This window comes from Myroides phaeus (assembly GCF_009799805.1).
Classification (GTDB): domain Bacteria; phylum Bacteroidota; class Bacteroidia; order Flavobacteriales; family Flavobacteriaceae; genus Flavobacterium; species Flavobacterium phaeum_A.
The window spans coordinates 2679873-2737543 of the sequence record NZ_CP047050.1 but is presented as its reverse complement, the minus strand read 5'-3'; the positions used below and the strand labels follow the sequence as shown (position 1 = coordinate 2737543).

Below are 57671 nucleotides of genomic sequence, written 5' to 3'. Positions count from 1 at the left end.
CCAACTGTTATTATTTCTCAAGAAGGAGAGTTGTCTGTTAATCTAATGACAACAAACTCAATCAAAGAAGTAACTGGAGAATACGGTGTATTGACTGATGATGTAATCATCTTAGGGAATGCAGTAAATGGAGATGTAAGGATTACTTTACCAACAGCTAACACAGCGAATAAAGGAAAAAAATACACAATTAAAAAACAAGATAAGAACGAAGATAACTATGTAACTGTTTTCGGAGCGATAGAAGGATTACAAGAGGTTTATACAGCCTTGCCATATTCTGGATGGGACTTCGTTTCTAACGGATCACAGTGGATAATCGTTAACAAATTATAATCACCTTACTTAACATAACAAAACACATGAAAAAATTAATATTATCTGCTTCAGTAGCATTTTCAGTTCTTGCAACTACAAACGTATCAGCTCAACAAGGTTTTGGAACAAATGCTCCACATAAATCATCAGCTGTTGATATCGTTTCTTCAAAACGAGGTTTATTGATTCCACGTATTGATATCGCTGATTTAGACAAGGCTGCTCCTGTTTCTGATCCTGCAGATGCGTTGATGGTTTATAATAAAGGAACTCAAACTGCTCCAGGTTTCTATTACTGGGAAAAAAATAGATGGGTGCGTTTCGTAGCTTCTAATACTGAAAAAACTGTTACTGTAACAGCAGGTACAAATGTAAATGTTGATGTAGATAGCTCAAAGCCTAATACAACTGATTATAAAGTTAGTGTAAAAGGAGGTGATAAAGACGGAAAGGTTTTAGTAACTAAGATAGATGGTAGTAATAGTACAACGGTTTGGATTGATCCAAAAGAGTTTGTATTTAATGCTGTTAGTGCTACAAACGGTTTAACTGTAATTAATGATAAAGAAGGAAATAGCCAATTTGAATTAGGTGGAGCTTTAACTAAAGACTTAACGACTATTGGTACTGGAAATGGAAAGAATTTAGCAATTATTGGATTAACAGATGTTTCTGATAAATTTGATGGGAAAGAGCAAAAGATCGTAGTGATGGGGGCAGATGGAATTTTAAAAATTACATCTCCTAAATCATTAATTGAAGAGTCTATTGCTAAAGGTAATTTAGTTGCTAAAACATTAACTACTGATGGTAAGATTGTTATTGGTGATGATAAAAAATCAGAATTGCCTAATTCAGTTTTAGTTGAAACTAAATTGAGTATTAAAGAAGGAAGTATCACAACTACTGAAATTGCTAACGATGCAATCACATCAGAAAAAATTAAAGATGGAGAAGTAAAAACATCTGATTTAGCTGGTGGTGCAGTTACAGCTGAGAAATTAGGAGCAAAAACTGAAGATCAAGGAAAAGTGCCAGTGGTTCAAGTTGACGGTACTGTAGTTTATAAAAATATTTTTGAAGAAGGTGTAAATGCTAAAACATTAAAAGGGTCAGGTATTACAGTAACAGCAGGAGATACAGAAGGAACAGGTTTATCAGTTGCAAGTTCTTTATTGAAAGATGTGACTTTAGGAATTGCTAACGATGCAATTACATCAGAAAAAATTAAAGATGGAGAAGTAAAAACATCTGATTTAGGTGGTGGTGCAGTGACAACTGAAAAAATTAGTGATGGTGCAGTTACAGCTGATAAAATGACAGCAGGTACTGTTAATGGAGAGGGTAAAGTTGATTATGCTGCAGAAGGAACTGTTCCAGTAGCAGGAAAAGATGGTAAAGTTACTTATCAAAATGTTTCTGCTACATTAGGAAAGGCATTAACAACTGATGGTAAGATTGTTATTGGTGATGATAAAAAATCAGAATTGCCTAAATCAGTTTTAGTTGATACTAAGTTGAGTATTAAAGAAGGAAGTATTACAACTACTGAAATTGCTGATAATACTATTCAAAATGAAGATATTCAAAGTAAAACTATTGGCGTTGATAAATTGGATGCAACTGGTGCAACTGCAGGACATGTAGCTACGGTTAATACAGACGGAACGGTTTCATATAGCACAATTACTCCAGCTGCTTTAACAGATAAGAAAACATTAACTACAGATGGAGTTATTGTAATTGGAGAGAACGGTGAAGCAAAAGAAACAACAGCGACTAATTCATTATTAGCTGATGTTAAGTTAAACATAGGTAAAGATAAGATTACAGCAGACCATATTGCTACAGGTGCAGTTACATCAGATGAGATTGCAGATGGTACTATTCAAGCTGTGGATATGAAATCAGATGGTAATTCAAAAGTTTTAGTTACAAATGAAAAAGGAGAAGTTATTTGGACTGAGCAATCTGCTTTAAATAATAAAGATAAGTTTGAAGGAGAGGGGCCAATTGCTGTTAATGCTGGTACTGATAATAAAACAGGTGGTAAAGATTATACTATTTCTATTGCAAATGCAAATGGAAATAGTACTGCTGGTGTTGTGAAAGAGGCAAAAGAGAAGCCGACAATTAATTTTGTAGATGGAGTAGCAACTGTAAATGTTGCATATATATCTGAAACACAAGGTAAAGGATTAACATCAACAAGTATTACAGTTAAAGATGGAGCTAATGCATTGTTACACGCTGCAAGTATTGAGATTACTCCAGGTGAAACAGATGGAATGGTGTTAGTTACTACTGGTACTGATACAAAGACAACGAAATGGGTTCCTGCCGGAGAACTGGGAAACACTGTTACAGCAAATAATGGTTTAGCTAAGGATGATAAACATAACATCACATTAGGAGGTGATATTGATTTAGAGACGACATTAAATGTTACTGATGGCAAGGGATCTTTGTCTATTAAAGGATTAAAGTCTCCTAAAGATCTTAAAAATTCAAATGTAGTTGTAGGATCAGACGGGAAATTAGCTGTAATCGACAAAACTCCAGCAGGACCAGTTACAATTAACAATGGAGGAGAGATTACAATTAATGGTTCTACTGTTGCAAATTACCATCCTTCTATGGAAGAGATTGTAATCGAAGTAACATTAGGAGAAAAAGATACAAACTTACAATTACCAGTTATTGACGGTACATCAGGACAAACAATTAGTGTGAAAATCATTAATGAAAATGAATCACATACAGGATATTTGAATATCAAGTCAGGAACAGATTTATTAGCATACGGAGCAATGCCATTCCAAGGTTGGATTATTAAATCTAACGGTACTAAATGGATCATTGTAGGGCGTAACTAATTAAAAAACACAACAAAATGAAAAAATCTTATATAGGATATGCAGGACTTGCTTTAGTACTTTCTTTAAGTGCTGAGCAAGCTCACGCACAACAAGGATTCGGAACGGATAAGCCACATAAATCTGCAGCAGTAGATATTCAATCTCCTAAAAGAGGTTTATTAATTCCACGTGTAGATTTAGTTGAAACTACTAATGGGCTAAACCCTATTAATGGACCAGCCCAGTCATTGATGGTATATAATGAAAATACTCACGAAGACGTAACTCCAGGTTATTACTATTGGGATACTAATCGTTGGGTGCGTTTTGCAAAACAATCTGATGTTACTGAAATCTCTTTAGCAGGTGATGCTATAGGGAAAACAGGAGAAACAAAGGTTGTTGCTATTCAGGGTTCACAAGTAAGTGAATCAAAGCCTGTTGCTAATCAAGTTTTGACATTTGTAGATGGTAAATGGACACCAACTACCATTACGGCTTCGCATATAAGTGATGCTAAGAATTTGTCTGCAGCAGATGAGGGAAATGCTACTATTGAAGTGGTTACAGGTGGTAAGAATGCTACGCTTGTAGAAACTTCTTTAAGAGTTAAAAACGAATCTATTACTTCTGCTCAAATAAAAAATGGAGAAGTAAAAACGGAAGATTTAGCTGATAAAAATGTAACTGCTGGTAAATTAGTAGCTGAAAAGGAAGATGCAGGTAAGGTAGCTGTTGTTCAGAATGATGGATCGGTTAAGTATGAAAACTTAGCATCTTCTCTTGTGACAGGACAAGATGTAACTGCGGCAAGTGATAAGGTTGTGTTAAGTGAGGGAGCAAAAGGAGCTGCATTGAAAGCATTCACAATCGATGTTGATGAAAAGAAGTTAAGTTTACAGAATATAGGTGGGCAAGTAACTAATGCTCAAATTACACCTGGTACTACTGCTGGACAAGTATTGATTACTGATGGTACTACAACTAAATGGGTTAATCAATCTACTTTAATTACAGCTACAACTAATGTGTTGGCGCTTAAAGGAAACGCACTTACGAGTACTGTAAATGGTGTTGCTTCATCTGTAGATTTAGAACCGGCTATTCAGACTGGTCAAAAAACGGTGGAGGTTGTAAATGGAACAAACACAACTGTTACTAAAACACCTGCTGAAGGAGGAAAACACACTACGTACGCTGTAAATGTTTCTCAGGAAGCTATACGAGCAGTCCAAAAAACGACAACTGTTGTTGGTACAGATAATCTTGTTACTGTTACACCTACTGTTGATAATAATAATACGGAGTACAAAGTAAGTATTAATAAGGCAGAGATTTTAAAAGATCAAGTTAATACAGTTGTTAGAGCTGGTAATGGAGTTATTGTTTCAGACGGGAAAGCGACTCCAGAAAAAGATGGTAAAGAAGTTTTCTATGATGTAGCTATTGATACAAACGGAGCTACAAAAGGACAAGTATTAACTATCGAAGGAGAAGGTGATAACAAAACAGTAAAATGGACAACACCTGCTGCTGATAAGGACACTAATATCTATAATGTTGATGGTACTTTGGCAAACAATCGTACGGTAGATTTGAATGGTAATACATTGAATTTTATTCAAAAAGTAGCTAATCAAGAGGCGTCTACGGCAACGTTTGGTCAAAACGGAGCTCAATATGCTTTGACTTTGTCAAGCGCTGATAGAAGTAATGTTCAGGTGGCATCAAGAGGTAATGGAAGTACAAATAGAATGGATTTCTTTCAAGATCCAAATCAAGTCGGACAAATTACTGCTGCTGGAAAAAATGCAGGTTTACAGTTTAATATAACTTCTGAGTCTGGTACTAATCAAGGATTTGCTTTTACAGCTAATCAAATTCAACGTATGAAGTTAGCCGCTGATGGTAAGCTGACAGTTGGTTTGTTTGGTTCGGAAAATGGAACTGTGACTGAAACGCCTCGTAAAGTAGCAGAATTTAACTCTTTAGAAGTAGTTCATGGACACGTGAAAATTGATGAAATAAATCAATTACCTGGTAATATTGTTACGGATAAAGTGGTTGTTGCTGATAGTAATGGTGTTTTAAAAACATCAAATGGAGCAATGCCAAAGTTCTTTTATATGCCTGCTGTGATTTTTGATACATCAAAAAAAGGATCAGGACTTCAAAGAAACTTATACCAAGATTATGTAAATCAATTTACAGGAGGTTTGCCAGGAACAGGAAGTGCAAATTATAATATAGCACATGGTGCCGATGAAGGGGTAATGCCTTATACTGGAGGTATTATTGGAAGTGAGGGTGCTCCTGCTGATATCTCTGTTTTAAATAAAGAACAATTGCATTATTATGTAACTTATTACGATACAAGTGTTTTCTCAGGAATTAAGATTAGTAAAGAAGGTATTATGACTTATAATATTATTGGAGAAGCAACACAAGGGTCTTATATGACTATCGTTTTTGTAATAAAAGATTCAAATACAGGTACAGGAGTTCAATAGTAGGTTTTATCTATTATTGAAATTTATGTACAGATATATTAGAAAATATGAGAAAACATATAGATAATTTTACAGCTAAAGTATTGAAAAAGGCACTGGTGGGATGTTTCGCATTATTGTCTGTTTCAAATGCCTTAGCTGATGGATCGAAGGACTTATATCCAGCTAAAGCGAAGGAATTTAACTCTGATGGTTCTGAGATTTTATATCCTGTTGGAAAAGGACATCGGGCTATGTTATTAGGAAAGGGATATACAGCACCAGAGGCTATTCCTTTTCCTAATGCGGGAGCCCATTATGTATATGCAAAGGAAGGTGAAACGATAACAATGGCTTCTTCTGCGCAAGGATATGGTTCAGATGTAGGAGGTATAGCTCTTTATGCGCCAGATGGAACTTTTTTAAAAAAGGATAATAGTTTGGGAAATATTCCAAATAGAAAAGCTGAGCTTGCAGGACCCAAAAAGTATAAGGAAGATAAAGAAGGTGGATATACCCCTATTTATTATAAAGTACCTAAAGGAGGTGAAGGTATTTATAGAGTAGAATTTACCTCAAGAAGAATGAATTGGCAAGGTAATGTTTTTTATGCTAATGAGAATTGGACTCAAGGAGATGATGCCACTATCGTTGCATGGGATGTTTCAGTACTTAATGGTGGTGGTACAGCTTTTATTCCAGGACGTGTTTATGCTACTAACTTGAATTTTTCAAATGGGAATTTTAGTTCTGGTTATAATTATCAGAATATTGAATTTAATGGAGAATTTTTTGTTCGTACAAATGATGGTTTTACATACCGAGTAAAACACAATGGTACATCAGGTATTGTTTGGGCTTTTTTTACAAATAGTATAGGGTTTAAAGATGATAAAGGAAATTCTAAATATAAAAGTTTAAATGAAGAAGCGAGTACTGCTTCAAAAAGGATTCATAATCCTAATACACCTGATGATAATGAGAATATAACACATAAAATGTTTTATACATTTCCTGCAGAGGATATGCCTTCTAAAGCAATAGTGAGTGTAGGTGTTGAAAAAGATCATTATCCGAATAGAGTAACTTGGTTAAATCCTTCTGTTTTAGAGCCAGAGGTTCAAAATGTTCATATTGTTGGAGCAGAAGGGACAGATGGAGTAATTGGGCATAAAGGAGGATATGTTGTATTTGACGCACCAGTAGCAGGACAACAATATACTATTGAAATTCTAAATAACAACAATGTTTTTTTTACTTTAGAAGGTAATACAAAAGAGGGGGTTAATAGAGTGTTTTGGGATGGGAAGAATAAAGCAGGTAAGAAACTTGCTAAGGAGCTGGGACGTGTGCCAATTGAGGTGAAGGTACAATTACAAGGGGCAGAGGTTCACTTTCCATTTTTTGATATTGAATATAACACAGGGGGAATAGCCATTGAATTATTAGATTATAAAAATTTAAATGGCAAATTTATTTCAGATAAAGTATTTTGGGATGATATTGATATATCAATTCCCACAACAATTGAAAGAGTTTGGGTTTATGGTAAATATGTAAATGGACGATGGGTTCCGGCGCATTATGAAGAAACTGAGATAATTATTTTAGAAGGAAATAAAGTAGATCCGATAGAAAATAGCCATACAATAAAAGGTAATCAAGGGATTAGTAGTAATGTGAATGGGCATAAATGGGGTGCTGGTGGAACAGGAGCACTAAATACATTTGGTGATAAAAAGTCGATGGACACCTGGACATTTAGAGTAGGTAATAAAGTTAATAAAGAAACTTTTGTAGAAGTTAAAGAAGCCGATTTGTACACCACAGTTTTAAGTACTGTTAATGGAAAATCAAATCCTACAATTGGAAACTTTGGTGACTCAGTAGTTTATAAGGTTATTGCGGGTAATTACGGTCCAAGTGATGTTATTGCTGATTCTGACAAGGGTATAAAAGGTGCTCCTTTTACATTTCAAGTACCGGGAGGTGTTGAAATTACAAGCGCAACAATTAGTTATCAAGATAGTGTTAGAGAGAATGTTCGGTTGACTTATGATAAGGCAACAAGAATGTATCACGCTGAATTGAGTTTGAAAAAAAGAGGAACAATCACATATACATTTGAAGGGAAATTAGTAGGAGGAATTGGAAATCAAGTGGCTGAGGCAACTATTATGCGTCCTGCGGATGTAACTGATCCAGATGCTACGAATGGAGATCCAAAATTAGCACCGACCAATCCACACTTTGAATGTTATAATAATGATACAAGTTCTTTAGGTACAAACAGTGGATCAATTGGGTGTAATAATATTACAGAGGCTTCATTTATGTTGCTTGGACCTTGTGTTGATGCAGTATTGTATTACGAAGATTTTGACAGAGGATATTGGAATGTAAATTCGGGAAGAACAGACTGGACAAATAGAGCTTCTGTAAGTTTAAATTCCGACGGAAGTATTCAAAAGAATCAGCAAGGAAATACGATACGAAATGGAGCTGTGGGTGGAGCAACAAGTACTTATAATTTTGCGCCAGGTATTAATGATAAAAGATATCCTGGGTACAAAGTGCAAAATGATATAGCGCGTATTCCTGATGGACACTATGCTGTTTTACCTCCAGGTTATGTAAGAATGGGGTTAGATGATAGAGATCCGTGGAAAACACAAACTTGGTATCCTAATCATCCGGTAGACTTTTATGATTGGACTCCTGCTTGGGATCAACCTGGTGCTGTTAGAGATATGTCTGGCGCCGTGAATGGTGCAGCTTTCTTAATTCGTGGGGCTGCCAGTGCAACGCAAAGTATAAAGCCATTTTATGAATTTGATGTAAAAGAACCATTAAAGGCTAATACAACCTATACGTTGGATTTGTATTCTTATGTTACTTATCACGATAAAGATTACATGTTAATTGATGTGATTGATACAGAGGGAGGACAGATTTTAGCAACAGTTCCACTTAAGTTTGCTGGTGCAGAATTGCCTGAAGGTGCTGCAGAAACAGGATTCAGTTTAGGTTGGGTTCCTTTAACGGCAAGTTTTAGAGTAGATGATACTTCGTGTAAAATTGAAGGTAAAAAGGTAAAAGTGGCAATACGTGGTAGTCAAGACCGTGCATTAGTAAGTGGTAAAGGTTTTGGACACACAATTCTTGATAATATTGCTTTTACAAGAAGAAGTTCTAATGGATGTACTATTAAAGCAACGCCAATTACCTGTGCTGATCTATGTTATACAGATGTAGTAGGTAAAGGTTTTGGATGGGATAATATAGAAGGCAAGCTAAATAATGGTAAGATTTTAGCACAAAAATTTACTCAACCAGGTACGAATGGTGGATTTGTTGTAGATATTTATCAATTAGATAACTCTTTCAATATGGTCATAAATGGAGTTCCTCTGTATAAAGAAGAATTGGAGTTTCAATCAGGAAAGCCAACGAATAGTAGTAAAAAGTTAGAGCAAAATGTACGTTTTAAAGATAGAACTGGCAGTAAATGGGGGAGTAATGGAGTTTATGAAATTTGGAAAATAAATGAAAATAAAAAGATTGACCTTAGTGATAGACTTAATAATCCTACTCCAGCTATACGTGTCATTATTGATAAATGGGGAAATGTTAAGTTATTTGGAAAACGAACTACTGAGTCTCCTTTAGAAGAATTAGAAGTTTTTGATAAGATAACTAAAGCTGCTGTGGTATTTGAAAAGATTCACTGGATTTCGGATGAAAATGAAGCTAATAATATTGATGTAACTCAAGTTGTTGTAGGAGCAACTAAAATGATTGGTTTTGGTTATGGTCAAAAACAAAAAGATTGTGAAACTTGTACGTTAGAAAAAGACGGTGTTTTTAATGATAATAACAAAGATAAATATGCCGATATAGGCGAAACTATCACGTATACATTTAAAGTGAAGAATGCTGGTGATATGGATATTTATGATGTTGCAATCATAGATCCGTTGTTTGGTTTTAATATTTCGATAGATGAGAAAACAAAAAAACCAGTGCCAAATTTTGTTTCTTTAGATGGTGATAAAAATAACGACGGAATTTTAAATAGAAATGAAGTTTGGACGTTTAAAGTTGACTATAAAATAACAAAAAATGATATCTTTGCAAACAAAGGAGTGTACAATAGAGCGGCGGTTAAAGGGCTTGGTATTCTGAATACTACTAAGATGGAATTTGAGGTGGATTCAACTGATCCAACGCCTTATAAAGAAGGAGATTTAGGTTGGGACGCTGACAGACCTTATCATACATTTGTTCCTTTAAAAGGACGTAGTCTATTGATTACAAATCCTAATATTTACCAAAAAATAAAATAGTAATGAAGTCAAAAAATATATTCAAATCTCTTACTCTTGTGGGGATGATTGCACCAGGTGCAGTTGTTGCACAAGTTGATAAGGCAAAAAAAGAACAAGTGTTGCTAAATGAAGGCATTATCTCTATTGCTGAAGGTGGAGTTTTGTCTACTGTTTATGACTTTGATAATACTGCTGATGGTAAAGTAAAAAACGATGGTACTGCTTATTACTATAGCAACTTTAACAATGATAATTTATATTATCACAGTGATGGAGCGAAAGAGTCTAAAGCGATCTTTACTCGTTACGAAGATGAAAAGGGAAAACAAGTTATTTCTGGAAAAAAACCAACAGCGTTTTTCGATGTTGTTTTAGATAATGCAGAAAACTACGTTGCCTTTGATCTTAAAAACGAAATGAACGTAAATGGCTCTGTGGATTTTAAAGATGGGATCATTAAAGTGGACTCTCTAAAAGGGGCGCTTACTTTTCATCAAGGTTCTAAAGCAATTAACCCTAAAGATAGAAGTCACGCTGAAGGGTATGTTGAAAAAATAGGTAGTGAAGAGTTTCAATATCCTAAGGGAGATAAAGGGATTTATCGTTATGCACGTATTAGTGCACCAGCGAATGTAACTGAATCTTATGAAGGAAAATATTCTCTTGACGACAAGAATTTCTTTAGAGCTCGTTCAGGAAAATCAGGAGTGATAAATTTGTTAGATGAGCGCGAGTTATGGACTGTAGATCGTATTAATGGTGAGAGTGGTATTATGCTAACGTTGAGTTGGGATGAACGTACGACACCAGCTGAGTTGTTAAAAGATCCGGAAAAGGAATTACACATTGTTCGTTGGGATGCAAGACAGCAAGTTTGGGTTGATGAAGGAGGAGTAGTTGATATGGATAAAAAAGAAATTACTACTGCTGCATCTGTAAAAGGATATGGATTCTTTACCCTTGCTACTGTAAAAAAAGAATTGCTATTGGATGGTGATATAGTTATTTATAACTTAGTAACGCCTAACGGAGATGATAAGAACGATTATTTCTTAATTGACAATATCAATAAGTTTCCAAATAATACAGTGGAAGTGTACAACCGTTGGGGGGTGAAGGTTTATGAAACTAAGGCGTATGATAGTAACGGAAACGTTTTCCGTGGATATTCAGAAGGTCGTGTTACTGTAAACAAAAACGAAAAGTTACCATCAGGTACATATTTTTACATTGTTAGCTACGAGCATAAAGATGCTAATGGCTCTAAAATGATTAAAAAATCTGGATATTTGCATTTAGATAACAACTAAGAAAAGAATCTATGAGTATTCATAATAAAATAAAGAAGATTGGAATTAGCCTACTTGCAGTAGGCTGTTTCAGTCAAATGTATGCGCAACAAGATCCTCAGTTTACGCAGTATATGTACAATACGAACAATATTAACCCTGCTTATGCTGGGTCGAGAGGTGTTCTTAGTGTATTTGGAATGTATAGAACGCAATGGGTAGGATTAGAAGGTGCACCTAAAACAGCTAATGTTTCTGTTGCAACTCCATTAGGAGAAAGCGGATTGGGATTAGGTGTTAATTTCACTAATGACCGATTGGGTGCAATGGATGAAAACAATATTTCTGTTGATTTATCGTATGCAATCGATTTGAACAGAGATTATAAGTTGGCCTTTGGTATTAAAGGAACAGCTAATTTATTGGATGTAGATTATACGAAATTGAACATTCACAATCCTTTGGATCCTGTTTCTCAAACTAATATCAACAATAAGTTTACGCCAAATTTAGGGGCTGGTCTTTATTTGTATTCAGACAGAGCTTATCTTGGATTGTCAGTTCCGAACTTTTTAACTTCGGATAGATATGACGATAACGATGTAGAAACAATGCGTCAAAAAGCAAACTTTTACTTAATGGGAGGTTATGTTTTTGAATTAAACCCGAGTTTGAAGTTCAAACCAGCTTTCTTAATGAAAGCGGTAGAGGGAGCTCCTTTACAAGTTGACTTAACGGCGAACTTCTTAATCGTTGATAAGTTTACAGTAGGTGCTGCTTATCGTTGGGATGCTTCAGTAAGTGCTTTGGCAGGTTTCCAAGTAAATGATAATCTGTTTGTAGGTTATGCTTATGATGCAGATACAACATCGTTGAGAAATTACAACTCAGGTTCACATGAGATCTTCTTACGCTTCGATATTTTTAGTCGCACAGGAAGAATTAATACTCCTCGTTTCTTCTAATATTGAAGAGTAAAGGATGTTAGAATAATTCTTTTGTAAGGAAAAAAAAGAGTAAAACATAACGTGTTAATATACAGAGCTTCTTTCGGGGAGCTCTTTGTAATAGAGATAGAATCAAATAAAATAAGTGAACTACTTAGTCGGTTTCACTTACAGCAAAGCATCCCCAACTATATGTTTTGCTAATTTTTAAATAAATCCCCACATCAAATTTATGCAGTTAAAGCCCGAGAGATCTATCTCTCAATTTAGGTTATTAGTAGTCTTTTCAATAGTTATATTTCTTTATAGTATTGTAACAAAATTTATAGGTGCACCTTTGTACTTTATTTATTTGGAAGGCTTTTTATTATTGTTCTTTTTAAAACGTAGAGCGAGAAAGCACCATAATGAGCGCTTCGGTGTTTTGTTATTAGTCTTTTTCAGTGCCTTGTTTTATATGTTGTACTACAATCAGATGTATTTACTTATAGCGGTAGTTTGCTGTAATGTAACTAATCTGTCTTGTCTTTTAAAAGAGATTAAGGAAGTACAAGAACGCAAGGATGTTGTAACATCAATGGAGTTGAACTATATATTGGTAGTTTCACTTGTTTTAATAGCAGCGACGACAGTTAACTTTTCAAAATTGACCTACATTTATCACGAGTTAGAATACAATACTGTCTTTGAGTATTTCTTTTTTAGTACTGTGGGAGTTGGGTTAATTTATTCTATTGTTACTTTAGTTAGACTGTCATACTGTGATTGTCACGAGGTAATTGGAATTAATCAATCAAACTTGGTATTGGAAAAAGTAAAGCCAATGTTACAATATGATACTTTGCCAATTTGTACAGAGGATAGTCGTAAGGTAATTGAGTTTTTTGAGAAGAGTACGTTGTATTTAGATCGTGACTTTACAGTTGAAATGTTAGCAAAGGAGCTTAATTTTACCAAGGCGCAGTTGTCAGATACACTCAATAGAACAATGGGAGTTAATTTTTACAACTTAGTAGCGAGTTATCGTATTAAGTATGCTAAAAAAATTATGCAAGAACGGCAAGATTTGTTGATTGATGGTGTTATTGTAAATTCCGGTTTTAATTCGAAAACAACGTTTAATAAGTACTTTAAACATTTTGTAGGAATTACACCAACGGAGTTTAAAAATAAGGTAATAAACGGAGAAATATAATTTGTCTGTTTGTGATACAAAGGGATTTTACATTAAGTAAGGTCCCTTTTTTTGTGTAAAAAACTTGTGTTTATTACCTCAAATTGGATCAAAAAAGCATTTTTAAGCCTATTTTTCATTAAAAAAGTGGGGTATACTGCTGCTTTGTAAAAGTAAGAAAGTAGTTGTTTTTTAAAGTGTAAAATATTGATTACAAGTGCTTTATATTTTTAATTATTGCTTTTTTTCAGTAATTATTTAGTTTTTAGGCGTGTCTTAAAAGGGGTTTGTCCGACAATAGTCCGACAATCCTTCGAGAATACTGGGCTGAGGGGCATTTTGTCGGAGAATACTCAGAGGGCTCTCAGACGATACTCATAGAAGTGTTTGAAGAGGAGGCAATAATTGTTTTTTAGTGCATTTGATATTAAAATAATCACTTTGGCATTTTTGAGGTGTGAGAGAGTTTATTTTGCATTTTCGAGTTATGCTTAAAGAGGAGGGAATAAGTTATATGAAAGAATATAAATTACTTTATTATTAAAACTTCTGCTGTTTGAGTTTCTGTTTTGCGAATGCGTAAATGTGTGGGGTTGATTTTCAGGGTGTTGTGTTTTTGAGGAAAAATTATGTTTGCGAGTAATTACTTTAAGAAGGTTTAGTATTGTTATCTTAAAGGACTGTAGTACTATTGTTTAAGTGTATAAAATATTGTTAATGCTATATAAATTAGCGAAAAGGTGTCTCTGCAAAATATGATATTTTAAATACTTACCCTATATTTGGGAAGCATAAAAAAGAAAATATGAAAATTTTAATATCGCCAGCAAAGAGTTTAGATTATACAAGTGAGGTGCCTGTGCTTACAAGTACAAAACCCATTTTTATAAAAGAATCGAAAGAGATTAATGAAGTGTTGAAATCAAAAACTCCAATGGACTTGGAGGCATTGATGAAGATTTCATCGAATTTGGCTGAATTGAATTGGAAGCGTAATCAAGAGCGTGTTTTTGTGAAGAAGGATGGAAATGAGGAAGATTTTAGACAGGCGGTTTTTGCGTTTAATGGAGATGTTTATGGCGGACTTGATGCTTATTCGTTGAAAGTTGAACAAATAGAAGAATTACAAAATAAGCTTAGGATTTTATCTGGTTTATATGGTATTTTGAAACCGTTAGATGAGATAGAGCCTTATAGATTAGAAATGGGAACTAAGATGCCTGTAGGTGCTAATGCAAACCTGTATGAGTTTTGGAAACCAGTGATTGCAGAATCGCTAAATAAAGAAATGAAGCAAGGAGAGTTATTGGTAAACTTGGCAAGTAATGAGTACTTCAGTGCTGTAGATAAAGCAGCGTTAAAGGCTACATTGATTACTCCGGAGTTTAAAGAGCTTAGAGATGGGAAGCTAAAAGTGATTAGTTTCTATGCTAAGAAAGCAAGAGGAATGATGGTTAGATATATTATTGATAATGGTATTGAGGACTTAGATGGCTTGAAAAAGTTTAATGTAGATGGATATGCTTGGAGCGAAGGAGATTCGAAAGGAAATAAATTAGTGTTTACAAGATAAATTTATATTATACCACCAACAAAAACTTATGGAAGCAGTACATTATATTAGCTCAGATGTATTTACAATTGAGAAATTAAATGAAATATTAACACAGGGTCAAAAGATCCAATTGTCAGAGGAAGCACGTGCAAATATTGAAAATTGTCGTACTTATTTAGACAATAAAATGGCGGAGCACAAGGATCCTATTTATGGAATTAATACAGGATTTGGTTCTTTGTGTAACGTGAAAATTGACAATGAAAACTTGTCTAAATTACAGGAAAACTTAATGAAGTCTCACGCTTGTGGAACTGGAGAGTTGGTTCCGGAAGAGATTATTAAAATTATGCTGTTGCTAAAAGTTAAGTCTTTGAGTTATGGTAATTCAGGGGTTCAATTAGCTACAGTAGAGCGTTTGATTGATTTTTATAACAATGATATTTTACCTGTTGTTTATACACAAGGTTCTTTAGGAGCATCTGGAGATTTAGCTCCGTTAGCTCACTTGTCATTGCCTTTAATTGGTGAAGGTGAAGTGTATGCAGATGGATTCCGTCAGCCTGCTGCTAAAGTGCTTGAGAAAAACGGATGGGAACCAATAACGATGAAGTCTAAAGAGGGATTAGCTTTGTTGAATGGAACACAGTTTATGAGTGCTTACGGTTGTTATGTAATGATTAAATCTAAGCGTTTGTCTTATTTAGCTGACGTAATTGGTGCAGTTTCTTTAGAGGGGTTTGACGGTAGAATAGAGCCTTTTAACGAGTTGATTCACTTTGTAAGACCTCATAAAGGGCAGATTGAAACAGCGCAGTTTTTCAATGAAATGTTAGATGGATCGGAGTTGATTAAACGTCCTAAAGAACACGTACAAGATCCGTATTCTTTTAGATGTATTCCTCAAGTTCACGGTGCGTCAAAAGATGCAATTGACTATGTAGATCGCGTGTTTAAAACAGAAATAAACTCGGTAACAGATAATCCGAATGTATTCTATAAAGAAGATATTATTGTGTCAGGTGGAAACTTCCACGGACAGCCATTAGCTTTAGCATTAGACTTTTTAGGAATTGCATTAGCTGAATTAGGTAGTATTTCTGAAAGAAGAACATACCAGTTGATTTCTGGTTTAAGAGGATTACCTGCGTTTTTAGTATCAGATCCAGGATTGAATTCAGGATTTATGATTCCGCAGTACACAGCAGCGAGTATTGTTAGCCAAAACAAGCAATTAGCTACTCCGTCAAGCGTTGATAGTATTGTTTCAAGTAATGGACAAGAAGATCACGTGAGTATGGGAGCAAACGGTGCTACAAAGGCATTGCGTATTGTTGAGAACTTAGAGCGTATTTTAGCTATTGAGCTTATGAATGCTTCACAAGCTTTAGAGTTTAGAAGACCTGCTAAATCAAGTGATTTTATAGAGTCATTTGTAAAAATATACAGAGAAGAAGTGCCATTTGTAGATGCAGACCGTATTTTACATTATGATATTGAGCGTTCAATTGCGTTCTTAAACTCTTTTCAAATCGATTTAGACGCTTAAAACGTTAAGTAAATCGTGAATTAATTAATAAAAGCCGTATCTTTTCGTATGAAATAGGTACGGCTTTTATTATATTGCTATATTTGTAAGTGTTTATCAAAAAAACAATAATCATTGAGTAAATTAAATAAACTTAAGATATTGAATGACCCTATTTATGGGTTCATTACGATTCCGAATTCTTTAGTGTACGATTTAATCGAACACCCTTACTTTCAACGCTTGAGAAGAATATCTCAGATGGGGGTATCTTATCTTGTTTATCCAGGAGCTCATCATACGCGTTTTCACCACGCTTTAGGTTGTATGCACTTGATGCAAAAGGCAGTGCAAGTACTTCGATTCAAAAATGTTTCTATTTCTGAAGAGGAAGAGAATGCGCTATATGTGGCTATTTTGCTACACGATATTGGACACGGGCCATTCTCTCACGCAATGGAAGAAAGTATTGTGGAAGGAGTTCATCACGAGGAGATTTCTATTTTATTTATGAATCGCTTGAATCAAGAGTTTAACGGACAATTGAGTTTGGCGATTGAAATATTTCAAGGGAGATATCACCGTAAGTTTATGTTGCAATTGATTTCAGGTCAGTTGGATATGGATAGAATGGATTACCTAAAACGCGATAGTTTTTATAGTGGGGTAGCGGAAGGGAATATCAACTCAGAGCGATTAATTCAAATGTTGAATGTAGTCAATGATGAATTAGTTGTAGAGAAAAAGGGAATTTATTCTGTAGAGATGTTTTTGATAGCACGTCGTATGATGTATTGGCAAGCGTATTTACATAAAACAAGTGTATGTGCTGAGCTAATTTTGGTGCGCATTTTGAAGAGAGCAAAAGAGTTAACGCATAAAGGTGTTGAGCTTTGGTGTAGTGAGTCGCTATTGTTCTTTTTGAAAAATCACATTGATCACGATGATTTTGATACAATGGCATTAGAGAAGTTCGCTTTGTTAGATGATTCTGACATTATGGGAGCTTTGAAGTCGTGGCAGTTTCACAAAGACTTTATTTTAGCAGAATTGAGTAAAATGATTGTGAATCGTGAGTTGTTGCGAATTGAGATTGTTTCTGATAAAGAAGAGACAAAAGCCAAGATGAATGTGATGTTAGATAAAATTACAGAAAAGTATGGTATTTCTAATGAAGCAGCAAAGTATTTTGTGTTTAAAGGCAAGGTTGAAAACCAAGCGTATAGCAAGAGTAAAGAACCGATTATGATTTTGAAGAAAGATGGCTCTGTAAAAGATGTTTTATCGATTTCAGATGAATTAAACTTAAAGTCATTAACTAAATTAGTAACAAAGTACTTTGTTTGTTATCCAAAAAACGTTTTTGAAAGTTAAGTTTCAATTATATTTTATATTTTTGCCACAATGAAAATAGCAGCAGAACAAATAGCGTCAGTATTAGGAGGAGATATTGTAGGAAATCCTGCAATTGAAGTAAGTACTTTAGCTAAAATTGAAGAAGGAACTGAAGGGTCTATTTCTTTTTTAGCAAATCCTAAATACATACATCATATCTACACTACCAAAGCTTCGGTAGTAATTGTTAATAAAACATTTGAACCAGAACATCCAATTGAGGCTACTTTAATTAAGGTAGATGATGCGTATAAAGCATTTTCTAAATTGTTGGAGTATTACAATCAAGTTAAATTAATGAAGTCTGGTATTGAACAACCGTCAGTTATTTCTGAAGGTGTTGAATACGGGGAAGAGTTATATTTAGGTAGTTTTTGCTATTTAGGTAAGAATGTTAAGATTGGTAAAAACGTAAAAATATATCCGAATACATTTGTTGGTGATAACGTAAGAATAGGAGATAACACTGTGCTTTTTGCAGGTGTACGTATCTATTCTGAAACTGTTATTGGTAATAATTGTACAATTCACGCAGGTGTAATTGTTGGATCAGATGGATTTGGATTTGCACCCAATGCTGATGGAACTTATAGTAAAGTGCCACAGATTGGTAATGTAATCATTGAAGATAATGTGGAAATAGGAGCAGCAACGACAATTGATCGTGCTACTTTAGGTTCTACTATTATCCGCAAAGGTGTTAAATTAGACAACCAGATTCAAATCGCTCATAATGTAGAGATTGGAGAAAATACAGTAATCGCATCACAAACTGGTGTTGCGGGATCAACTAAAATTGGGAAACATTGTCTTATTGGAGGACAAGTTGGTATCGTAGGGCATATTGTGATTGGAGATAATGTAAAGATTCAAGCACAAGCAGGTGTGAGTAAAAGTATTGAAAGCAATACTGCAGTTCAAGGAACTCCTGCATTTGCACACGGTGATTTCTTACGTTCATATAGTCATTTCAAGAATTTGACTAAGATAGTAAGTGATGTAGAAGATTTAAAAAAGAAGATATAATTATAGTCTATCAAAATATTTAAAGAGATTTAATTATGGTTAAACAGAAAACCATCCAGAATGAAGTAACATTAAAGGGTGTTGGATTACATACAGGTCAAGAGGTTACTATGACTATTAAGCCAGCTCCAGTGAACAATGGTTTTACGTTCGTTCGTATGGATTTGGAAGGGCATCCTGTTATTGAAGCAGATGCAAATTATGTTGTGACAACACAACGTGGTACAAACCTTGAAAAAAAAGGTGTTAAAATTCAAACAACTGAGCACGTTTTAGCTGCTTTTGTTGGATGTGATTTAGATAATGTTATTATCGAATTAAATGCATCTGAGCCACCGATTATGGATGGGTCTTCTAAATACTTTGTTGAAGCTGTAGAAAAGGCTGGAGTTGTAGAACAAGATGCGGAACGCGATGAGTATATCGTAAAAGAGGTAATTTCTTTTGTAGATGAAACTACAGGAAGTGAGATTATCGTAATGCCTTGTGATTGCTACCAAGTTACAGCAATGGTAGATTTTGGAACAAAAGTGTTGGGTACTCAAAATGCTACTCTTAAATCAATTCACGATTTTAAAGAGGAGATTTCTGAAGCGAGAACATTTAGTTTCCTACACGAATTAGAAGCTTTGTTGGCTCACGGGTTAATCAAAGGAGGAGATTTGAATAATGCTATTGTTTACGTGGATAAAGAGATTTCTCCAGAGACAATGGAACACTTGAAAAAGGCGTTTGGAAAAGACGAAATAAGCGTTAAACCAAATGGTGTTTTAGATAACCTTACTTTACATTATCCTAATGAGGCGGCTCGTCATAAATTATTAGACGTTATTGGTGATTTAGCGTTGATTGGAACTCGTATTAGAGGGAAAGTAATTGCTAATAAACCAGGGCACTCAGTAAACACAAGTTTTGCTAAGAAAATGTCTAAGATTATTCGCAATGAAAAGCGTAATCAAGTACCTACTTATGATTTGCATAAAGAACCTTTAATGGATGTGAATCAAATTATGGCCTTGTTACCACACAGACCTCCATTCTTGCTTGTAGATAAGATTTTAGAAATGTCTGAATCTCACGTAGTAGGATTGAAGAACGTAACAATGAATGAGCAGTTTTTCGTTGGTCACTTCCCAGGAGCACCAGTTATGCCAGGGGTTTTAATCTGTGAAGCAATGGCACAATCAGGAGGAATCTTGATTTTAAGTACAGTACCAGATCCTGAGAATTACTTAACTTATTTCATGAAAATGGATAATGTTAAGTTTAAACATAAAGTTACCCCAGGTGACACTTTAGTCTTTAAGTTAGAATTAATCACGCCTATACGTCGTGGAATTTGTCATATGCAAGGATATGCATATGCAAATGGAAAACTTGTAGCTGAAGCAGAGCTAATGGCTCAAATTTCAAAAATTAAAAATTAAATAAAGAGATAATATGAATCAGCCTTTAGCATACGTTCACCCAGGAGCAAAAATAGCACGTAACGTAGTGATTGAGCCGTTTTCTACAATTCACAATAATGTAGAAATTGGTGAAGGAACTTGGATTGGGTCAAATGTGACTATTATGGAAGGGGCACGCATTGGTAAAAATTGTAAGATATTTCCAGGAGCGGTAATTTCAGCAGAACCACAAGATTTAAAATTTGAGGGAGAAGTTACTACAGTAGAAATTGGAGACAATACAACAATTCGTGAATGCGTAACTATAAATAGAGGTACGAAAGATAGATACAAAACTGTAGTTGGAAAGAATTGTCTTATCCAAGCATATAGTCATATTGCTCACGATTGTATCGTAGGTGATAACTGTATCTTTTCAAATTCAAGTACTTTAGCTGGACACGTAACAGTAGGGGATTTTGTAGTTTTAGCAGGTCTTGTTGCTGTACACCAGTTTTGTACAATTGGTTCTCATTCATTCATTACAGGTGGTACATTGGTTCGTAAAGACGTTCCTCCGTATATTAAAGCAGCTCGTGAGCCAATTTCATATGCAGGTATTAACTCAGTTGGATTGAGAAGAAGAGGGTTTACTCCAGATAAAATTAGAGAAGTTCAAGAAATTTATCGTCTGTTATATCAGAAAAACTATAATACAAGCCAAGCATTGGAGATTATAGAAACTGAGATGGAGGCTACTCCAGAGAGAGACGAGATTATTATGTTTATCCGTAGTTCTTCAAGAGGAATTATGAGAGGATATTCAGGAATTTATTAGAATTAAGTATTAAACTAAATATATTTAGAAAATGGCAACTACAGCTGATATTAGAAATGGTTTATGTATTAAGTACAACAATGATATTTATAAAATTGTTGAATTCTTACACGTTAAACCTGGAAAAGGACCTGCTTTCGTTAGAACAAAAATGAGAAGTTTGACTAATGGTAGAGTATTAGAAAACACTTTTTCTGCTGGACACAAAATTGATACTGTGAGAGTAGAAACACATAAATTTCAATATTTATACCCAGAAGGGGATCAGTTCCATTTTATGAATGTTGAGAACTATGAACAAATTACTTTATTAAGAGATATCTTAGATGCTCCTGATTTATTAAAAGAAGGAGAAATGGTAATGGTTCAAATTAATACAGATACTGAGTTACCACTTTCAGTTGATATGCCAGCTTCTGTTATTTTAGAAATTACATATACTGAGCCAGGTGTAAAAGGTAATACTGCAACAAATGCAACTAAGCCTGCTACTGTAGAAACTGGAGCTACAATCAACGTTCCTTTGTTTATCAATGAAGGAGATAAAGTTAAGATTGATACAGCTACAGGTGCTTACATGGAGCGTATCAAAGAATAATTTTTTAGAAGATATATCATGCGTTTTGCAAAAGTTCAAGATTTACAGACAATAGCGGAAATTATTGACTGTAAATTTGTTGGAGATTCTAACTTCCCTGTTTATGGTATAAACGAGATTCACGTTGTACAAGAAGGAGAGGTAGTGTTTGTGGATCATCCAAAATATTATGATAAGGCATTAAACTCTAATGCAAGTATCGTTTTGATTAATAAAGATGTACCTTGTCCGGAAGGAAAGGCTTTATTGATTTCTGACGATCCGTTTAGAGACTTTAATAAATTGTCTAAATTCTTTAACCCTTTTAAACCAGCTACAGAAGTTCGTGCAAAAGATGCTGTAATTGGTGAAGGTAGTGTTATTCAACCAGGTGTGTTTATTGGACACAACGTTGTTATCGGAAAGAACTGTCTTATTCATCCAAATGTTGTTATCTATGATGGTACGGTAATTGGTGATAATGTAGTTATTCACGCAGGTACTATTTTAGGTGCTGATGCTTTTTATTACAAAAAACGTCCAGAAGGATTTGATCCTTTAGTTTCTTGTGGTAGAGTAGTGATAGAAGATAATGTTGGTATTGGTGCCGCTTGTACAATTGACAGAGGGGTAACAGGAGATACTACTATTAAAGAGGGGGCAAAAATTGATAACCAAGTTCATATTGGGCATGATACAGTTGTAGGTAGTCGTAGTTTGATTGCTGCACAATGTGGTATTGCTGGTTGCGTGGTTATTGAGAATGAAGTAACCTTATGGGGACAAGTAGGAACTACAAGTGGTATTACTATCGGTAGTAAGGCTGTTGTGTTAGCTCAATCAGGAGTTTCTAAGTCATTAGCTGGAGGTAAAGTTTACTTTGGATATCCTGCAGAGGAGTCAAGAGATAAATTGAAGCAAATGGCTAATATTAAAAGAATTCCAGAATTACTTGCAAAAACTAAAAATATATAGGTTATTTTCTCTAATAGTTGTTTGATTTTTTAGTCAAAATGACAAAATTGAGGTAATGTAATTAATTAATCAGTTAAACTCACTTATAAAGGGATAAAAAGTTTTATAGCTTAATAGAATTGTTTATTTTTGTGTAAGTAAGTTAAATAAATAAAAACAAGATCATGAGTGTTTTAGTAAATAAAGATTCAAAAATAATCGTTCAGGGATTTACTGGAAGTGAAGGTACATTCCACGCTTCTCAAATGATTGAGTACGGAACAAACGTTGTTGGTGGTGTTACTCCAGGAAAAGGTGGTAGTACTCACTTAGATCGTCCAGTATTTAATACAGTTTCAGAAGCAGTTGAGAAAGCAGGTGCTGATACATCTATTATCTTCGTTCCACCAGCATTTGCTGCAGATGCTATTATGGAAGCTGCTGATGCAGGAATTAAAGTTATTATTTGTATCACAGAAGGAATTCCTGTTGCTGATATGATCAAAGCTTACAACTATATCAAAGGTAGAGATTGTAGATTAGTAGGACCTAACTGTCCAGGTGTTATTACTCCAGGTGAAGCTAAAGTTGGTATTATGCCAGGTTTCGTATTCAAAAAAGGTACTGTAGGAATTGTTTCTAAATCAGGAACTTTAACTTATGAGGCTGCTGACCAAGTTGTAAAACAAGGATTAGGAGTTACTACTGCTATTGGTATTGGTGGTGATCCAATTATCGGAACTACAACTAAGGAAGCTGTACAGTTATTAATGGCTGACCCAGAAACTGAAGCAATCATTATGATTGGTGAAATTGGAGGTCAATTAGAAGCTGATGCTGCTCGTTGGGTAAAAGAAAATGGTAACAAAAAACCTGTTATTGGATTCATCGCTGGAGAAACTGCTCCAAAAGGAAGAACAATGGGACACGCTGGTGCTATCGTAGGTGGTGCAGATGATACTGCTGCTGCTAAAAAACGTATTATGGCTGAGTGTGGAATCCACGTTGTTGATTCTCCTGCTGAAATCGGTAAAAAAGTAAAAGAAGTTTTAGGATAGTCTTTGACTTACTAAAATATATTATATAGGAAAGCCAATACATTTATTTGTATTGGCTTTTTTATTTTCTATATTTTCAATAAATTATTTAGATTATTTTACTATTTAAATAAGAATAGAAAGTTTACTTATTTTTAAGTGCTTTATGTTTAATATTTTTTCTTTTCAATATAGGAATGTAGTAAGTTAATTAAGGCTAAAATTCTATAATTATAGTGGCCTTATAAATAATGCTATTTTGTATATGTCTTAAAATAACAAAAGCCTAAACTATTTAGTTTAGGCTTTTGTTTATAATGTATAAATGTGAATCTTGTTATTATCTCAATTGAGCACCAACGTTGTTTTCAAGTTGGTATTGGATTTTACCCATTATCTTTTCAACTTGACTATCAGTTAATGTTTTACTTGAATCTTCCATTAAGATAGAAATAGCATAAGATTTTTTACCATCTTCTATTTTGTCTCCTTGGTAAACGTCAAATAAAGTAACATCTTTAATAATGTTTTTATCAACTTGTTTAACGATGTTGTAGATTTCTCCAAAAGTAACGTTCTCATTGATTAAAAGAGCATAGTCACGTTTAACTGAAGGGTATTTGTTGATGTCAGTAAATTTAATTTTAGCAGACAACATTTTAATTGTGTTATCCCAATTAAACTCAGCATAGAATACCTCTTGTTTTATGTCAAACTCTTTAAGAACACCTTTCTTAAGAATACCAAATTCAACAATTAGATCTTTACCTAAGTAGTATGCGATACCTTCAGAGAAGATGTCAGATTCAACAGGTTGAGTTGTTGTTTTTGTTAATCCTAAACGTGCTACAATAGCGTTGATGTAAGCTTTAAATTCAAAGAAATCAACAGGTTTTTGTGTTGAGTTCCAACTTGCTTTAGTAATATTACCAGTTGCAAAAACAGCGAAGCGTTTGTATTCTTCATAACTGTTTAGCATTTTGTGGTAAGTTTTACCAAATTCAAAGAATTTTAAATCTCCACGTTTTCTATTGATGTTGTAAGAAATAGACTCTAAACCTCCAAAAAGTAAAGATTGTCTCATTACACATAAGTCGTGACTTAATGGGTTTAAGATATCTACTTGGAAACTTGAATTGATATTCTCAGATAAATTGCTGTAATCAGGAGTAGTTAATGAGTTATTCATAATCTCATGGAACCCTTGAGCAACCAATTGGTTAGCAATAATATTCTGTACTTTATGATCTTCAGTACGAGAGTTTGCCGCAATTGTAGCGTTTAATTTAGAAGAATAAGTGATATTATTGAAACCATATACACGTAATACTTCTTCGATGATATCAATTTCTCTTGTTACGTCTGCACGGTAAGCAGGTACAGTAATACCAATACCAACGTCAGACATACTATGTACTTTAATGTCTAAAGACACTAAGATTTTCTTGATTGTATCCTTTGGAATTTCTTCTCCAAGTAAGCGAGTAATATTGTTGAAGTTTAAGAATACTGAATTATCTTCAATTTTCTTAGGGTATAAATCAACGATATCAGAAGTGATTTCACCTCCAGCTACTTGTTGAATCAATAAAGCTGCGTGCTTTAAAGCATATTCTGTAATAGACGGGTCAATTCCTCTTTCAAAACGGAAAGATGAATCAGTATTTAAACCGTGTCTTTTAGCTGCTTTACGGATAGTTACTGGGTTAAAGTAAGCACTTTCTAAGAAGATTGTTGTCGTGTTTTCAGAAACAGCTGACTTTAATCCTCCAAAAATACCTGCTAAACACATTGGACCGTTTTCGTCACAAATCATTAAGTCGTCTTGGTGTAGAGTTCTTTCAACTCCGTCAAGAGTTGTGAATTTTGTTCCAGCGTCAACAGTTTTAACGATAACTTTTCCACCTTTGATTTTAGCTGTATCAAAAGCGTGTAACGGTTGTCCTAAATCGTGTAGTACATAGTTTGTAACGTCAACGATATTGTTTTTAGGAGCAATTCCAATAGCTTTAAGTCTGTTTTGTAACCACTCAGGAGATTGTTTTACTTCAACTCCAGAAATAGTAACTCCGCAGTATCTTGGAGCTTTTTTATAATCATTAACGCTTACGTCAATTTTTAACGTTCTACGTTCTACTTTAAATTTACTAACAGAAGGAGTAATCAACTCTTTGTGTTGAATTTCCTCTTTTGAGTTTTGTAAAAGGCCAGCTCTTAAATCACGAGCAACCCCCCAATGACTCATTGCATCAGAACGGTTTGGAGTTAATCCAATTTCAAAAACTTCGTCAGTTACAACATTGAAAATAGTTGCAGCAGGAGTACCTGGTTCCCATTTGTTATCAAGAACTAAAATACCACTACCATCTGTTCCAATTCCAAGTTCTACTTCAGAACAAATCATACCAAAGCTCTCTTCTCCACGAATTTTACCTTTTTTGATTTGGAATGCAATTCCTTCTGCATCGAATAATTCTGTACCAATTGTAGCAACAGGTACTTTCTGTCCTTCAGCAACATTAGGAGCACCACAAACGATTTGTACTGGTTCACCCGTTCCTAAATCAACTTTTGTTACGTTTAATTTGTCTGCATTAGGATGTTTTGTACAAGACAATACGTGTCCAACAACAACTCCTTTTAAACCACCTTTTAAACTCTCATAGTGAGTGATTCCTTCCACCTCAAGACCTAAGTCTGTTAAGATTTCTGAAGTTTCGTCTGGTGTAATGTCTAATTTAATGAATTGTTTTAACCAATTGTATGAAATCTGCATTCGAGAATAGTTTTTTATAAGTACGCAAATATAAGCAATGCCTAAGTTTAAGTGAAATTATTTGCGATTAAAAAATCACAAAAAAGTATTAAGATTAGAAATTATAGAAATTTCTGTTTAATTGATTCATTAGGAATCATACAACTTTCCTTTTTTCCATACCACTTATAACGATTTTTAGCTATAAAATCATAACCAATATCTGTAAGTGCTTTGGGAAAAACGGAAAAGATATTTATCAGAGAGTAGGGAAGTCCTAAGTATGAAGCTATCTTAAAAGCTGCTTGGGATTTTAGGTAGTAAGAAATACCTGGTTGGTAAAGCACAATGCTATCCATTTTTTGTCTGTCCACACCAATGTAATCCAAAATCTGTTTACCGATTTCAGAATCTAAAGAAGCAAATCTAAACTGATCGTTTTTATCTGCTTTAATAACCTTTTGAACGGTGTTGTCGCAAAGGTTGCAAACACCGTCAAACAAGATTATTTTTTTATTTCGTGGTATATCTAACATTATTTTTTACGTTGTACCATCTCCAATTGATCTAAACTTACTTTAGAAGTAAAGAAACCATAGTTAACAGTAGCTTTATTTTTTTCAATAACGTCAATTGTTCCAACAGAACGACCGTCTATCATACGAACTCTATCTCCAACTTTTAGAGGGAAGTTCGTTTTGTTTTTAACTTGTTCTTGTTGTTTTTTGACTTTCTCTTCTTTCTTTTCTTGGCGAATCACCTCAACTTTTTGCTCTACCTCTTTGATAAGCTCTTTCTGTTGTTGTTCTTTCTCCTTTTTCTCTTTTATGGTAACTTTCTTACGTTTAGAGTTTTCAATTTCAACTACTTTTAGTACTTCTCCAAACAGAGTTTTCTTACTTTTATTGTTGAAATATTTTTCTGATAGATCATCTAAACGTTGTCCAAGAGAAACTAAGCGTTGATTTGAGTCGAAAAGCTCTTGGTATCTCTCCAATTTTTCTTGAATCTTCGTGTTGATAGATTCCATTTTCTTACTCTCTTCTCTTGCTTTTGTTTCTTCCTCTTTTAGGTTTTGAGAGGTACGTTCTAACTTATGACGCTCTTTTTGCAAATTAGCAATTGTTTTGTCAAAGCGAACTTTATCACCTTCCACTTTTTTCTTAGCTCTATTGATTAAGCTAAAAGGAATACCGTTTTTCTGTGCTACTTCAAAAGTAAATGAACTACCAGCTTGTCCCACGTTTAACTTATACATTGGTTCAAGTGATTTCTCGTCGAACAACATATTGGCATTGGTGGCATTAGGTAATTCATCTGCTAATATTTTTAAATTAGTGTAGTGAGTGGTAATGATACCATAAGCTTCACGATCGTAAAACTCTTCTAAAAACACCTCAGCTAACGCTCCTCCTAATTCAGGGTCAGACCCAGTACCAAACTCGTCAATTAAAAATAAAGTACGGTCGTTACACTTTTTCAAGAAGTAATTCATATTCTTTAAGCGGTAACTATATGTACTTAAATGGTTTTCAATTGACTGGTTGTCTCCAATGTCAGTTAAAATTCGATCAAATAAGAAGGTTTTACTGCGTTCGTGAACAGGAATAAGTAAACCCGACTGTAACATAAGTTGAAGTAATCCAACAGTTTTTAACGTAATACTCTTTCCTCCAGCGTTTGGTCCAGAGATAACAATAATACGACTATCCTGTTCTAAACTAATTGTTTGAGGATAAGTTGGTTTTCTTTTCTCTTTGTTGTTAACCAATAGAATAGGGTGGTAGGCTTCTCTGAAATACATTTCTCTTTCTGATGTTATTTCAGGTAACAGACCATTAATTTTATTAGCATATTTTGCCTTAGCAGCCGTAATATCAATAAAAGTCAAGAAGTTTTGATAGTCAAACAACAACTCTCTAAATGGGCGAATTGTATTCGTTAATCTTTTTAAGATGCGCACTATTTCTTCTCGCTCTTCGTATTCTAAGTTGTTTAATTCTCTTGAAAAACGGAGTGTAGCCTCTGGTTCAATATAAACGATGCTTCCCGTTTTAGATTGACCAAGTACACTACCTTTCACTTTACGTCTGTGCATTGCCATTACAGCTAATACACGTCTGTTTTCAACCACAGTTTCACGGATATCATCTAAATACCCTGCACTGTTGTATTGCGATAAAGCAGCACCAAAGCTTTGGTTGATTTTTCCTCTTACTAAGTTAATGTTCTTGCGAATATTCATTAAGTCAAGAGAAGCATTGTCCTTGATCTCTCCGTATTTGTCCAATACATTTTCAATATCTTTTAAGATACTTTTTTCGAGGGGGTAATCAACTGCTTTACTATATAAATTAGGGTAATATTCCTCAAATTTCTTTAAGTAAACAAGTAAGTTCAGTGTTGTTTCTGTCAGTGTAAATATCTTTTTAAAGCTACTTACTTCAAGAAAACTATCTTCAATTCCTAAAAACTTTAATTCGTAGTCAATGCCGTCGAAATAATGATTGGGAATTATATTATTATTAGTGTATGAAGAAACATATTCAGACGTTTGTTTTAACGCTCGAATAGTAGATTCTTCTGTTTTATATGGTCCGATTTCCAAAGCAGCTTCTTTACCTGCTTCTGTTACACAAAGTGCAGAAACAGTTTCTAAAACTGTATGGAATTCTAAATCTTGTAATGTCTTTTTATTAATTGATGTCATTTTTTGTAAATGAGATTGAATACAAAAATAATACTATTTGGATTAATAATCCTTTTCAAATTAAAAGTTGTACAAAAGGCTGGTAAATATTGTCAGTGTTGCCTTACTAAATGATACTATATAACTGTAAAAGTGATGAAGCTATTTGGTTGGCAAGTGATATCATCTTGTTTTATGCAATTCAGGCTATGTGTGATATGTAGAAAATAAAAACATAAGATGCAGACATTTTTCTATAGTAACTCTTCAAATTAGATTAAATGTGGAAAAAATTAGAACAGGTAATCGTAAGAATCACTCAATATGTACATAAGCGATAGATTTATTTACCTAAACCCAACATCTGTCATATAATCATAAACTGAAAAGTTGTATTTTGTAAGCTGTTTAATCAAGCCAGCGATAACATCAATAGGTTGTACTAAAAGAAAATATTATGAAGTATGTTTCAGCGTCAGAAGCGGCAAAAGTAGTCAAGTCCGGAGATAGGATTTATGTACAAGCAGCAGCGGCAACCCCCAATGTTTTAACAAAAGCTATTTCAGATAGAGCAGATGAATTGAGAGGAGTGGAGTTTTGTCATATTCATACAGAAGGAGCGGCACCATATGTAGACCCAGCATTAGCTGAGAGTTTTCACGTAAATTCATTCTTTATCGGAAAAAATGTACGTCATACTATTGCGGCTGGCAATGGTTCATATACCCCAGTTTTCTTGAGTGAAGTGCCTAATTTGTTTAGAAAAGGAGCTGTTACATTAGACGTTGTTTTAATTCAAGTTTCACCACCAGACGAACACGGTTTTTGTTCGTTGGGAGTATCTGTAGAAGCTACAGTTGCAGCGATGGAATGCGCTAAGGTTGTTATTGCTCAGATTAACTCTTTTATGCCAAGAACTTTTGGTGATAGTGTGTTACATATTTCAAAGATTGATATGGCGGTAGAACACAATTGTCCGCTTTATGCTTCTAAGCCTACAGTGATTACGGACACAGAAGCTAAGATCGGTGGTTTTGTGGCCGAACTTATTGAAGATGAAAGTACATTGCAAATGGGAATTGGGAATATTCCTAATGCGGTATTAGCTCAATTGACAAATCATAAGGATTTAGGATTGCACACAGAAATGTTTTCAGATGGTGTGATTGATTTGATAGAAAGTGGTGTGATAAACTGTTCTAAGAAGGCAGTTACCAAAGGAAGAGCATTAGCAACGTTTTTGATTGGTTCAGAGCGACTATATAAGTTTGTTGACAACAATCCCTTTATCGTTTTGAAAGAGTCTAACTATGTTAATGATACCTCTGTAATTCGTCAAAATCCTAAAGTAGTTGCTATTAACTCAGCTTTAGAAGTTGATTTAACAGGACAAGTATGTGCGGACTCGCTTGGTACAAAAATGTATTCAGGAGTAGGAGGACAGATGGACTTCGTACGCGGTGCATCGTTGAGTAAAGGAGGTAAGGCAATTATAGCGTTGTCATCTGTTAGTAATCGCGGTGATAATCGAATTGTACCTTTCTTAAAACAGGGTGCTGGAGTTGTTACTACACGTGCTCACGCGCAATATATTGTTACAGAATATGGTGTTGCAGATTTGTATGGAAAGACTTTAAAACAAAGAGTGGAGGCAATGGCAAGTATTGCACATCCTAATTTTAGGGAAGAGGTTTTACGTACGTACTACAATAGTATAAAATAATCAAACTATACGATAGCAAAAAGGAGGTCATTGACCTCCTTTTTTAGTTTACAATGTAAGTTGTAAACTAATTATTAACCAATAATAATACTTTAAACTTATGCTATCTATTAATTACCCAAACTTTTTACTTCCAGCTACACATAAAATGACTCCAATAGTTACTAATATCATATTCGGACTTACATATTCGTTTAACAATGTAGCTGCTAATGCTAAACCAAAGAAAGGTTGAAGTAATTGTAGTTGACCTACAGATGCAATTCCTCCTTGTGCTAATCCTTTGTACCAAAATACAAACCCAAGAAACATACTAAATACCCCTAAGTACGCAACGCCAATCCACGCGTCTACACCTACAAATTCGGGATTAGAGGGAGCTGTTAAAAACATAAGAGGTAGTGATACTGGAAGTGATAATACAACTGCCCAAGAAATCACTTGCCATCCTCCTAATGCTTTTGATAATTTAGCACCTTCCGCATAACTTAGTCCACAAAGTAAAATGGCAATTAGCATTAGGATATTTCCGATTGTAGAACTTGTTCCTCCTTGTAAAACAGCAAATCCAATTACAATTAAACTACCTACTATTGAGAACAGCCAGAATATTGGTTTAGGTTTTTCACCTCCTCTTATTACTGCAAAAACAGCTGTTGACATAGGTAGTATTCCTAAATAAACTAATGAGTGTGCTGATGTAATATGTTGTAAAGCCAATGCAGATAGCAAAGGAAAACCAATTACTCCGCCTATTGCTACAATAGCTAAAGGTGTTAATTGTGCTCTTGTTGGCTTCTTTTCTTTAAATAATAATAAACAAGCCAATGCTAAAATTCCTGCAATTGCAGCTCTTACGGCAGTTACAAAAATAGGGTCTAACGCAATAACAGCAGCTTTTGTTGCTGGCATAGAACCACTAAAAAGTAATACGCCTATAAAGCCATTAATCCATCCACTTGAAGTAGAGGTTTGTTTTATGGTGCTTAATGCAGTAGCTTGTTTCATATCTAATGATTTATTTATAAGACAAAAATACAAGGATACAGTTGATAAGCACAGTAACAATTTTGTATATTTGAATGGATACAGTTTAGAATATTATGGAGCACAATTATTTATATATTGGTATTGCTGAGGCTATAGCTAAGCAAATAAAGAGTGGTGTATTGCGTGAAGGCGATAAGTTAGCTTCTGTACGTATGCTGTGTAGTGAGCACAAAGTAAGTATGAATACAGCTAAACGGGTGTATCTTGAATTAGAGTCGCAAGGGTTGATAGAAGCAAAACCTCAGTCGGGGTATTATGTAAGTAATCGCTATTATGATGATATTCCATTGCCCCAAGCGAGTAATCCTATTTTATTAGCTAACAATAAAGAGCCAAAGGAGATAATTAGAAAGGTATATGCTAATATGGGAAACAGAGCATTAACCTTATTTTCTTATAGTACTTTATATGATGATTTTCTGCCATTAGCTAAGATGAAGAAAGAAATTATAGCGGCTTCTCGAACAGTAGCTTATGGAGGAGTAGAATATGATTCTGTACAAGGAAATATTAATTTAAGAAGAATGATAGCTCAGCGTTCTATTAGTTGGGGAGGGAGTTTGACAGAAGATGATATTATTACAACAAATGGGAGTATGAGTGCTATTTCCTTGTGTATGTTAGCACTTGGCAAACCAGGTGACACAATTGCAATTGAGAGTCCGTGTTATCCAGGCATATTTCAGTTAGCTATTGATTTGGGGTTTAAGGTAGTTGAATTACCAACAGATCCGGTAACAGGAATAAAGATTGATGCATTAAAAGAGGCCTTAGCTTGTATTGATATGTGTTTGTTAATCTCCAATTATAATACTCCTTTAGGAAGTTGTATGCCAGATGAAAATAAGAAAGAGATAGTGGAGTTATTAGATAAACATAATATTCCGCTTATAGAGGATGATGTTTATGGGGATATGTATTTTGGCAATCAACGACCAAAGTGTTGTAAAGCCTTTGATAAAACAGGGAATGTTTTGTGGTGTAGTTCTGTATCAAAAACTTTAGTGCCAGGTTATCGCGTGGGTTGGGTTTCTGCAGGAAAATATAAGGATAAGATAATACACCAAAAGTTGGTTCACTTAATATCTACTCCCTCTTTAATGCAGGAGGCAGTTGCGAGTTTTATGAAATCTGGCAATTATGATAAACACTTACGTAAGTTAAGGAAGGATATTTATAGCAATTACCAAAAATACTTGAATACTATTATTAATAGTTTTCCTTTGGGAACAAAGGTCAATAGACCACAAGGAGGTTTGTCATTGTGGATAGAGTTTGATGAGCGCATAGACGCAATGGATTTGTACGACTTGGCAATTTCAGAGAAGATAAGCATAGCTCCTGGACGTATGTTTACAGTACAAGAGCAATTTCAGAATTGTATTCGCCTGTGTATTGGTTTACCTTGGTCAGATAATGTAGAGATAAAATTAAAGAGGATAGGGGTTTTGAGTAAACAATTACTTAAAAAATAAGGAGGTTGTCTAAAAAGTCCATATCATTTCCGTAGGACTTAATATTTGTAAGCTTGTACTTATGGGGTATAAATCTAAAGCGTAGTAATCTAAAGAAAGAAATCTTTTAAGATAAACTGTTATAAAAAAAGGAGGTCATTGACCTCCTTTTTTTATAAGCTGTTGTAAAGACAACATCTAATATTATTTCTTTTTATAACCGAAAAGTTCTTTTTCTTTAATGATTTTAGAAATACCTTCAGGTAATTTATCTTCCCAGCCATCTGTGTTTTGTTGAAGAAGCTTAAGGACATCTCTTGAGAAGATTGATAAATTCTCTTTTTGATAGTCATCAATATCAATGATTTGTTCTGTTTTCTTAAAGAATTTGTATAGCTCTTTAATGTGTAAAGCTACTTTTAAGTTTGTAGAATCAACGATTTCTCCTTCTTCATTTAGCATAGGATATAAGAAAATCTTCATATCATTTCTAAATAACTTACCAAGTCCTTCTAAAATACCCCCTGTTAAGTTTTTGTAATATTTCTCTTCAAAAATGTTTAACAAGCTACTAACTCCCATTGCTAATGCAATTTTTTGGTCAGTGTATTTAGAGTAGTACTCCGTTAATTTGTAGTACTCTTGATAGTTAGAGATCATTACTGTTTGCCCTAATGAGCACAATAAATCAGCTCTGTGTAAGAAGTCTATTTCATCTAATTCACCTTCAGACAATAAGTTAGAAAGCGTAATTTCAAAGATTACTTTTGTGTTGTTTTCAGACAAGTTATTTGTACTTAAAAACTTAGCAAGAGATTTTCTGTATAAGTTCATATTTACAATTGTAACTGGTCTGTAACTACCTCTTAACGTAAGAATGTTTTGTTTGTACAATGCATTAGCAGGTAAAATACTTCTTCCGTCAGGACCAAACATAACAGCCTCTGTCATTCCATTTTTAACCAAAAGTAAACTCATCAAACGATTGTCTACTTTATCAAACATAGGACCAGAGAAGTTAATACTATCAATCTCGATTTGGTCTTTGTCCAAGTGATCGTATAAACTATAAATTAATTTCTTAGGATCGTGATGTTGGTAAAAAGCACCATAAATTAAGTTAACCCCTAATATTCCTAATGTTTCTTGTTGTAGTTTAGAGTCAGTTTCTTTGAACTGGATATGAAGAACAATTTTACTGTATTCTTGATCTGATTTTCCTTGGAACATAATTCCAACCCAACCGTGACCTTTGTTCTTTTTAGCGTAGTCAATTGTAGCTACTGTATTGGCATAACTAAAGAAAGTTTTTGTAGGGTTTTCTGCTCTTACCAAGCGGTCCTCAATTTTCTTAGTCTCGTAATCTAACATTTTAATCAGACGGCTTTCCGTTACATATCTTCCGTCATCTTCAACCGTATAAATAGCGTCACTAAAAACTTTATCATAAGCAGACATTGCCTTTGCAACTGTTCTTGAAGAACCACCAGCTCTAAAGAAATGGCGCACTGTTTCTTGTCCTGCCCCAATTTCAGCAAATGTTCCGTATATGTTATTGTTTAAGTTAATGCGAAGAGCTTTGTCTGATATGGCAGGCTGATGCTCTATAAATCTATCTCCTTCTAATACTAAATCTTCTGCAAAATTTTTCATCTGTAAGCTATTTTAAACAAACCTAACAAATATCGTACAACAAAAAAAGATAAACCTTATTTTTGTGGAAAATTATAGCATTTTGGAAGTATATTTTTTGGGAACAGGTACCTCACAAGGTATTCCTATTTTAGGGATTGATCATCCGGTAGCTAAAAGTGAAGATCAAAGAGATCAAAGATTGCGAACTTCTGTTTTAATCAAATGGGATGATACTACTATTTTAGTGGATTGTGGTCCTGATTTTAGACAACAGATGCTAACGGCTGAGTGTAGTTATTTAGATGCGATATTGTTTACGCACGAGCACGCTGATCATATTGCAGGTCTTGACGAAATACGACCTCTAAGCTACCTTTATGGACCAATGCCTCTCTATGCTTCTGAAAGGGTAATGACTGCTTTAGAGAAGAGATATGAGTATATATTCACACAAGAGAATAGATATCCAGGTGCTCCGAGTGTATTAGAACATATTGTGAACTCAAATGAAGCGTTTCAGGTTAAAGATAAAACTATCGTTCCTATAGATATTATGCACGGACCATTGCCTATTTACGGGTATCGCTTTGGAGATTTAGTCTACATAACAGATGCAAAATACATTGCAGAAGAAGAAATAGAGAAAATAAAAGGGTGTAAGGTTTTGATAGTAAATGCCTTGAGGATAAAAGAGCACCCGACTCATTTTAGTTTAGCCGAATCCTTAGCGTTTATTGAGAAGATAAAGCCAGAGAAAGCTTATTTAACACACATTGCGCAAGATTTAGGTTTTCACAAAGAAGTCTCTGCAATTCTCCCAAATAATGTATATTTGGCATATGACAATTTACGAATAAATATTTAAATTTACTTTTCATTATGAGACATAAGGCTTTCTTCTATTTATTCCTTTTTTCAATTGTAATCATGGTATTGTTTTATGCAAACAATAAGAATATGTATCAAATGGAGGAGAAGAAGATAGAAATTGCACACAAGAGAATTGATATTGTACGAGATTCTTTAAAGCAAGTGATTAAAGAGTACAATGAGGCAAATTACTTTTCAGTAGAAAATAACGAAGATGCGCAAGAGTATTTCGATTATAAAAAGATTGATGATAATTTAATTCAAATTAAAGAAGAGATATTAGCTTTAAATCACCAAGAAAATGGTAATCCATTAGTGCCTTACGGTAAAATCAACGAAGATAAATGTATAATCAATAAAGTTAAGATTATCAATCACAGATGGGCTATTGCTGATTTTTATGCGGGTGCTATTCACGGGGAAGTATTGATTAAGTATTTCTTTACAGAAGGTAAGCCAACAGAGTTTAAAACAATTGATACGATTTTATATCCAACAAAATAAACCATAACACTTATTAATATGAGAATATCTTTAAGTTTAACAGCATTGTTATGCTTTTTGTTTGCATCGTGTGATTTTATATTAAAGGAAGATAAAGGTGATACTGCGAAAGAAGTAGTAAATACTAACGGTAGTAGAACAATTGTTTCGCACGATGAAGATGAACACGGTTGTGCTTACACGGCTGGTTATAAATGGAGTTCGATCGAAGAAGATTGTATTCGTATTTTTGAAAAAGGCTTTCGTTTAAATCCGATAGGATTAGGTGAAGATAGTGTAGAGGAGAATGAACTTGAAGACAACGATGTTAGTTGTTTTGTATTATTCTCTGACAACAAAAAGGAAGCGGAGATTTTTTTACCTAATGAAACAGGTGGTTTGTTGTTAGAACAAACAAAGCAGAAAAAGTTATATACAAATGAAGGGTGGGAGTTAGAAACAGAAAAAGACTTAGTTTTAAAGTATAAAGGAGAAGTTAAGTTTACTGCTGCTAAAACAATAGAATTAAAAGTTATTAATTCTGATTTACTACCTGAAGAAGATGAATAAGAAAAAAGGCTGATATAATATTATATCAGCCTTTTTTATATTTATTTCAATAAGAACTTTTTGAAGTCTGCAAAGTTCAACGGGTGAACTCCGTGTCCTACAGGGTATTCTTTGTACTCGTGTTCAATATTTAAACTCTTCAAAATAGTAGGAGTTTGTCTTGCCCAATCTACAGGGATAACTTGATCTACTGTTCCGTGAGAGGCAAAGAACTTTAATTTGCCAAGATTACCTTTTTCAAAACCTTCTTTAATGATGTTACTATTGAAGTATCCACTTAAAGCAACTACCTTATTGATCTTTTCAGGATAAGAAAGTGCAATAGCATAACTTAATATAGCACCTTGACTAAATCCTACAAGATTGATGTCATTGGCATCAATTGGATATTTAGCAATTAGTTCATCAATAAATTTAACGATTAAGTCTCTTGATTCAATAGCCTGATTATCGTCAGAGAATTTATTAGCATCTGCGTCAAAGTGTATAGCATACCAAGCATTTCCGTAAGGAGGAACAGGGTAGGGTGCACGTGCAGAAATTACATAATAATCTTCAGGTAATTCAGAAGCAAAAGAAAATAAGTCTTCTTCATTACTTCCATATCCGTGAAGTAATAAAATAAGAGGGTTCTTTTCTTTCTTAACTTTTGGCTCTTGAATTAAGTATGCAATTGATAATGATGTATCCATAATAATTAAGCTGATAATTTATTAAACCATTTTTGGAAATATACGCCAATTTTTGGAAGTGGCTTAATGTCATTGCTTAAAGCTCCTACAAAGCTGTAAATCCACAGCACGAAGAAACTCAAGTAAAAAGCATAGAAAGCCATTTCAGAAGCGATTAAAGATGCAAGAGTCATCATTATAAAAAAGAACAAGTGTAAACCAATAGTTTGCTTTACATAAAAACCAGCAAAGCGATTTTTAGGTTCTAAGTTCATAAATACCGCAATAATACATCCTACAAATGTTAGGTGTGCTATAATAGCAGTGATTTTTCCCTCTTTAATTTCTTCTTTCGTAAATTGTTTCAGCATTGTAATTTATGTGTTTTATTTTTTGTTGAAGATAGCATTATTACCGTTAATAACACCTATAACTTTTCCTTTCATTGGTTGATTTAAGAAAGCAGAGTTTTTAGATTTTGATAATATAGCCTCTTTTGTGAATGTCCATTCGCTATTTGGGTCAAACAACGTAATATTTGCTTTTGCCCCCTCTGTGATAGTTGCTTTTTCAACTTTAAATATCTCCCTTGCTTTCGTAAGTTTTTCAACAATTACTTCAGTTGGTAAAATAGTTCCTAAAGCACCTAAAGCAGACTCTAATCCAACAGTACCATCTGTTGCTTTTTCAAACTCTAATTTTTTGTGTTCAATATCAAGTGGATTGTGCTCTGATGTAATACAATCAATAGTTCCATCAAGAACTCCAGCGATTAATGCTTTTCTATGCGCTTCATCTCTCAATGGAGGTAATACTTTATATCTTGTATCAAAGTCGTTTAATGTATCATCTGTCAGAATCAATTGGTGAATAGAAACACTACAAGTAACGTTTAATCCTTTGCTCTTAGCTTCTTTGATTAATTCAACTGATTTTGCAGTAGATATAGTAGGAATGTGCATTTTACCACCTGTGTATTCCAATAAGAATAAGTTGCGTGCAATTTGTAATTCTTCAGCAAGTGCAGGAATACCTTTTAATCCAAGTTTAGTACTTTCAATTCCTTCGTGCGCTACACCTTTACCTTTGATGCTGCTATCTTGAGAGAAAGCGATAACTAATCCATCAAAATCTTGTGTGTATTGTAAAGCGATTTTAAGGATATTAGCATTTTGTATTGCTTTTTTATAGTCTCCAAATGCAACTGCTCCTGCATTTTGCATATCATATAATTCAGCTAAGTCAACTCCCTCTGATTTTACAGTTAATGCTCCGATAGGGAATACTTCTGTAGCTTTATTAAAAGCTTTATGCTTGATAAAGCTAATGATACTTTGTGTATCAGGAATAGGATTAGTATTTGGTTCTACTGCAATTTGTGTAAAACCACTCTTTGCAGCCACGTCAAGACCATTAGCGATAGTTTCTCTATCTTCAAAACCAGGCTCTCCTAAGCAAACAGAACTATCAAACCATCCTTGAGAAATGTGTAAATTTTCAGCATTGATAACATCACAGTTTGCAACGTTGATATCTTTTGCAATTTTAGTAATTACACCATTTTCAATCTGTAAATCAATAGTTTGGTTGTGGAAAGGACTCTGAGGGTCAATAACTTTGGCAGCTTTTAGAACAATATTCATCTTTGGTATAGTAGTTTATAATTAATGATGTGTTGTTATTTGTACAAAAATAGTTTTTATTTCTATTTTCCATAAGGGAAAACGGGGAAAAAGTGCAAAAAAAAATACATCTATTAATTAGATGTATTTACTTTTTTAGTAGCAAGAACTTTAGAGTTTTCAAAACAATCGCTAAGTGCTTGATATATTTGAAAATCAGTAGCCGTATAGATGAATTTATCACTATAGTTGCAATTTTGTAATGATTTAACGATGTCCTCTCTTGTGATATCTAAAAGTCCACAAACGATTTCACGGTCATACCTTGTTTGCATTAAAGCAATCATATTCTGATCCTCTTTAATAGCTTCAAGTTTTTTAAGTTTTTTAGATTTTCCTTTAAATAGATTATAAACCACATCAACAGGGCTAAAGAATGTACCCATTGCAGTTCCGTAATACGGAGTTTGGTTTCTTCTGTAGAAGTCAAACTGCATTTTTTCGTTTAATGCAATAAGTTTAGTGTCAACTTCCAAATAACCAGTTAGGTCAAACTTCTTGATAACAATTTCATCAAGTTCAATACTTTGTTCAGTAAAGTACACTTTTAAGTTGTCATTGTTAATCCAGTCGTTTGTAACTTTTAGTTTAATTGGTACATAACCAGGAAAAGAAAAATGAATAGAGTCGTTAAGACTTGCTTCTACAGAGAAGCTACCATCGCGTTTACTGATGGTTCCTTTGACTTTAGTGATGTTAATTACATTTACATCATCGATCGGTAGAAAAGATTTATCATTTAGAATAGTACCACTTACAGTTGTCTTGTCTTGCGCCAAAACACCCACAGTAGTAAGTATTAGAAATAAAAAAACTGTAAAATTTCTCATAGTTTTTAAGATTGCTTAAAAATAAGAGATATTTTACAGTTTTGTATGTTATTTTAAAAAAATTAACAACTTAGTCTCTTCTTGATCTTCTTGAAGAATCACCGTCATTACTTCTTCTTGATCCTCTTTCATTTCTTGGAGAACGATCAGATGATCTTCTTTCTCCACGACCTTCAGACGATCTTCTTTCTCCGCGACCTTCAGATGATCTTCTTTCGCCACCGAAAGATCTTCTCTCTCCGCCACGACCTTCAGATGATCTTCTTTCACCACCGCGTCCACGTCCACCACCACGGTTTCCATGATCACGTCTTCCGCTGTTACGTCCACCATCATTATTAGAGATTTCAACGTTAACACGTCTTCCGTTGTAAGTAACTCCGTTAAGAGTTTCCATTACTTTTTCAGCGTGTTCAGCTTCAGTATTAAAGAAAGAGAAACCTTCTTTTACATCAACTTTGAATAAGTCATCACGACCTAATTCTAAAGTATCACGTAAATAATCTTTTAAAGACATCCAATCTAAATCATCTTTAGCACCTAAGTTTACGAAGAAACGTACAGCACCATCAGTAGGAACCTCTTTCGAGTTGTTACGGTTTGCACCACCTACAGTAGATAAACTGTTAGAAGCTTTTTGGTAGTACTCTAAGAATTGGTTAAACTCTACAGAAACTACTTTTTTAATGATTTCTTCTTTGTCGAAGTCTTGTAATAATTCAGAGATAGCAGGTAAGTAAGCCTCGATTTCAGGGCTAACTTCTACTTCTTTGATTCTGTTAGCTAAGTGGAATAATTGAATTTCGCAAATTTCAATTCCAGAAGGAATTGGTTTCTCTTCGAATTTATTTTTGATAATTCTTTCGATTGCAGAAATTTTTCTTAATTCACTTTTGGTAACAATTACCATAGAAACACCTGATTTACCAGCACGTCCTGTACGTCCACTACGGTGAGTGTAAGTTTCGATTTCGTCTGGTAATTGATAGTTGATTACGTGTGTAATGTCATCAACGTCAATTCCACGAGCAGCAACGTCAGTAGCAACTAACATTTGAATTTGCTTAGCACGGAAAGACTTCATAACACCATCACGTTGAGCTTGCGATAAATCTCCATGAAGAGCAGCAGCATTGTAACCATCTTCAATTAATTTTTCTGCAATTGCTTGTGTATCTCTTTTTGTTCTACAAAATACAACTGAGAAAATATTTGGATTTGCATCTGCTAAGCGTTTTAAAGCTAAATAGCGATCTCTTGCAGATACTAAGTAAAACTCGTGACTAACGCTTTTGTTACCTTCGTTTTTATGTCCAACCGTAATTTCTTCCGGTGTTTTCATAAATTCTCTTGCGATTCTCGCAACTTCAGCTGGCATTGTAGCTGAGAATAACCAAGTACTTTTTTCTCTTGGTGTATCCGCTAAAATAGCAGTGATATCTTCGTAGAAGCCCATATTAAGCATTTCATCCGCCTCATCTAATACACAGTACTCGATGTTCTTGATGTTCACCATACCACGGTTGATCATATCTTGCATTCTACCTGGAGTAGCAACGATGATATGAGCACCACGTTTGATGTCTTTTGCTTGTTCTGTAATGCTTGCCCCACCATAAATAGCTACAGTATGAAGTCCTTTTACGTACTTCGAATACTGTTTGATTTCGTTTGCGATTTGCAAACATAACTCTCTAGTCGGCGATAAGATAAGAGCTTGTGTGTTTTTATTAGACACGTCTATCTTTTGAATCAAAGGGAAACCAAATGCTGCGGTTTTCCCAGTCCCCGTTTGGGCTAACGCAACAATATCGGTATTTCTTTCTAATAGTAATGGAATCGCCTTTTGTTGGATCTCAGATGGATTTTCAAAACCTAAATCTTTAATCGCTGATAAAAGAGATTCATTTAATCCTAATTGTTCGAAATTGTTCATATAAATATTAAATAGCCGCAAATGTACTACTATTCTGCGTAAAAAGATACTTTTGATATGGTTATTATTTTTAAAAATTCAAATTTTATGGTTTTAGTGGGAAAAATGTAATATATTAAGTGCTTTGTTTAGAACTTAATAGTCTGTGTTTGTTGCTCTTTTTGAGGCTTTTGTAATTGTTTTCCCTTATCTATAAGGGAGTTGTGATTTAACACTTTTTGGGAGAATCATTGAATATTTTACTTTAAAATATTACTACGTTTTAGAAATATTGCTGTTTTTAGAAGCTATTTAATCCGACTTTTTGCTTTCAATAGAGGTTATTTGGTCCTTTTTTTAAAGAAATTTATATTACAGGTAAAAACAGTGAAATTATTTGTCATTCTATTTTATATTCAACAATGGTGCATTGGATATAGTTTAGATAATTTGATAATAGGTCTTTTAAGTAAATTATTACAATTATTATTCTGTAGTATATGTAATCTGACTTGTGATTTTGGGTATGGTTGTTATACTTTAAAAAGAGTTTAGTAAAAGTTTTGTTTGGAACTTGTTCGGAAAAGATGCCTTTTTTACGAAGGTGATACGAACGATTTCCGAACAGCTTCCGAAGAAAGTACGTTTTAAAGTTATTTATTTTGGAATTTGAAGTGGAATTTGGAGAGATAATTTCTTGAAGAAGAAATGAAATTCTCTACAAGTTAATCAAATTATTTTTCGAATAGGTGTGAAATAAGAGGAAATATATTGCTTATCAGTCGGTTAGGGGAGTAGTGTAATGTTGGTTGATTTGATTTTAAGGTAGTGTAGTACAGCAGATTAATAGGAGAGATTTTAGCATAAAAAAAGCTGTCAGTAATGATAGCTTTATATTTTTATTCTGCTTGTAATAAGAATTCTACTAATTGTTTAACAGCTTTTCCTCTGTGACTAATAGCGATTTTTTCTTCCATACTTATTTCTGCAAAAGTTTTATCCATTCCATCTGCTTGAAAAATAGGATCATATCCAAAACCATCTGTTCCTTTGCGTTGGTCAATGATTTGACCGTTTACAATACCAGTAAAATTATACGTTTCACCTTTGATATGTAATGTAATGACAGTTTTAAAGTTGGCTTTTCTATTGTCTTTGTCTTTCAATTCACGTAACAACTTGTCCATATTGTCCTCGTCATTTTTTTGTTCCCCTGCATAACGAGCAGAGTAAACACCAGGCGCTCCGTTCAAAGCGTCAACTTCAAGTCCTGAGTCGTCAGCAAAACAGTCATAACCGTAGTGACGTTTAATAAAGTCTGCTTTTAAAAGAGCGTTTCCCTCAATTGTATCAGCTGTTTCTGGAATATCAACAACACATCCGATGTCTTCCAAACTTAATATTTCGATAGAATCAGGTAGTTGATTTTTGATTTCTTTAATCTTGTTTTTGTTGTTTGATGCGAATACTAATTTCATTGTGTTATTGTTAGCTTATGTAATTCCAAATGGTTGTTTTGCTATTTAATAGCTCTATTTTTTGTTTTATATATTGGTTTTCAGGATCTTCTAATGAAGGGTCTTTCTTTAGAAGTTCAACTGCGTGATGTCTTGCATAATGCATTATCTCTTGGTCCTTAACAAGATCGGCAATTTTTAATGGCAACGTACCACTTTGTTGTGTTCCCATTATATCACCAGGTCCACGAAGTTTTAAATCTACTTCAGATATTTCAAAACCATCATTAGTTCTACACATCGTTTCCATTCTAATTTTAGAATCGTTGCTTAGTTTATCTCCCGTCATTAATATACAATAACTCTGTTCGGCACCACGACCAACACGACCTCTTAACTGGTGTAACTGCGATAAACCAAAACGTTCAGCGCTTTCTATAATCATAACAGAAGCATTCGGAACATTTACTCCAACTTCAATAACGGTAGTAGCTACCATAATATTGGTTTCTCCTTTTGCAAAACGCTCCATTTCACGGTCTTTTTCAGCAGGAGTCATTTGCCCGTGTACAATACTCACGCTGTATTCAGGTAATGGAAAATCACGTGATATACCTTCATATCCTTCCATCAAATTCTTGTAATCTAATGTTTCACTTTCATCAATTAAAGGATATACGATATATACTTGTCTGCCTTTAGCGATTTCTTGTTTGATGAAATGCCAAACTGCGAGTCTTTTACCCTCAAAATAATGAGCTGTACTAATTGGCTTTCTTCCAGGTGGTAATTCATCAATTACAGAAATGTCAAGATCTCCATATAAACTCATAGCAAGCGTTCTTGGAATTGGAGTTGCAGTCATTACCAGTACGTGAGGAGGAATGATGTTTTTCTTCCATAATTTCGAACGCTGTTCTACACCAAAACGGTGTTGTTCATCTATAATGGCTAAACCTAAGTTCTTAAAGATAACCTTGTCCTCAAATAAAGCGTGCGTTCCTATTAAGATATGTAGGCTACCTTCAGCAAGCTCTTGGTGAATTACTCTTCGCTCAGCTGTTTTAGTAGATCCTGTTAATAGTTTGACGTTTAAACCTAATGGTTCTGCCAACTCACTTATACCAATAAAGTGTTGAGTAGCTAAGATTTCCGTAGGGGCAACAATACACGCCTGAAAACCATTGTCTAAGGCTAAAAGAGAACTCATAAACGCAACTATGGTCTTACCTGAACCCACGTCACCTTGTAGTAGGCGATTCATTTGGGCAGGCTGGCCAACGTCATTTCTGATTTCTTTAAGCACACGTTTCTGTGCGCCTGTTAGCGGAAAGGGTAGGTGGTTCTTGTAAAATGTATTGAAATAATCACCTACTGTTTCAAAAGGGAAACCTTTGATTTTTCCTTTTCTCGCAATATTCTTAATAAGTAATTGCATTTGCAAGTAGAACAGCTCTTCAAACTTTAATCTGAATTGTGCTTTATTCAGTATGTCGTGATCTTTAGGAAAGTGAATGTTAATCAATGCTTCTGGCATTGATATTAACGTTAGTTGCTTTCTGAAATCAGGAGATAAAGTATCAATAAATGAAGTGTGACTCTCATTTAAGAGTTGCGTCATCAACTTAATTAAAGTTTTATTAGAAATTTTAGAGCCAAACTTTTCTGTAGAAGGATAAACCGCTTGCATAGTAGAAGCGATGTTTTTTTTGTGTTCTTCTAAGAGTTCAAGCTCAGGATGAGGCATTGAAAATGTGTAGTTGAAACTATTAAGCTTACCAAAAGCAACATAAGGGGTATTAAGTTGTAAGTTTTCCTGAATCCATTTGAATCCCTGAAACCAAACTAACTCAATTTGTCCCGTACCATCAGTAAAAGTTGCCACTAAGCGCTTACCTCTTTTTTGTTCTACTGTTTTTATATGAATAATTTTTCCTACAATTTGTACCTCACTACTATTACTTTGTAGTTCGTTGATTTTGTAGTATTGCGTACGATCTATGTATCGGTTAGGATACAAGTGTAGCAAGTCTCTATAAGTAAATATACCTAACTCTTTCTTAAACAAGTCTCCACGATGTGGTCCAACGCCTTTAAGGTATTCGATAGGGGTGTCAAGGATATTTCTGCTCATCATTATTCTTATAAATACTGCACTAAGATAAGAGTTTTTGGTTTAGTGGGAAAATAGAGTGTGGAAGAGTTAAGAGGAGAAATAGCTATTTAATCATATTAGTATTCTCAGGGGGCTTTTGTATTTTATTAGCTATGAGCAGGATGTAAAAAAAGCCATTATTAGAAGCTTATTTTATTCGAAGGTAGGAAAGAAAGACTAATTAGAATAATAACAAATAAGTTGAGTTCACTTGGTTAATGAACTATTTTATTAATGTAATGACTTGTGTTTTAGTTAGGTAAAGGTATTCATTGTAACTGAATGTTAAGCATAGTTTACACTGAGGTAATATAGATAAGAGTGTAATGTTTGGTTTGGTAACACTTTGATAATACTATGTTAATATGTTGCTAAGGCAGTAATTCTAAGTTTGTTAAAACTAAAATATAAAATTATGAAACTTAGTAACAAATTGCCTAAAATAGCTTTAGGTCTATTATTAGCAACATCTTTTGTTGGTTGCGATGAAGACAATTCTTCTAAGGTAGAATTACCAGGTGAAGAAAAACCTGAAACGTCAATTGATTTAAAGAATTTTTCAAAAACGCCAGCTTTTGTATTTGCGATGCCTGGATTTGAGAATTTGGAGATTTTTTCACTTATTTCAAGTGAGGATAAATTAGAACAATCGCCAGATTTTGTTTTTGGAGGACAACCAGATGGTGCAGGTTTTATGAAAGACCCTAATGGTGATGGCTATTTGATGATTACAAATCACGAGATTATGAAGTCTGTTTCACGTGTGTATTTAGATAAAACGTTTAAACCTGTGAAGGGAGAGTATATTGTTGATGGAATTGGAGGAATAACAAGGTTGTGTTCTGCAACATTAGCAAAACCAGAGGTGCATGGTTTTGGTCCTGTTTTTTTGACAGCAGGGGAATCAGGTGAAGAAAGTATGGTACACGCTATTAATCCGTTGGGAGATGTTTCATTAAAATCAAGTGTTGACCGTGTATTACCTGCTTTAGGAAAAGCAAGTATGGAGAATGCTGTACCTCTGCCAATAGATGTTTCACTTGGAAAAACGTTTATACTTATTGGCGAAGATCAGGGATATAGTTCAAGTCATCAAAGTGCTGGGCAATTGTTGATGTATGTTGGAAGTAGAGGAGATTTACATAATGGAAAGTTATATGCTTTAAAGCGTAAATCAGGTGGATATACTGAAATGGATATGGTAAAAGGAAGTGAGTATGATGTTGAATTTGTTGAAATACCAAACGCTAAGAATTTGACAGGAGCACAGATTAATCAAGTGAATATGGATTTAGGTGTTATTCGCTTTTCACGTGTAGAAGATGTTGATTATAGAAAAGGAGCGAAAAAAGGTAATGAAATTTACTTTACAGCTACAGGACAGGCAAGTGGTGGAAACCCAGTAAAAGGGTTTACTATGTGGGGACGTGTATATCGTTTAGTTCTTGATCCTGCAAATATGATGAGTGGTAAACTTGCTGTTATAGCAGAGGGGGATAGTAATCCTGGAAGAGATTTGATTAATCCAGATAACTTGGCTGTAACAGAGAATTATGTATATATCCAAGAAGATGGAGATTCTTACTACGCAGCAGCACAACACGATTCATATATCTGGCAATATAAAATGTCAGATGGTAGTTATAAGCCTTGGTTAAATATGAAACATAATCGCGATGATGCAGAGTGGCAAAAGAATTATAATCAATCTGGTAATTTACAAAAGTTTGGTTCGTGGGAGTTTGGAGCTATGGAAGATATTTCAGAGTTAGTAGGAATTCCAAATACTTTTTCAGTAAATATTCACTCTCACACTTGGCAAAAAGACGAATTTGCTGATGCTGATAAGGCAGGGGTAAATAAAAATAAAGAAGGTGGGCAGGTAGTAATTATCCGCAATGTAGAAAGATAATTTAAAAGATGTGTATTATCCCCTGGTATTGTATTGTGCTTTATCAGGGGAAAATTTTTAGCCTATGTTTAAAATTAAGTATATAGTTTTTTTGTCTTTGTTTATGCTAATTGTAAGCTGTAAACAGTCAGAAAATAGTTATGATAATGTTTCTTTTAATAAGTATTTGCTTGAAAAGGTTGCTGTTTTAGAGCAAGAAGTAGATCATATGCTTGATGCGGTGGAGTTACAAAAGGATAGTATTTATATTCGAGAAGCATTTGTAAAAAGTAGAATAGCCTTTAAAGAAATAGAATGGGCTGTATCTTATTTTTTACCCCATACAAATAAGTCAATAAATGGACCTGCATTGGATCAATTAGATTTAGATGAAAATAAGTTTATACCAGCAGAGGGCTTTCAAGTGATAGAAGAAATGATTTATAGTGATTTTAAAGAGGTCGATTATAAGGAATTGTTAACAGAAGTAAAAATCGTTAAAAATAATGTAAACAGTATTCGTAAGAATTTTGATGTTATTACTATTTCAGATACATCTGTTTTAGAAGCTTTAAAAATGGAGGTGTTTCAGGTCACAACTCTTGGTATAACAGGGTTTGATACTCCAGAGAGTGGATTGCGATTTATTGAAGCTGAGGCGAGTTTGCGCGGTGTTCTTGAGGCTTTATTGTTAACAGAAAAATGGAGAGAGGCAGAGAAATTTGCTGAGTTAAACAAGTTGTTGGTTGAAGCTATTGCTATATGTGAATTAAACCCTGATAAAAATGAGTTTGATTACTTGGATTATATTGTAACTTATTTAGATTCAATTGCAAAAGGTGTAGTAACCTTACAAAAGGAGTTAGGTATTCCTTTTAATCAAGGAAATCAAGTGGTAAAAGGAGAGGTAGGATCTTTGTTTGAAAAATATCTTATTAATTTGAATGCTTTTTTGCCAGATGAATCATATTATATGACACCTGCAAAAATAGCATTAGGTAAGGAGTTGTTTTTTGAACGTAAGTTGTCAAAAAATCACGTGCGTAGTTGCTCTGATTGTCACCATTCAGATAAGGCATTTTCAGATGGGTTAAAAACATCTTTAGATTTGCAAGGAAATCCATTAAAACGAAATACTCCATCTTTAAACTATGCTGCTTATTATCACGGTCAGTTTTGGGATATGAGAAGTGTTACATTAGAGAGCCAATCTTCGGATGTAATTACTAATGAAGATGAGATGCATGGAAACTTAGAAGAGATAGTAAAACATTTGCGAGATTCTGAATCATATAGACATAAGTTTAAAGAAGTTTTTGTAGGTAGTGAACAGATTGAAGTTTGGCAATTAGAGAATGCTTTGGCGTCTTATATTCGCTCGCTATCTGTTTTTAGTTCTCGTTTTGATTTGTATATGAGAGGAGATCAGACTGCCTTGACAAAAAAAGAAAAGAATGGGTTTAATTTATTTGTTGGAAAAGGAGAGTGTGCTACTTGTCATTTTATTCCTGTATTCAATGGAACAGTACCTCCATATTTTACTAATTCAGAACAAGAGGTATTGGGGATTCCTATGGATAAAGAGGGAACAAAATTAGATATGGATTTAGGTAGATATGTATTTAATACAGATTTAGAGCAGCTAAAATATGCATTTAAAACACCAACTGTTAGAAATGCAGGAGAAAGTGGTCCGTATATGCATAATGGTGTGTATGAAACTTTGGAAGAAGTAATGGATTTTTATAATAAAGGAGGAGGAATAGGGTTAGGGCTTGATGTACCAAATCAAACGTTGCCTGAGTCTCCCTTAGAATTAACAGATGAAGAGATGAGTGATGTAATTACTTTTATGAAAGCATTGAGTGATAGGAAATAACTTTATGTATAAACACAACTTTTAGGATTGATTCACTTTTCACCTTGTTCCCAAGTTTTGAACCTGATTTGAAATAAATAGGAAGTGATATAAAACAAAAAAACTCTTGCGTATACAAGAGTTTTTTTGTGGGCGATGAGGGATTCGAACCCCCGACCCCCTCGGTGTAAACGAGGTGCTCTGAACCAACTGAGCTAATCGCCCCTATTTGTTTTTTTAAGGGAGTGCAAAGATAGACTTTCCGATTAAAGTAACAAATGTTTTAGTAACTATTTTGAAACTTTTTCAATGTCGTATAACTTAACTTTATTCTCATAGTTAATCATCTTAACTATAATAGGCTCATTTTCACTGTTTCTACCAGAAATAACGTATAGTTTACCTTTTTCAAGTTCAACTTTACTTTCAGAAAAGTCAACTTTCCCATACATTAATGTTTTACGGATATCGTCTTTAGTAACCCATCCTTCTGTAAGTTTTACCTCTGCATCATTTGAATATAGTACAGGTTTACTTCTCAAATCTTTTAAAACTCTACAATTTGGTAAGTAACAAAAGTCTGTTTTCTTTTCACCAAAGAAGAAGAATAAAAACATGGCACCAATTAATAGTCCAAATAAGTAATAAGCTAAACGTTGTGGAAACTTCATTTTTAATTTGTTTTGTGCAAAATTAGTAATTCAACAATGGAAAACTAATCATTTATAAAAAATTTAAAATGCGAATAGATGTATGTCTTTATAATCAAGATTGAACCATTCTGCTACATTGCGATTTGTGATTAATCCTTTATAGCTATAAATTCCTGTTTGCAACACAGAGTCAGAATGTACAGCACCATCTAAATCTCCATTTTCAGCGTATTCAATTAGCATAGGAGTAATGATATTGCTCAAAGCCATTGAAGCAGTTTTACTATAACGAGAAGTAATATTAGGAACTCCGTAGTGTATTACACCAGACTTAACTATCGTAGGGTTTTCGTGCGTTGTTAATTCAGAGGTTTCAAAACATCCGCCAGAATCAATAGAAACATCAATAATGACAGCTCCTTTTTTCATATTTTCAACCATTGTTTCACTAACAACGATAGGAGCTCTATTTTTACCTCTTATGGCACCGATAGCAACATCACAACGCATTAATGCTTTTTGAAGTATTTTTTCTTGTATAGTAGAAGTTGAGATTTGTTGAGGAAGGTTGTTTTGTAGTCTGCGCAATTTTTGAATAGAGTTGTCAAATACCTTGACGTTAGCTCCCATTCCTAATGCTGTTTTAGCAGCGTATTCAGCTACTAACCCAGAACCTAAAATAACTACTTCTGTAGGAAGTACACCAGTTACATTACCAAATAATAGGCCTTTACCATTGTTTGTAGTAGTCATTAATTCGGCCGCAATTTGAATAGAAGATATACCTGCTATTTCACTAAGTGTACTAATTGCTGGGTATGCACCGTATTTATCGTGAATAAAATCAAAACCAATAGCAGATATTTTCTTTTTTGATAATGCATCAAAATACTCTTTGCTAAGCGTTTTTAGCTGTACAGTGGACCAAATTACAGTATAAGGAGCCATTAGCTTGATTTCATCAAGAGTAGGAGGTACTACTTTTACAATAATCTGACAGCTATACACCTTTTTAGGATCACTTGTTAATTCAGCACCCGCTTTACTGTATTCTAAATCGCTATAACTTGCGGCTTCTCCAGCCCCTTTTTCAATAAGTACACGATGTCCGTAAGTGCTTAAGGTTTGCACTGCCTCTGGGGTAATACAAATGCGTTTCTCTGTAGTGAAGTTCTCTTTAGGAACTCCGATAAACATATCACTTCGTTTGCGTTCTACCATTAGACATTCTTCTAAAGGTATAAGGTCTTTCTTTGAAAAAGGAGTTGTCATCGCCATAGTCTTTTCAGTATTTAATTATTTCGTAATACAAGTTTTCTGTTGCCGTTTTCTAATATTTCTATTTCAATTTCAGCGTGTTCGTCTGGTATTATTGTTGGCGTTTTCTCAGGCCATTCAATAAAGCACCAGCTGTTAGAATCAAGGTATTCGTCCATTCCCATATCATAAGCCTCTTCTTCATCATTTAAACGATATAAGTCAAAATGATAAACTCTTTCGTTTGTAGTCTCTGACTTGTATTCATTTACAATAGAGAAGGTAGGGCTACTGGTCATATCCTTAACTCCAATATACTCACTTAATTCTTTAATTAATGTTGTTTTACCAGCCCCCATAGGAGCATTGAATAAAACAATTTTATGTTGTAAGTTGTCAATTACTTTTTTAGCAACTTCTTTGATATCTTTTAACGAGTATACAATCTCAGTCATCTTTACGATTTAGGTGTTAAAACAATAAATGGTACGATTACTTCTTCTAATGAAATACCTCCGTGTTGGTAGGTGTTTTTAAAATAAGAAGCGTAATAGTTGAAATTATTCTGATACGCTAAGAAGTAATCATTTTTTGCAAAAATATAAGAACTACTGATATTAATGTTTGGTAATTGTATTTTTTTAGGGTCTTTTACGTGGTAAACATCTTTGTTTTCAAAGGTAAGGCTCTTGCCAGTTTTGTAACGTAGGTTTAAACTTGTATTTTTATCACCAATTACTTTTGAAGGTGTTTTACAGTTGATAGTACCGTGATCTGTAGTAATAACAAGTTTATAACCTAACTGTTGTGCTTGCTGAATCATCTCAAAAAGAGGAGAGTTTTTAAACCAACTAACAGTTAAAGAACGGTAAGCTTTGTCATTTGACGCAAGCTCTTTAATTACTTCCATTTCAGTTTTTGCGTGAGAAATCATATCTACAAAGTTGTAAACAATAGTAATCAGTTTATTGTCTTTCAGTGATTTAAAGTTGTCTACAAGTTTTTTACCTTCACGTTGGTTAGTGATTTTGAAGTATTCGTTTTTAATATTTAAACGCAAACGTTGTAATTGTGCTTGTAAGAATTCATTCTCAAATAAGTTCTTTCCGCCTTCATCTGTATCATTTTTCCAATATTGAGGCAATTGCTCAGACATCTGCAAAGGAGTTAAACCAGAGAAGATTGCATTACGTGAATATTGAGTAGCCGTTGGTAGAATAGAGAAGAAGCTGTTTTCTGATTCTACTTTATAGTGATTGGTTACGACAGATTCAAAAGCTCTCCATTGGTCATATCTTAAGTTGTCAATTACAACAAACAGAATTTTAGAGTCTTCTTTCTTTAAATCAGGAGCTACCCATTTACGAAATATTTGGTGGGAAAAAACTGGACTGTTTTCAGGATCATTAATCCAGTCTTCATAATTTTTTTCAACAAACTTTCCGAAGAGTGAATTGGCTTCAGCTTTTTGAGTATCTAAGATTGAAATTAAACTTTGATCTTCAATATTTTCCAGCTTTTGTTCCCAATACAACAGTTTTCTATAGATAGAGATCCAATCTTCATAATCACGCGCTTGCATTAAGTCCATAGAGATATTTCTAAACTCTTTTTGGTAACTTAGAGATGATTTTTCAGAAATAAGTCTTGAATCATCTAAGTTCTTCTTTAAAGAAAGTAGAATCTGGTTAGGATTTACAGGTTTGATTAAATAATCTGATATTTTAGCACCAATAGCCTCTTCCATAATGTATTCTTCCTCACTTTTTGTGATCATTATGATAGGTGTATTGTTTTTAATAGCTTTAATTTCATTTAATGTTTCAAGACCTGAAAGTCCAGGCATATTTTCATCTAAGAAAACGATATCAAAATCGTGTTCCTTAAACATTTCAATTGCATCTTGTCCGTTAGTACAAGTACTAACAGCGTAGTTTTTCTTTTCTAAAAAAAGGATGTGTGGCTTTAATAAATCAACTTCATCATCAACCCACAGTATATTAATTTTATTCATAGAAATCATTTTGAGATACTTTGCTGTTTAAAGGTTAGGATGCCTTTTAAACATAAAGTATATTTGAATTTTTAAATAGTATTGATAAATATAGTGATGTATTTTCTTATTACAATACTTAACGATATTTTTGTCAAAGTATTATAAAAACTTTATAAATGTATTTTTCTTTTATTATTCCGGTATATAATCGTCCAGACGAGATTGATGAGCTATTAGAGAGTTTGACTCAACAAACTTATACTAAGGAATTTGAGGTGGTGGTGATTGAAGATGGTTCAAAAATTGATTCCCGTGAAATAGTGAAGAAATATGAAGATAGATTAACTATCTCTTATTTCTATAAGAGCAATTCAGGTCCTGGTGATTCAAGAAATTACGGAATGAGTAGAGCAAAAGGAGAATATTTTATTGTTTTAGACTCAGATTGTATTATTCCAAAGCAATATTTAACTGTAGTTGATAGTTATTTACAAGAGGAGTATGTGGATTGTTTTGGAGGACCAGATGCTGCTTTAGACAGTTTTAGCGATGTGCAAAAAGCAATAAATTTTTCAATGACTTCCGTATTAACAACTGGAGGAATACGTGGTGCAAGTGAACGTATAGGGAAGTTCCAACCCCGTAGTTTTAATATGGGAATTTCTAAGAAAGCTTTTTTAGCATCTGGAGGATATGGAAAAGTACATCCAGGAGAAGATCCAGACTTGACAATCCGCTTGTGGGAATTAGGATTTGACACACAATTGTTTTCAAAAGCATATGTATATCACAAACGCAGAATAGATTGGGATAAGTTTTATACACAAGTTAATAAGTTTGGGAAAGCACGCCCTATTTTAAATCAGCGATATCCATCCTATGCAAAGTTGACCTATTGGTTTCCTACTTTATTTATAGGTGGACTTGCACTTAGTGTATTATTGTTATTCAAAGGTATTTATCTAATCGGCTTGTATATTATATACTTTTTATTGATATTTTTGAGTTGTCTTGTGAAAGAAAAGAGTTTTAAAATAGCTTTTTTTGCAATTATAGCAACTTTTTTACAATTTGTAGGGTATGGTACGGGATTTGTTAAATCAAATTATATATTATTTGTCTTACGTAAAAAAGCAGAAGAGGGATTACCTGAAATGTTTTTTAAATAAAGGATTAAAATATGGCATTAGTAGTAGGATTGACTGGAGGTATAGGTAGCGGAAAAACTACTGTAGCAAAAATGTTTGAAGCAGAAGGAGTTCCAATTTATATTGCAGATGAAAGAGCAAAAGCAATTATGGATAGGTCAGATATTGTTTTAGCAGTTCAAGCATTGTTTGAAGAGGATATAACAGATAGTGGAGTAATAGACCGAAAAAAATTAAGGAGTATAGTTTTTAATAATAAAGAACTTCTTGAAAAGTTAAACGGAGTAATTCATCCTGAAGTAAGAAAAGATTTTATAGACTGGTTAGAAGTACACAAAGATTTTAAGTTTATAATTAAAGAAAGCGCTATTCTTTTTGAGCAAGGATTAGACAAAGAATGTGATTTTGTAGTGTTAGTTACTGCTCCTGAAGAGGTTCGAATAGCCAGAGTAGTTAAAAGAGATGGTGTTTCTTCACAAAATGTACAAGCAATTATGGCAAATCAAATGAAGGATTCATTAAAAGTTCTTAAAAGTGATTACGTAATTGCGAATATTAGTAAAGAACAAGTAAAAAAAGAGGTTAAAATGATAATTGAAGATATTAATTGTAAAATTTAAAGAAATTTAATGGTTAATATTGTGTTAACAAGTATTTAAAGTGATTTTTTAATGTTAATTTTGAAATAAGAATGAGTAAAGTCAGATTTCGGCTTTTAGTAGGAATAATGAGTTTTTCTCTAATAGGAATAATCATTGTTCAGTTATATTGGATTATTAGCTCTTATAAGAATAATGAAGAGCAGTTCAAATACCACGTACAACAAGTGATAGGTAACGTAGCAAATACACTACAACAGGATGAAGCTACAGAATTTTACCGAATGTATAATCAACTTAGAGATAGTATAGGTACGCCACCTAAGCAAAATGAGTTGAAACAATACTATGTGGTAGAAAGAAACCCAATGACCAATGAGCAAATAGTTTACTCTAATATTTTAGTTTTAGAAGACTATAATATAAAGAGTTCGTTCTTTGATAAAAAGTCAGATAGTTTAAAAGTCAAAAACTTTGTATCTAAAAGAAAGACAGAGATCTATAAAGGAGATGACTTTGATAGGAATAATTTAAAGCAGAATTATCCTGATGAGGTTATTGAGAAGACAGGAGATCTGGATGTATTAGATAAAGCACAGTTTGATATTTATTTTAAAGATATTGTAGCTTTAAGAAGTGTAGATGAGCGTATCTCTAAAGCCAAATTGAAAGAACTTCTTGAAAAAGAGTTAAAACAATACGGAGTTAATGCTAAATTTGAATTCGGAGTTTACAATAGAGGATTGGCTACTAAAATTAAATCGGATGAATTTGAGTATGAAGATGATTCTACTTATGGAGTTCCGGTTTTGGTAGATAATGAAAATAAGAGTAAGTATCAATTGTATATTACTTTTCCTGAAAAGAGTAAATATTTATTCTCTTCATTAATAGGAATTACATTTTTATCTATTTTGTTTACAATTGTAATTATCGCAGCTTATTTAAATGCAATAAATCAGTTGATCAAACAAAAGCAAATTTCTGAGATAAAAACAGACTTTATCAATAATATGACCCATGAATTTAAAACACCTATTGCTACTATAAATTTAGCCTTAGATGCAATAAAAAATCCAAAGGTTATAAATGATCCAGAGAAAGTAGACCGCTATCTGCAAATGATTCGTGATGAAAATAAGCGTATGCATGCACAAGTTGAAAATGTGCTGCGTATTTCAAAACTTGAACGTAGAGAGTTTGACGTTGACAAAGAGGCTATGGATGTTCATGAGATTATAGAAGATGCAGTAGAACATGTTAGTCTAATTATTCAAGATAGAGGAGGGGAGATAAATCTTCACTTAGATGCCAGACGTAGTGATGTATTAGGAAATGACTTCCATTTTACAAGTGTTATTGTAAATATCTTGGATAATGCAATTAAGTATTCAGCAGATATTCCTGTTATTGATGTTTATACGGAAAATTTTAAAGAGTACATCCTTATTAAGATAAAAGATAATGGTGTAGGAATGAGTAAACAAGCTCAAAAGCGTATCTTTGACAAGTTCTATAGAGAGCACACAGGAGATTTGCACAACGTTAAAGGACATGGTTTAGGATTAGCTTATGTTCAGCAAATAGTCGAAGTTCACAATTCACAAGTATATGTGGAAAGTGAAAAAGGTAAAGGAAGTACCTTTATAATTAAAATGCCATTAATAAATTAATTGATATATGGAAACAACAAACAACAAAAAAATTTTATTAGTAGAAGATGATCCCAATTTTGGAGCAATCTTAAAAGATTATTTAGCCATAAACGATTTCGAAGTAACTCTTGCCAAAAATGGTATGGAGGGATTTGAAAAATTTAAAAGAGATTCTTTTGATCTTTGCATTTTAGATGTGATGATGCCTTATAAAGATGGATTTACTCTAGCCAAGGAAATCCGTGATAAAAACAAAGAGGTGCCAATCATTTTCTTAACTGCAAAAGCAATGAAAGAAGACGTACTAAAAGGATATAAAGTAGGTGCGGATGATTACTTAAACAAGCCTTTTGATTCAGAAGTATTGTTGATGAAAATCAAAGCAATTATTCATAGAAAATCATCTGAAGTTAAAACAGACAATACTAAATTTGAATTTCAAATCGGTAAGTTTCATTTAAATTCAAAATTGAGATTTTTAACTTTTGAGAATGACGAGCCAATCAAACTTTCTCCAAAAGAAAATGAATTATTGAAAATGTTAGCAATTTATGAGAATGATTTAATGCCTCGTGAAGTTGCATTAACAAAAATCTGGAGAGATGACAACTATTTTACATCTCGTAGTATGGACGTTTACATTGCTAAATTGAGAAAATACTTAAAACAAGACGAAACAGTTGAAATTCTTAACATTCACGGTGAAGGATTTAGATTGGTAGTTAAAGAAAATGAGGATGAGAATTAATCCTTATTGATAAATATAAAAAAAGGGAAGCTATATATAGCTTCCCTTTTTTTATACTATTAATCCTGTATCTTTATTTTAGGAATAGTAACTATTGATAGATATAGTTACTTTGATTTTTTGGGACTAATGATTTTGACATCTTGAAAAGCAATTGCCCCTCGTATAATACTTTGTATTACATCAAATAAGGCATCACTAATCTGTTTTTTTAGTTCATTTTTAG

The 57671-nt window shown here is 33.7% G+C and carries 44 protein-coding genes and 1 tRNA gene (2 of these 45 cut by a window edge); 27 read left to right on the top strand and 18 right to left on the bottom strand.

The window, feature by feature from the left end; all coding sequences use genetic code 11:
• The 16 genes from GQS07_RS12200 to sucD form a co-directional block, all read left to right on the top strand.
• A protein-coding gene (locus tag GQS07_RS12200; protein WP_158211062.1) for a hypothetical protein crosses the window boundary here: on the top strand, nt 1–336 show its 3' portion. It extends 5619 nt beyond the left edge of the window; 336 of the gene's 5955 nt are visible here — the last part of the coding sequence; the start codon falls outside the window, past its left edge; it ends in the stop codon at nt 334–336.
• A gap of 26 nt (nt 337–362) precedes the next feature.
• A complete protein-coding gene (locus GQS07_RS12195) occupies nt 363–3194 on the top strand; it encodes a hypothetical protein (protein WP_158211061.1) in 2832 nt (943 codons plus the stop codon).
• Between the two features lie 17 nt (nt 3195–3211).
• Complete coding sequence (locus tag GQS07_RS12190) at nt 3212–5686, top strand: hypothetical protein (RefSeq protein WP_158211060.1); 2475 nt, start codon at nt 3212–3214, stop codon at nt 5684–5686.
• A 47-nt stretch (nt 5687–5733) separates the two neighbouring features.
• A complete protein-coding gene (locus tag GQS07_RS12185; protein ID WP_158211059.1) occupies nt 5734–10011 on the top strand; it encodes a hypothetical protein in 4278 nt (1425 codons plus the stop codon).
• Nucleotides 10012–10013: 2 nt separating this feature from the next.
• On the top strand, nt 10014–11303 hold the full coding sequence (locus GQS07_RS12180; protein WP_158211058.1) for a gliding motility-associated C-terminal domain-containing protein: 1290 nt from the start codon (nt 10014–10016) through the stop codon (nt 11301–11303).
• Between the two features lie 11 nt (nt 11304–11314).
• On the top strand, nt 11315–12247 hold the full coding sequence (locus GQS07_RS12175) for a type IX secretion system membrane protein PorP/SprF (RefSeq protein WP_158211057.1): 933 nt from the start codon (nt 11315–11317) through the stop codon (nt 12245–12247).
• Between the two features lie 457 nt (nt 12248–12704).
• Nucleotides 12705–13424, top strand: a complete 720-nt coding sequence (locus tag GQS07_RS12170) for a helix-turn-helix domain-containing protein (RefSeq protein WP_158211056.1) — start codon at nt 12705–12707, stop codon at nt 13422–13424.
• A gap of 784 nt (nt 13425–14208) precedes the next feature.
• Complete coding sequence (yaaA, locus tag GQS07_RS12165; RefSeq protein ID WP_158211055.1) at nt 14209–14976, top strand: peroxide stress protein YaaA; 768 nt, start codon at nt 14209–14211, stop codon at nt 14974–14976.
• A 28-nt stretch (nt 14977–15004) separates the two neighbouring features.
• Nucleotides 15005–16507 (top strand): histidine ammonia-lyase, encoded by a 1503-nt coding sequence (gene hutH, locus GQS07_RS12160; RefSeq protein ID WP_158211054.1) that lies wholly within the window; start codon nt 15005–15007, stop codon nt 16505–16507.
• A 114-nt stretch (nt 16508–16621) separates the two neighbouring features.
• Nucleotides 16622–17860: an HD domain-containing protein gene (locus tag GQS07_RS12155; RefSeq protein WP_158211053.1), complete on the top strand. Its 1239-nt coding sequence runs from the start codon at nt 16622–16624 to the stop codon at nt 17858–17860.
• A 30-nt stretch (nt 17861–17890) separates the two neighbouring features.
• Nucleotides 17891–18907, top strand: a complete 1017-nt coding sequence (gene lpxD / locus GQS07_RS12150; protein WP_158211052.1) for a UDP-3-O-(3-hydroxymyristoyl)glucosamine N-acyltransferase — start codon at nt 17891–17893, stop codon at nt 18905–18907.
• Nucleotides 18908–18942: 35 nt separating this feature from the next.
• Nucleotides 18943–20334, top strand: coding sequence for a bifunctional UDP-3-O-[3-hydroxymyristoyl] N-acetylglucosamine deacetylase/3-hydroxyacyl-ACP dehydratase (locus tag GQS07_RS12145; RefSeq protein WP_158211051.1), 1392 nt, complete (start codon nt 18943–18945; stop codon nt 20332–20334).
• Nucleotides 20335–20347: 13 nt separating this feature from the next.
• Entirely contained in the window at nt 20348–21133 is a 786-nt protein-coding gene (gene lpxA, locus GQS07_RS12140; RefSeq protein ID WP_090408296.1) for an acyl-ACP--UDP-N-acetylglucosamine O-acyltransferase, read from the top strand.
• A gap of 31 nt (nt 21134–21164) precedes the next feature.
• Nucleotides 21165–21731, top strand: coding sequence for an elongation factor P (efp, locus tag GQS07_RS12135; RefSeq protein WP_158211050.1), 567 nt, complete (start codon nt 21165–21167; stop codon nt 21729–21731).
• Between the two features lie 18 nt (nt 21732–21749).
• The gene (gene lpxD / locus GQS07_RS12130; RefSeq protein WP_158211049.1) at nt 21750–22685 is read left to right on the top strand and encodes a UDP-3-O-(3-hydroxymyristoyl)glucosamine N-acyltransferase; all 936 of its coding nucleotides are present in this window, start codon (nt 21750–21752) and stop codon (nt 22683–22685) included.
• 164 nt (nt 22686–22849) lie between these two features.
• Nucleotides 22850–23722 carry a succinate--CoA ligase subunit alpha gene (sucD, locus tag GQS07_RS12125; RefSeq protein WP_090408306.1) on the top strand — a complete coding sequence of 291 codons (873 nt, stop codon included), beginning with the start codon at nt 22850–22852 and terminating at the stop codon, nt 23720–23722.
• Between the two features lie 319 nt (nt 23723–24041).
• Here the strand turns inward: sucD and pheT are convergent, their stop codons facing one another.
• From pheT to GQS07_RS12110, 3 genes are all read right to left on the bottom strand, one after another.
• The gene (pheT, locus tag GQS07_RS12120; RefSeq protein ID WP_158211048.1) at nt 24042–26477 is read right to left on the bottom strand and encodes a phenylalanine--tRNA ligase subunit beta; all 2436 of its coding nucleotides are present in this window, start codon (nt 26475–26477) and stop codon (nt 24042–24044) included.
• A gap of 101 nt (nt 26478–26578) precedes the next feature.
• Entirely contained in the window at nt 26579–26992 is a 414-nt protein-coding gene (locus tag GQS07_RS12115; protein ID WP_090410271.1) for a thiol-disulfide oxidoreductase DCC family protein, read from the bottom strand.
• Entirely contained in the window at nt 26992–29166 is a 2175-nt protein-coding gene (locus GQS07_RS12110) for an endonuclease MutS2 (protein ID WP_158211047.1), read from the bottom strand. The genes GQS07_RS12115 and GQS07_RS12110 overlap by 1 nt, the downstream gene beginning before the upstream one ends.
• A gap of 436 nt (nt 29167–29602) precedes the next feature.
• Here GQS07_RS12110 and GQS07_RS12105 point away from each other — a divergent pair, with 436 nt between their 5' ends.
• Nucleotides 29603–30868, top strand: a complete 1266-nt coding sequence (locus tag GQS07_RS12105; RefSeq protein ID WP_158211046.1) for an acetyl-CoA hydrolase/transferase family protein — start codon at nt 29603–29605, stop codon at nt 30866–30868.
• A 114-nt stretch (nt 30869–30982) separates the two neighbouring features.
• Here GQS07_RS12105 and GQS07_RS12100 read toward each other — a convergent pair whose 3' ends face one another.
• Complete coding sequence (locus GQS07_RS12100; RefSeq protein ID WP_158211045.1) at nt 30983–31876, bottom strand: DMT family transporter; 894 nt, start codon at nt 31874–31876, stop codon at nt 30983–30985.
• Nucleotides 31877–31971: 95 nt separating this feature from the next.
• Between GQS07_RS12100 and GQS07_RS12095 the strand changes: the two genes are divergently transcribed.
• Complete coding sequence (locus GQS07_RS12095) at nt 31972–33393, top strand: PLP-dependent aminotransferase family protein (protein WP_158211044.1); 1422 nt, start codon at nt 31972–31974, stop codon at nt 33391–33393.
• 183 nt (nt 33394–33576) lie between these two features.
• On the opposite strand, the gene GQS07_RS12090 is transcribed toward GQS07_RS12095, so the two are convergent.
• Entirely contained in the window at nt 33577–35025 is a 1449-nt protein-coding gene (locus tag GQS07_RS12090; RefSeq protein WP_158211043.1) for a TonB-dependent receptor, read from the bottom strand.
• An 82-nt stretch (nt 35026–35107) separates the two neighbouring features.
• On the opposite strand from GQS07_RS12090, the gene GQS07_RS12085 reads away from it, so the two are divergent.
• The 3 genes from GQS07_RS12085 to GQS07_RS12075 are packed head-to-tail and all read left to right on the top strand — an operon-like array spanning nt 35108 to nt 36930.
• A complete protein-coding gene (locus GQS07_RS12085; protein WP_158211042.1) occupies nt 35108–35872 on the top strand; it encodes an MBL fold metallo-hydrolase in 765 nt (254 codons plus the stop codon).
• Between the two features lie 14 nt (nt 35873–35886).
• On the top strand, nt 35887–36381 hold the full coding sequence (locus GQS07_RS12080) for a hydrolase (protein ID WP_158211041.1): 495 nt from the start codon (nt 35887–35889) through the stop codon (nt 36379–36381).
• A gap of 18 nt (nt 36382–36399) precedes the next feature.
• A complete protein-coding gene (locus GQS07_RS12075; protein WP_158211040.1) occupies nt 36400–36930 on the top strand; it encodes a hypothetical protein in 531 nt (176 codons plus the stop codon).
• Between the two features lie 41 nt (nt 36931–36971).
• Here the strand turns inward: GQS07_RS12075 and GQS07_RS12070 are convergent, their stop codons facing one another.
• The 7 genes from GQS07_RS12070 to recG form a co-directional block, all read right to left on the bottom strand.
• The gene (locus GQS07_RS12070) at nt 36972–37622 is read right to left on the bottom strand and encodes an alpha/beta hydrolase (protein ID WP_090410280.1); all 651 of its coding nucleotides are present in this window, start codon (nt 37620–37622) and stop codon (nt 36972–36974) included.
• 5 nt (nt 37623–37627) lie between these two features.
• A complete protein-coding gene (locus tag GQS07_RS12065) occupies nt 37628–37972 on the bottom strand; it encodes a hypothetical protein (protein WP_158211039.1) in 345 nt (114 codons plus the stop codon).
• A gap of 15 nt (nt 37973–37987) precedes the next feature.
• Nucleotides 37988–39244, bottom strand: coding sequence for a dihydroorotase (locus GQS07_RS12060; protein ID WP_158211038.1), 1257 nt, complete (start codon nt 39242–39244; stop codon nt 37988–37990).
• 113 nt (nt 39245–39357) lie between these two features.
• The gene (locus GQS07_RS12055) at nt 39358–40113 is read right to left on the bottom strand and encodes a carboxypeptidase-like regulatory domain-containing protein (RefSeq protein ID WP_158211037.1); all 756 of its coding nucleotides are present in this window, start codon (nt 40111–40113) and stop codon (nt 39358–39360) included.
• Nucleotides 40114–40183: 70 nt separating this feature from the next.
• Nucleotides 40184–42049 (bottom strand): DEAD/DEAH box helicase, encoded by a 1866-nt coding sequence (locus GQS07_RS12050; protein WP_158211036.1) that lies wholly within the window; start codon nt 42047–42049, stop codon nt 40184–40186.
• A gap of 878 nt (nt 42050–42927) precedes the next feature.
• Nucleotides 42928–43506: a non-canonical purine NTP diphosphatase gene (locus tag GQS07_RS12045; protein WP_158211035.1), complete on the bottom strand. Its 579-nt coding sequence runs from the start codon at nt 43504–43506 to the stop codon at nt 42928–42930.
• A gap of 10 nt (nt 43507–43516) precedes the next feature.
• Complete coding sequence (gene recG / locus GQS07_RS12040) at nt 43517–45619, bottom strand: ATP-dependent DNA helicase RecG (protein WP_158211034.1); 2103 nt, start codon at nt 45617–45619, stop codon at nt 43517–43519.
• A 436-nt stretch (nt 45620–46055) separates the two neighbouring features.
• Here recG and GQS07_RS12035 point away from each other — a divergent pair, with 436 nt between their 5' ends.
• Both GQS07_RS12035 and GQS07_RS12030 read left to right on the top strand, forming a co-directional pair.
• On the top strand, nt 46056–47552 hold the full coding sequence (locus tag GQS07_RS12035; protein WP_158211033.1) for a hypothetical protein: 1497 nt from the start codon (nt 46056–46058) through the stop codon (nt 47550–47552).
• Nucleotides 47553–47616: 64 nt separating this feature from the next.
• Complete coding sequence (locus GQS07_RS12030; protein ID WP_158211032.1) at nt 47617–49410, top strand: cytochrome-c peroxidase; 1794 nt, start codon at nt 47617–47619, stop codon at nt 49408–49410.
• 129 nt (nt 49411–49539) lie between these two features.
• On the opposite strand, the gene GQS07_RS12025 is transcribed toward GQS07_RS12030, so the two are convergent.
• The 5 genes from GQS07_RS12025 to GQS07_RS12005 all read right to left on the bottom strand — a co-directional run bounded on the left by GQS07_RS12025 (nt 49540) and on the right by GQS07_RS12005 (nt 53313).
• Nucleotides 49540–49614, bottom strand: a tRNA-Val gene (locus GQS07_RS12025).
• A 65-nt stretch (nt 49615–49679) separates the two neighbouring features.
• A complete protein-coding gene (locus GQS07_RS12020; RefSeq protein ID WP_158211031.1) occupies nt 49680–50060 on the bottom strand; it encodes a DUF4258 domain-containing protein in 381 nt (126 codons plus the stop codon).
• A gap of 63 nt (nt 50061–50123) precedes the next feature.
• Nucleotides 50124–51320, bottom strand: a complete 1197-nt coding sequence (locus GQS07_RS12015; RefSeq protein ID WP_158211030.1) for an alanine dehydrogenase — start codon at nt 51318–51320, stop codon at nt 50124–50126.
• Nucleotides 51321–51334: 14 nt separating this feature from the next.
• A complete protein-coding gene (gene tsaE / locus GQS07_RS12010; protein ID WP_158211029.1) occupies nt 51335–51754 on the bottom strand; it encodes a tRNA (adenosine(37)-N6)-threonylcarbamoyltransferase complex ATPase subunit type 1 TsaE in 420 nt (139 codons plus the stop codon).
• Nucleotides 51755–51756: 2 nt separating this feature from the next.
• On the bottom strand, nt 51757–53313 hold the full coding sequence (locus GQS07_RS12005) for a PglZ domain-containing protein (RefSeq protein ID WP_158211028.1): 1557 nt from the start codon (nt 53311–53313) through the stop codon (nt 51757–51759).
• A 158-nt stretch (nt 53314–53471) separates the two neighbouring features.
• Here GQS07_RS12005 and GQS07_RS12000 point away from each other — a divergent pair, with 158 nt between their 5' ends.
• The 4 genes from GQS07_RS12000 to GQS07_RS11985 all read left to right on the top strand — a co-directional run bounded on the left by GQS07_RS12000 (nt 53472) and on the right by GQS07_RS11985 (nt 57445).
• Nucleotides 53472–54464 (top strand): glycosyltransferase, encoded by a 993-nt coding sequence (locus tag GQS07_RS12000; protein WP_158211027.1) that lies wholly within the window; start codon nt 53472–53474, stop codon nt 54462–54464.
• A gap of 11 nt (nt 54465–54475) precedes the next feature.
• Nucleotides 54476–55063: a dephospho-CoA kinase gene (gene coaE, locus GQS07_RS11995; protein ID WP_158211026.1), complete on the top strand. Its 588-nt coding sequence runs from the start codon at nt 54476–54478 to the stop codon at nt 55061–55063.
• A gap of 107 nt (nt 55064–55170) precedes the next feature.
• The gene (locus tag GQS07_RS11990; protein ID WP_233269276.1) at nt 55171–56715 is read left to right on the top strand and encodes a sensor histidine kinase; all 1545 of its coding nucleotides are present in this window, start codon (nt 55171–55173) and stop codon (nt 56713–56715) included.
• A 7-nt stretch (nt 56716–56722) separates the two neighbouring features.
• Entirely contained in the window at nt 56723–57445 is a 723-nt protein-coding gene (locus GQS07_RS11985; RefSeq protein WP_158211024.1) for a response regulator transcription factor, read from the top strand.
• Between the two features lie 107 nt (nt 57446–57552).
• Here GQS07_RS11985 and GQS07_RS11980 read toward each other — a convergent pair whose 3' ends face one another.
• Nucleotides 57553–57671, bottom strand: partial view of a LysR family transcriptional regulator gene (locus tag GQS07_RS11980; RefSeq protein WP_158211023.1) — the 3' portion only. The gene runs 823 nt beyond the window's last position; only the last 119 of its 942 coding nucleotides appear in the window; its start codon lies off the right edge, out of view; it ends in the stop codon at nt 57553–57555.

Excerpts from the sequence above, each read along its gene's own strand:
- GQS07_RS12195 (WP_158211061.1), top strand. The coding sequence starts at position 363 with ATGAAAAAATTAATATTATCTGCTTCAGTAGCATTTTCAGTTCTTGCA.
- GQS07_RS12190 (WP_158211060.1), top strand. The coding sequence starts at position 3,212 with ATGAAAAAATCTTATATAGGATATGCAGGACTTGCTTTAGTACTTTCT.
- GQS07_RS12185 (WP_158211059.1), top strand. The coding sequence starts at position 5,734 with ATGAGAAAACATATAGATAATTTTACAGCTAAAGTATTGAAAAAGGCA.
- GQS07_RS12180 (WP_158211058.1), top strand. The coding sequence starts at position 10,014 with ATGAAGTCAAAAAATATATTCAAATCTCTTACTCTTGTGGGGATGATT.
- GQS07_RS12175 (WP_158211057.1), top strand. The coding sequence starts at position 11,315 with ATGAGTATTCATAATAAAATAAAGAAGATTGGAATTAGCCTACTTGCA.
- GQS07_RS12170 (WP_158211056.1), top strand. The coding sequence starts at position 12,705 with ATGTATTTACTTATAGCGGTAGTTTGCTGTAATGTAACTAATCTGTCT.
- yaaA (WP_158211055.1), top strand. The coding sequence starts at position 14,209 with ATGAAAATTTTAATATCGCCAGCAAAGAGTTTAGATTATACAAGTGAG.
- hutH (WP_158211054.1), top strand. The coding sequence starts at position 15,005 with ATGGAAGCAGTACATTATATTAGCTCAGATGTATTTACAATTGAGAAA.
- lpxD (WP_158211052.1), top strand. The coding sequence starts at position 17,891 with ATGAAAATAGCAGCAGAACAAATAGCGTCAGTATTAGGAGGAGATATT.
- GQS07_RS12145 (WP_158211051.1), top strand. The coding sequence starts at position 18,943 with ATGGTTAAACAGAAAACCATCCAGAATGAAGTAACATTAAAGGGTGTT.
- lpxA (WP_090408296.1), top strand. The coding sequence starts at position 20,348 with ATGAATCAGCCTTTAGCATACGTTCACCCAGGAGCAAAAATAGCACGT.
- efp (WP_158211050.1), top strand. The coding sequence starts at position 21,165 with ATGGCAACTACAGCTGATATTAGAAATGGTTTATGTATTAAGTACAAC.
- lpxD (WP_158211049.1), top strand. The coding sequence starts at position 21,750 with ATGCGTTTTGCAAAAGTTCAAGATTTACAGACAATAGCGGAAATTATT.
- sucD (WP_090408306.1), top strand. The coding sequence starts at position 22,850 with ATGAGTGTTTTAGTAAATAAAGATTCAAAAATAATCGTTCAGGGATTT.
- pheT (WP_158211048.1), bottom strand. The coding sequence starts at position 26,477 with ATGCAGATTTCATACAATTGGTTAAAACAATTCATTAAATTAGACATT.
- GQS07_RS12115 (WP_090410271.1), bottom strand. The coding sequence starts at position 26,992 with ATGTTAGATATACCACGAAATAAAAAAATAATCTTGTTTGACGGTGTT.
- GQS07_RS12110 (WP_158211047.1), bottom strand. The coding sequence starts at position 29,166 with ATGACATCAATTAATAAAAAGACATTACAAGATTTAGAATTCCATACA.
- GQS07_RS12105 (WP_158211046.1), top strand. The coding sequence starts at position 29,603 with ATGAAGTATGTTTCAGCGTCAGAAGCGGCAAAAGTAGTCAAGTCCGGA.
- GQS07_RS12100 (WP_158211045.1), bottom strand. The coding sequence starts at position 31,876 with ATGAAACAAGCTACTGCATTAAGCACCATAAAACAAACCTCTACTTCA.
- GQS07_RS12095 (WP_158211044.1), top strand. The coding sequence starts at position 31,972 with ATGGAGCACAATTATTTATATATTGGTATTGCTGAGGCTATAGCTAAG.
- GQS07_RS12090 (WP_158211043.1), bottom strand. The coding sequence starts at position 35,025 with ATGAAAAATTTTGCAGAAGATTTAGTATTAGAAGGAGATAGATTTATA.
- GQS07_RS12080 (WP_158211041.1), top strand. The coding sequence starts at position 35,887 with ATGAGACATAAGGCTTTCTTCTATTTATTCCTTTTTTCAATTGTAATC.
- GQS07_RS12075 (WP_158211040.1), top strand. The coding sequence starts at position 36,400 with ATGAGAATATCTTTAAGTTTAACAGCATTGTTATGCTTTTTGTTTGCA.
- GQS07_RS12070 (WP_090410280.1), bottom strand. The coding sequence starts at position 37,622 with ATGGATACATCATTATCAATTGCATACTTAATTCAAGAGCCAAAAGTT.
- GQS07_RS12065 (WP_158211039.1), bottom strand. The coding sequence starts at position 37,972 with ATGCTGAAACAATTTACGAAAGAAGAAATTAAAGAGGGAAAAATCACT.
- GQS07_RS12060 (WP_158211038.1), bottom strand. The coding sequence starts at position 39,244 with ATGAATATTGTTCTAAAAGCTGCCAAAGTTATTGACCCTCAGAGTCCT.
- GQS07_RS12055 (WP_158211037.1), bottom strand. The coding sequence starts at position 40,113 with ATGAGAAATTTTACAGTTTTTTTATTTCTAATACTTACTACTGTGGGT.
- GQS07_RS12050 (WP_158211036.1), bottom strand. The coding sequence starts at position 42,049 with ATGAACAATTTCGAACAATTAGGATTAAATGAATCTCTTTTATCAGCG.
- GQS07_RS12045 (WP_158211035.1), bottom strand. The coding sequence starts at position 43,506 with ATGAAATTAGTATTCGCATCAAACAACAAAAACAAGATTAAAGAAATC.
- recG (WP_158211034.1), bottom strand. The coding sequence starts at position 45,619 with ATGAGCAGAAATATCCTTGACACCCCTATCGAATACCTTAAAGGCGTT.
- GQS07_RS12035 (WP_158211033.1), top strand. The coding sequence starts at position 46,056 with ATGAAACTTAGTAACAAATTGCCTAAAATAGCTTTAGGTCTATTATTA.
- GQS07_RS12030 (WP_158211032.1), top strand. The coding sequence starts at position 47,617 with ATGTTTAAAATTAAGTATATAGTTTTTTTGTCTTTGTTTATGCTAATT.
- GQS07_RS12020 (WP_158211031.1), bottom strand. The coding sequence starts at position 50,060 with ATGAAGTTTCCACAACGTTTAGCTTATTACTTATTTGGACTATTAATT.
- GQS07_RS12015 (WP_158211030.1), bottom strand. The coding sequence starts at position 51,320 with ATGGCGATGACAACTCCTTTTTCAAAGAAAGACCTTATACCTTTAGAA.
- tsaE (WP_158211029.1), bottom strand. The coding sequence starts at position 51,754 with ATGACTGAGATTGTATACTCGTTAAAAGATATCAAAGAAGTTGCTAAA.
- GQS07_RS12005 (WP_158211028.1), bottom strand. The coding sequence starts at position 53,313 with ATGAATAAAATTAATATACTGTGGGTTGATGATGAAGTTGATTTATTA.
- GQS07_RS12000 (WP_158211027.1), top strand. The coding sequence starts at position 53,472 with ATGTATTTTTCTTTTATTATTCCGGTATATAATCGTCCAGACGAGATT.
- coaE (WP_158211026.1), top strand. The coding sequence starts at position 54,476 with ATGGCATTAGTAGTAGGATTGACTGGAGGTATAGGTAGCGGAAAAACT.
- GQS07_RS11990 (WP_233269276.1), top strand. The coding sequence starts at position 55,171 with ATGAGTTTTTCTCTAATAGGAATAATCATTGTTCAGTTATATTGGATT.
- GQS07_RS11985 (WP_158211024.1), top strand. The coding sequence starts at position 56,723 with ATGGAAACAACAAACAACAAAAAAATTTTATTAGTAGAAGATGATCCC.